At 58.1% G+C, this 57,671-nt stretch carries 47 protein-coding genes, 1 tRNA gene and 2 pseudogenes; 20 read left to right on the forward strand and 30 right to left on the reverse strand.

Going from position 1 to position 57,671, the window contains the following annotated elements:
* Positions 1-283: 283 nt before the first annotated feature.
* Complete coding sequence (locus GFS31_RS02370; RefSeq protein ID WP_198806699.1) at positions 284-2,806, reverse strand: sigma 54-interacting transcriptional regulator; 2,523 nt, start codon at positions 2,804-2,806, stop codon at positions 284-286.
* Between the two features lie 125 nt (positions 2,807-2,931).
* A complete protein-coding gene (locus GFS31_RS02375; RefSeq protein ID WP_198806700.1) occupies positions 2,932-3,735 on the reverse strand; it encodes a D-alanyl-D-alanine carboxypeptidase family protein in 804 nt (267 codons plus the stop codon).
* A gap of 151 nt (positions 3,736-3,886) precedes the next feature.
* Here GFS31_RS02375 and GFS31_RS02380 point away from each other — a divergent pair, with 151 nt between their 5' ends.
* Both GFS31_RS02380 and GFS31_RS02385 read left to right on the forward strand, forming a co-directional pair.
* Positions 3,887-4,870, forward strand: coding sequence for an AEC family transporter (locus GFS31_RS02380; RefSeq protein WP_198806701.1), 984 nt, complete (start codon positions 3,887-3,889; stop codon positions 4,868-4,870).
* A 98-nt stretch (positions 4,871-4,968) separates the two neighbouring features.
* On the forward strand, positions 4,969-5,406 hold the full coding sequence (locus GFS31_RS02385) for a peptidoglycan-binding domain-containing protein (protein ID WP_198806702.1): 438 nt from the start codon (positions 4,969-4,971) through the stop codon (positions 5,404-5,406).
* Positions 5,407-5,576: 170 nt separating this feature from the next.
* On the opposite strand, the gene GFS31_RS02390 is transcribed toward GFS31_RS02385, so the two are convergent.
* The 9 genes from GFS31_RS02390 to rnhA form a co-directional block, all read right to left on the reverse strand.
* The gene (locus GFS31_RS02390) at positions 5,577-9,059 is read right to left on the reverse strand and encodes an FG-GAP-like repeat-containing protein (protein WP_198806703.1); all 3,483 of its coding nucleotides are present in this window, start codon (positions 9,057-9,059) and stop codon (positions 5,577-5,579) included.
* A 326-nt stretch (positions 9,060-9,385) separates the two neighbouring features.
* Positions 9,386-9,517 carry a hypothetical protein gene (locus GFS31_RS21205; RefSeq protein WP_263974885.1) on the reverse strand — a complete coding sequence of 44 codons (132 nt, stop codon included), beginning with the start codon at positions 9,515-9,517 and terminating at the stop codon, positions 9,386-9,388.
* Between the two features lie 496 nt (positions 9,518-10,013).
* A tRNA-Met gene (locus tag GFS31_RS02395) sits at positions 10,014-10,085 on the reverse strand.
* 123 nt (positions 10,086-10,208) lie between these two features.
* Positions 10,209-10,730 carry a methyl-accepting chemotaxis protein gene (locus tag GFS31_RS02400; protein WP_198806704.1) on the reverse strand — a complete coding sequence of 174 codons (522 nt, stop codon included), beginning with the start codon at positions 10,728-10,730 and terminating at the stop codon, positions 10,209-10,211.
* Positions 10,669-11,484 (reverse strand): Cache 3/Cache 2 fusion domain-containing protein, encoded by an 816-nt coding sequence (locus GFS31_RS02405; protein ID WP_198806705.1) that lies wholly within the window; start codon positions 11,482-11,484, stop codon positions 10,669-10,671. Before GFS31_RS02405 ends, GFS31_RS02400 begins: the two co-directional genes overlap by 62 nt.
* Positions 11,485-12,004: 520 nt before the next feature.
* Positions 12,005-14,113 carry a peptidoglycan DD-metalloendopeptidase family protein gene (locus tag GFS31_RS02410; protein WP_198806706.1) on the reverse strand — a complete coding sequence of 703 codons (2,109 nt, stop codon included), beginning with the start codon at positions 14,111-14,113 and terminating at the stop codon, positions 12,005-12,007.
* Positions 14,114-14,706: 593 nt separating this feature from the next.
* Positions 14,707-15,174: a tRNA (cytidine(34)-2'-O)-methyltransferase gene (locus tag GFS31_RS02415; protein ID WP_198806707.1), complete on the reverse strand. Its 468-nt coding sequence runs from the start codon at positions 15,172-15,174 to the stop codon at positions 14,707-14,709.
* Positions 15,175-15,374: 200 nt separating this feature from the next.
* Positions 15,375-16,526, reverse strand: a complete 1,152-nt coding sequence (gene gshA, locus GFS31_RS02420; RefSeq protein ID WP_198806708.1) for a glutamate--cysteine ligase — start codon at positions 16,524-16,526, stop codon at positions 15,375-15,377.
* Positions 16,527-16,758: 232 nt separating this feature from the next.
* Entirely contained in the window at positions 16,759-17,244 is a 486-nt protein-coding gene (gene rnhA / locus GFS31_RS02425; RefSeq protein ID WP_198806709.1) for a ribonuclease HI, read from the reverse strand.
* Positions 17,245-17,439: 195 nt separating this feature from the next.
* Here rnhA and GFS31_RS02430 point away from each other — a divergent pair, with 195 nt between their 5' ends.
* From GFS31_RS02430 to GFS31_RS21645, 4 genes and pseudogenes are all read left to right on the forward strand, one after another.
* Positions 17,440-17,952, forward strand: a complete 513-nt coding sequence (locus GFS31_RS02430; protein WP_198806710.1) for a hypothetical protein — start codon at positions 17,440-17,442, stop codon at positions 17,950-17,952.
* A gap of 54 nt (positions 17,953-18,006) precedes the next feature.
* Positions 18,007-18,600 (forward strand): annotated as a pseudogene (locus GFS31_RS21635) (AAA family ATPase); the annotation flags it as partial.
* 131 nt (positions 18,601-18,731) lie between these two features.
* The gene (locus GFS31_RS21640) at positions 18,732-19,616 is read left to right on the forward strand and encodes a hypothetical protein (RefSeq protein WP_410503864.1); all 885 of its coding nucleotides are present in this window, start codon (positions 18,732-18,734) and stop codon (positions 19,614-19,616) included.
* A 34-nt stretch (positions 19,617-19,650) separates the two neighbouring features.
* Positions 19,651-21,423, forward strand: a pseudogene (locus GFS31_RS21645) (DNA polymerase III subunit gamma/tau); the annotation flags it as partial.
* 19 nt (positions 21,424-21,442) lie between these two features.
* Here the strand turns inward: GFS31_RS21645 and GFS31_RS02450 are convergent.
* Positions 21,443-21,793 (reverse strand): phenylpyruvate tautomerase MIF-related protein, encoded by a 351-nt coding sequence (locus GFS31_RS02450; RefSeq protein ID WP_198806711.1) that lies wholly within the window; start codon positions 21,791-21,793, stop codon positions 21,443-21,445.
* A 248-nt stretch (positions 21,794-22,041) separates the two neighbouring features.
* Here GFS31_RS02450 and GFS31_RS02455 point away from each other — a divergent pair, with 248 nt between their 5' ends.
* The gene (locus tag GFS31_RS02455; RefSeq protein WP_198806712.1) at positions 22,042-22,815 is read left to right on the forward strand and encodes a phycobilisome rod-core linker polypeptide; all 774 of its coding nucleotides are present in this window, start codon (positions 22,042-22,044) and stop codon (positions 22,813-22,815) included.
* On the opposite strand, the gene tyrS is transcribed toward GFS31_RS02455, so the two are convergent.
* Positions 22,812-24,050 carry a tyrosine--tRNA ligase gene (tyrS, locus tag GFS31_RS02460; RefSeq protein WP_198806713.1) on the reverse strand — a complete coding sequence of 413 codons (1,239 nt, stop codon included), beginning with the start codon at positions 24,048-24,050 and terminating at the stop codon, positions 22,812-22,814. The genes GFS31_RS02455 and tyrS overlap by 4 nt on opposite strands.
* 176 nt (positions 24,051-24,226) lie before the next feature.
* Here tyrS and GFS31_RS02465 point away from each other — a divergent pair, with 176 nt between their 5' ends.
* Positions 24,227-26,146 (forward strand): transglycosylase domain-containing protein, encoded by a 1,920-nt coding sequence (locus GFS31_RS02465; RefSeq protein WP_198806714.1) that lies wholly within the window; start codon positions 24,227-24,229, stop codon positions 26,144-26,146.
* Positions 26,147-26,360: 214 nt separating this feature from the next.
* The gene (locus tag GFS31_RS02470) at positions 26,361-26,645 is read left to right on the forward strand and encodes a hypothetical protein (RefSeq protein WP_198806715.1); all 285 of its coding nucleotides are present in this window, start codon (positions 26,361-26,363) and stop codon (positions 26,643-26,645) included.
* A gap of 385 nt (positions 26,646-27,030) precedes the next feature.
* Here the strand turns inward: GFS31_RS02470 and GFS31_RS02475 are convergent, their stop codons facing one another.
* On the reverse strand, positions 27,031-27,774 hold the full coding sequence (locus GFS31_RS02475; protein WP_198806716.1) for a response regulator transcription factor: 744 nt from the start codon (positions 27,772-27,774) through the stop codon (positions 27,031-27,033).
* Between the two features lie 384 nt (positions 27,775-28,158).
* On the opposite strand from GFS31_RS02475, the gene GFS31_RS02480 reads away from it, so the two are divergent.
* Entirely contained in the window at positions 28,159-28,557 is a 399-nt protein-coding gene (locus tag GFS31_RS02480; RefSeq protein ID WP_198806717.1) for a two-component system response regulator, read from the forward strand.
* A 147-nt stretch (positions 28,558-28,704) separates the two neighbouring features.
* Positions 28,705-29,001 carry a hypothetical protein gene (locus tag GFS31_RS02485; RefSeq protein WP_198806718.1) on the forward strand — a complete coding sequence of 99 codons (297 nt, stop codon included), beginning with the start codon at positions 28,705-28,707 and terminating at the stop codon, positions 28,999-29,001.
* Between the two features lie 13 nt (positions 29,002-29,014).
* Here the strand turns inward: GFS31_RS02485 and nagA are convergent, their stop codons facing one another.
* A complete protein-coding gene (gene nagA / locus GFS31_RS02490; protein WP_198806719.1) occupies positions 29,015-30,166 on the reverse strand; it encodes an N-acetylglucosamine-6-phosphate deacetylase in 1,152 nt (383 codons plus the stop codon).
* A gap of 297 nt (positions 30,167-30,463) precedes the next feature.
* Between nagA and GFS31_RS02495 the strand changes: the two genes are divergently transcribed.
* From GFS31_RS02495 to GFS31_RS02505, 3 genes are all read left to right on the forward strand, one after another.
* Positions 30,464-30,880, forward strand: a complete 417-nt coding sequence (locus tag GFS31_RS02495) for a YeeE/YedE family protein (RefSeq protein ID WP_410503865.1) — start codon at positions 30,464-30,466, stop codon at positions 30,878-30,880.
* A 95-nt stretch (positions 30,881-30,975) separates the two neighbouring features.
* A complete protein-coding gene (locus GFS31_RS02500; protein WP_198806721.1) occupies positions 30,976-31,437 on the forward strand; it encodes a DUF6691 family protein in 462 nt (153 codons plus the stop codon).
* Between the two features lie 170 nt (positions 31,438-31,607).
* Positions 31,608-32,522 (forward strand): branched-chain amino acid transaminase, encoded by a 915-nt coding sequence (locus GFS31_RS02505; RefSeq protein ID WP_198806722.1) that lies wholly within the window; start codon positions 31,608-31,610, stop codon positions 32,520-32,522.
* A gap of 139 nt (positions 32,523-32,661) precedes the next feature.
* Here GFS31_RS02505 and GFS31_RS02510 read toward each other — a convergent pair whose 3' ends face one another.
* A complete protein-coding gene (locus tag GFS31_RS02510) occupies positions 32,662-34,923 on the reverse strand; it encodes a pentapeptide repeat-containing protein (protein WP_198806723.1) in 2,262 nt (753 codons plus the stop codon).
* Positions 34,924-35,362: 439 nt separating this feature from the next.
* Here GFS31_RS02510 and GFS31_RS02515 point away from each other — a divergent pair, with 439 nt between their 5' ends.
* A complete protein-coding gene (locus tag GFS31_RS02515; protein ID WP_198806724.1) occupies positions 35,363-35,776 on the forward strand; it encodes a hypothetical protein in 414 nt (137 codons plus the stop codon).
* Positions 35,777-35,873: 97 nt separating this feature from the next.
* Here GFS31_RS02515 and GFS31_RS02520 read toward each other — a convergent pair whose 3' ends face one another.
* From GFS31_RS02520 to petB, 4 genes are all read right to left on the reverse strand, one after another.
* A complete protein-coding gene (locus GFS31_RS02520) occupies positions 35,874-36,299 on the reverse strand; it encodes a hypothetical protein (RefSeq protein WP_198806725.1) in 426 nt (141 codons plus the stop codon).
* A gap of 61 nt (positions 36,300-36,360) precedes the next feature.
* A complete protein-coding gene (locus tag GFS31_RS02525; protein WP_198806726.1) occupies positions 36,361-36,807 on the reverse strand; it encodes an ATP-binding protein in 447 nt (148 codons plus the stop codon).
* A 200-nt stretch (positions 36,808-37,007) separates the two neighbouring features.
* The gene (gene petD / locus GFS31_RS02530; protein ID WP_198806727.1) at positions 37,008-37,490 is read right to left on the reverse strand and encodes a cytochrome b6-f complex subunit IV; all 483 of its coding nucleotides are present in this window, start codon (positions 37,488-37,490) and stop codon (positions 37,008-37,010) included.
* A 169-nt stretch (positions 37,491-37,659) separates the two neighbouring features.
* On the reverse strand, positions 37,660-38,328 hold the full coding sequence (gene petB, locus GFS31_RS02535) for a cytochrome b6 (RefSeq protein WP_190494024.1): 669 nt from the start codon (positions 38,326-38,328) through the stop codon (positions 37,660-37,662).
* Positions 38,329-38,883: 555 nt separating this feature from the next.
* Between petB and ctpA the strand changes: the two genes are divergently transcribed.
* Positions 38,884-40,125, forward strand: coding sequence for a carboxyl-terminal processing protease CtpA (ctpA, locus tag GFS31_RS02540; RefSeq protein WP_198806728.1), 1,242 nt, complete (start codon positions 38,884-38,886; stop codon positions 40,123-40,125).
* Between the two features lie 88 nt (positions 40,126-40,213).
* Here the strand turns inward: ctpA and GFS31_RS02545 are convergent, their stop codons facing one another.
* A complete protein-coding gene (locus GFS31_RS02545; RefSeq protein WP_225907540.1) occupies positions 40,214-41,125 on the reverse strand; it encodes a DMT family transporter in 912 nt (303 codons plus the stop codon).
* A 177-nt stretch (positions 41,126-41,302) separates the two neighbouring features.
* Between GFS31_RS02545 and GFS31_RS02550 the strand changes: the two genes are divergently transcribed.
* On the forward strand, positions 41,303-42,178 hold the full coding sequence (locus tag GFS31_RS02550; protein WP_263974886.1) for a DNA adenine methylase: 876 nt from the start codon (positions 41,303-41,305) through the stop codon (positions 42,176-42,178).
* A 51-nt stretch (positions 42,179-42,229) separates the two neighbouring features.
* Here the strand turns inward: GFS31_RS02550 and GFS31_RS02555 are convergent, their stop codons facing one another.
* Positions 42,230-43,081, reverse strand: coding sequence for a prephenate/arogenate dehydrogenase (locus GFS31_RS02555; protein WP_198806729.1), 852 nt, complete (start codon positions 43,079-43,081; stop codon positions 42,230-42,232).
* A gap of 326 nt (positions 43,082-43,407) precedes the next feature.
* On the opposite strand from GFS31_RS02555, the gene accD reads away from it, so the two are divergent.
* The 3 genes from accD (at position 43,408) to petE (ending at position 45,619) form a co-directional block, all read left to right on the forward strand.
* On the forward strand, positions 43,408-44,352 hold the full coding sequence (gene accD / locus GFS31_RS02560; RefSeq protein ID WP_198806730.1) for an acetyl-CoA carboxylase, carboxyltransferase subunit beta: 945 nt from the start codon (positions 43,408-43,410) through the stop codon (positions 44,350-44,352).
* Between the two features lie 175 nt (positions 44,353-44,527).
* Complete coding sequence (gene psbV, locus GFS31_RS02565) at positions 44,528-45,034, forward strand: photosystem II cytochrome c-550 (protein WP_198806731.1); 507 nt, start codon at positions 44,528-44,530, stop codon at positions 45,032-45,034.
* Between the two features lie 168 nt (positions 45,035-45,202).
* Entirely contained in the window at positions 45,203-45,619 is a 417-nt protein-coding gene (gene petE / locus GFS31_RS02570; RefSeq protein WP_198806732.1) for a plastocyanin, read from the forward strand.
* 193 nt (positions 45,620-45,812) lie between these two features.
* Here petE and GFS31_RS02575 read toward each other — a convergent pair whose 3' ends face one another.
* The 8 genes from GFS31_RS02575 to GFS31_RS02610 all read right to left on the reverse strand — a co-directional run bounded on the left by GFS31_RS02575 (position 45,813) and on the right by GFS31_RS02610 (position 57,158).
* Positions 45,813-45,989 (reverse strand): hypothetical protein, encoded by a 177-nt coding sequence (locus GFS31_RS02575; RefSeq protein WP_198806733.1) that lies wholly within the window; start codon positions 45,987-45,989, stop codon positions 45,813-45,815.
* 697 nt (positions 45,990-46,686) lie between these two features.
* Entirely contained in the window at positions 46,687-49,107 is a 2,421-nt protein-coding gene (locus tag GFS31_RS02580; protein WP_198806734.1) for a heavy metal translocating P-type ATPase, read from the reverse strand.
* A gap of 182 nt (positions 49,108-49,289) precedes the next feature.
* The gene (locus tag GFS31_RS02585) at positions 49,290-51,371 is read right to left on the reverse strand and encodes a cation:proton antiporter (RefSeq protein ID WP_263974887.1); all 2,082 of its coding nucleotides are present in this window, start codon (positions 51,369-51,371) and stop codon (positions 49,290-49,292) included.
* Positions 51,372-51,678: 307 nt separating this feature from the next.
* Entirely contained in the window at positions 51,679-52,668 is a 990-nt protein-coding gene (locus GFS31_RS02590) for a CHAD domain-containing protein (RefSeq protein ID WP_198806735.1), read from the reverse strand.
* Positions 52,669-52,799: 131 nt separating this feature from the next.
* Positions 52,800-53,156: a (2Fe-2S) ferredoxin domain-containing protein gene (locus GFS31_RS02595; protein WP_225907541.1), complete on the reverse strand. Its 357-nt coding sequence runs from the start codon at positions 53,154-53,156 to the stop codon at positions 52,800-52,802.
* Between the two features lie 38 nt (positions 53,157-53,194).
* Positions 53,195-53,956 carry a hypothetical protein gene (locus GFS31_RS02600; protein WP_198806736.1) on the reverse strand — a complete coding sequence of 254 codons (762 nt, stop codon included), beginning with the start codon at positions 53,954-53,956 and terminating at the stop codon, positions 53,195-53,197.
* A gap of 35 nt (positions 53,957-53,991) precedes the next feature.
* Entirely contained in the window at positions 53,992-56,652 is a 2,661-nt protein-coding gene (locus GFS31_RS02605; RefSeq protein ID WP_198806737.1) for a TIGR03960 family B12-binding radical SAM protein, read from the reverse strand.
* Between the two features lie 197 nt (positions 56,653-56,849).
* The gene (locus tag GFS31_RS02610; RefSeq protein ID WP_198806738.1) at positions 56,850-57,158 is read right to left on the reverse strand and encodes an STAS domain-containing protein; all 309 of its coding nucleotides are present in this window, start codon (positions 57,156-57,158) and stop codon (positions 56,850-56,852) included.
* Positions 57,159-57,671: the final 513 nt, after the last annotated feature.

Raw genomic sequence — 57,671 nt, forward strand, 5'->3', positions numbered from 1 at the left:
CTGAGCGAGCTCGGTTTTTAATTTGGGGGTGAACAGCCGGGATTTAGGATTAAGCGTTCCTATGGTTGAAATCCCTCCATCTACATTGTGGGGATATTGACAGCCCATCAACCCTAGCCAGGGCCGCTTAGTCTCTGACGGGCACAACACTAAAAAGTAGTGGTCTCTCGTTGTCTACGAAGGTCTAGAGCGATGGCTGACGGTGGTGGGTGCGCCCATCACCGTTTTTACTGGGTGATTTCTCTGGGGTTGCTTGGGTAGCGCTGTGGCCCTCTCTCCAACGCTAGTACCCAACAATTAGCCCCCACAGGCTGATGCCGTAGACGAGGGTGCAGCCCTGCTGGCCCCAGCGAGACAGACCTGCCTGACGATGGAGCTTACCCGTCAGCCCTAGGGAGAGGATAACCCCTAGCAGTAGCGTCACGCCCTGGAGAAAGGCCACCACCGCTGGATCGGCGATCCAAAAGGGCCAGGGAACATCTGTGAGGCCCAGGGTGTCGCCCAGCACAGGCAGGACTCGTCCGCCCTCTAGCAAGCCCAACCGCAGATAGTGGGCGAGATTGGCGGCCCACACTAGGGGCAAATAGCCATAGGCCAGTCTAATAAAAGATCGCGCTGCCAGGGTGGGATAGCGCCACCGCAGCAGACGGTACAGCCCCTCTAGGGCGAGGGGGAGCCCAGCGGGCAGGGTCAGCAGCAGCATCGACACAAGGCTGTGCCCAGCCAGGGTATCCACAGGCAGGGCAATGCCCCACTGGGTTTGAATTTCGGGCAGACGGTGGAGATAAACCGCCCCCAACAGCAAAAACATCAGCGCGACTTCGTAGGAACGGGGCTGGTGGGTGGTCCACAGTTCAATGCCGGGGGGGCGCAAGTTGAACTCCACCGAGCGGTGGGGGCAGGCTTTTAGGCAGGTCATACACAGCACGCAATCGCGGTTGTCCTCCAGTTGGGCCGGGTGGGAATAGAGGGGGCAGCCGAGGGTGTCCTGGCCTTCTCCCTTGGCGGGGCCACCTTTGTAGCATTGATAGGTGGTGCATTCCGCCGAGCAAATGCCCTGCTGGGCGCGAAGTTCCGTCATGGAGAGCTTGGCGAAAAGGCCGTTCATACCGCCGATGGGGCAGAGGTAGCGACACCAAAAACGGCGTTCAAACAGGGCGGAGAAGATCATGGCCCCGGCGGTAATCAGCAGCAGCAGGCAGGCGGAGAGGTAGGCGGTGTCTTCCAAGTCCCAGACCTCTTCCCAGACCAAGATCAGGGCAAAGAGGCCAAACATGAACCAGCCGCCCCAGCGATCTGCCGCCTGTCGGGGCCAGCGTTTGCTTAAGCCCGGAAACCACTGTTGAGTCAGCGTTTGGGTGACTTCGCCGTAGATCATAAACGGGCACACCGAACACCACAGCCGTCCCACGAACGGAAAGCCCAGCAAAATCAGGGGCCACCACCAGGCCCAAAACACCGTGAGGGCGGCGTTGTGCTGCCGTGCCTGGGGGCCAAGGCACAGAACGCCCACCACCACCGCAAACAGCGTTAGGGTGAGGCCGTAGTTGATGCGATTGGGCCACCAGGGGCTGCGTAGAAAGCGCCGCAGTTGGGGATAGCGGTTGAGCAGGTTCAGCCGCAGCAGGCGTTTTTTCCCTTGGTTGGGCCAGATCAGTTCTTCGGTGATGGTGTCGCCAGAGACCCGTTGGGAGGCGGCCCGTTCCACCAGGCTTTGGAGTTCCCGCAGGTTGTTGGGGAAGTCGTAGGCTTGGAGCCGTCGCAGGGCTTCGGGGGCCAGGGTGAGCCGCGCTTGCCGCCGCCGCCGACACCACAGGGCCAGGTAGTAGTTCACCCAGTCGTCGATGTCGGCTTTGCGTACCCGCAGGGGGGGCACCTTGATGCGGTGGGCTACCCGATTATCCAGTGCCGCTACCGCCTGTTCAGAAATCAGGATAATTCGGGCGTTGGAAACCTGCATCGGCACCGTTTCCCCCTCGCGGCTGACGGGCTGGTACTGCCCGGTTTGCATCAGCCGCGCCACGGGTTCCCGCAAATCTGGATCCAGTTCCCCCGGATTACTGAGTACCAGGGTGCCTTCCCCCAAGGCTGCCAGCAGTCCCGGCTTTCCCCCCGCTCGTCCAAACAAATCTGCCCCGCTGGCCTGAAGTTGGCTGCAATCCACCTGCACCATGGGGGTACGCCGCTGGCTAGATCCATAGTGAACCAGGGCGGCGAGGTTGTCCTTTTCTAGGCCCGGTTCGCCAAAAATCAGCACGGGTTGACGATCCGCTGCGGCCTCGCGCAGTTGGCCCCGCAGCCGATCTGCATAGCGACTGCGGCCCACCACCCCTCGGCTGGCCCGCGTCACCAGGTAGGGGCGCAAAATGGCCTGTCGTTCTTGCTCGTAGCTGAACTGAAAGGAGAGCCGCCGCACCGCCTCTACCAGTTGCCGGGTGAAGGTTTGCAGAATATCTGGGTAGTCCTGCACTAACCGCTGGAACTGGTCTCGCTCGACAAACCAGAGGGTGCTTTCGGTGAGGGTTTGCACCGTTTGCGCCACGGGCTGATTGAGTAAGAGTGCCTCCAGATTCAGCACCGCACCGGGCAAAAAACTGATGCCCCCCACGCCAGTTTCCAAGGTTTCTAGTTTGCCCTGCCACAGCAAATACAAACCCTCTGGGGGCTGTTCCGCTGTGACCACGGCCCGATGGGCGGGCAGGGTTATCACCTGAAGGCAGCGGGCGATTTCGGCCAGGGTGGCCGGGGGGAGCAGGCCGAGGGGGGTGCGCTCCTGCAAAAAGGCAAGGCGGTCGGATACAGTCATAACAGCTATCGCGTCATCGAGACACCGGAGGTTAGCCCCATGATGACTGGAAATGCGCTCTGGGTGCCCCTGGCATTACTCAGCTTAATCATCATCGCCGCTGTTTACTTTTGGCGGGTGGAGGCCTAGGGGTCTTGCTGATAAAACGTTTCCAGGCTGTCAATATCACCCGTAAAGCGCCAGTGCCAGGGCTCGAAGGCAATGCCCTGATCGTTATTGCGCGGGAAAGAGAGCTCAAAGCCGTAGCGGCTGGCGTTGGCGTCCATCCAGCGATAGGCGCGGGTGTTTTCAAAGGATTGGCTTAGGTGGGTGCCCGTTTGGGTGCCGTCACCGATGTCGATGGCGTAGCCCGTGTGGTGTTCGCTATAGCCGGGAGGGGCGCTAACCTCGGCGCGGGTTTGGGCATCTTGGCCACGGGCGGCGCGGACGCCAAAGAAAATCTCCTCCTGCTCGCGATGGGAGCGAAACCCTGAGAGTGGGACGATCTGCGCCCCATCCTGCCGCGCTGCCTGTACCATCGCTTCAAACTGTCTGGCCGCGCTGGTGCGGAGCCGAATCTGGCGGTTCATCGACAGGGGCACCAGATCAGCTTCGGGGGCTTCGGCATAGGCCCGATGGCCCAGCAGGGTACGGCTGGTGGGGGCCAATTGCAGGGCACGATTGCGAGCCTCGGTGCTAGCCATGCCCGCCTGGGGAGCCACCCCCGACTGAGCAATCACGCCTTGCATGGGCTGTACCCCCTGAACGGACGACCCGCGATACCAGGCCATCCCACTGCCTGTCGCTAGGGCTACTAGCATCACCAGTCCGGCGACCGCCGCCCATCGCCCCCAGCGAGGCAAGGCCCGCCAGGGATATCCCGTCTTGGGTTGGCGATACCCTAGGGGTTGGTCTCGAGTCGCTTCTGGGAGATCGTCCAAGGGCAGCATAGGGTTGGTGCAGAGTTCGATATCATTATTACCCCTGGACTGGACGCCATGACAACCCGCCTTGACGCCCCTGGGTTCCGGCGGCACCATAACCAGACAGTAGGGTTCACCACATCCAGGCAGAGCGGCCTAGGGAAGAGAGCATCAACTTATGCCACTGTTTGGGGTTTTGCTGCGGCTGTATCTGCCCATTGGAGCGGGAATTTTGGCGGGGGTCGGGCTGGGGCAAGCCTTGACCTACCTCCAGGTAAGCCAAGCGCCCAGCCAGCGTTTATACCAGCGGTTCCCCTTGGCCCTGGGCAAGTTTTTATTCTGGGTGGGCATTCCGGTCAGCATTGTCGGCTTTATGCGACGAGCGGATTTAACCGGGGCGGTCTACGTTGCCCCAATGGTGGCCTGGGGGGCTATGCTGCTGGGCCTCCTGGTCAGTCGTCTGTGGATGACCTGGCGGGGATCAACCTGGCCCCGCCCCACCCAGGGCAGCTTCTCCCTCGCCTCAATGCTGGGCAATACGGGCTACATTGGTTTTCCGGTGGTGTTGCTGCTGCCTCAGTTGGGGGTGGGGGTATTTAGCTGGGCGCTGTTCTACGATGTGCTGGGCACCCTGTTTGGAGCCTATGGCCTCGGCGCTATTTTGGCCGCCCACTATAGTGACCGTCCCCAGGGGCTAGCCCGCCCCGCCTGGGTTGACTGGCTGCTGGAGGTCATACGCAATCCCATTATTTTGGCCTTCCTAGCTGGGCTAGCGTTGCGGCCTGTTCCCCTACCCCCTACCCTAGAAACCGCGCTGCAAAGCCTATCCTGGGGCGTTATCATGCTCTGTCTGCTGTTGATGGGGCTGCGCCTTCAGCAAATTCGCACCTGGCAACACCTCTCTCGGGCCGGGGCAGCGACAACGATTAAGCTGCTGATTATGCCCCTCGTCGTCGGGCTAGGGCTGACGGCCATCGGCATTGATGGGCCACCGCGCCTCGTGATGGTGCTCCAGTCTGGGATGCCCAGCGCCTTTGCCAACCTCGTATTGTCCGAAGCCTACAACCTCGACCGAGAGCTCTCCGTCACCTGTGTGGGACTGAGTTCGGTCGGGCTACTATTAACCTTGCCGCTTTGGCTCTGGGGGTTTGCTCCAGCCTAGAAGAATCCCCCGTCTCTGGGCCTCCTAGGCTCACTCCAGATGCCCGGTGCGCCCGGTGCGCCCCTTGCCTCCTGTTCCCCTGTATCCCTTGCCTACCCATGCCTGGAGTCCTTCCTTCGCCTACCTTCCCCTGGCCCAGCCCTCTCCCCCTTGCGCCGGGAGATCAGGGAGAAGCTGTTCAGCACCTCCAACGCGCCCTCGCCCAAGGGGGCTGGTATCAAGGGGAGATCGACGGATACTACGGCAGCAACACGGCCCTCGCTGTCCAAGCCTTTCAGTCTCACCAAGGGCTCCCAGTCAACGGCATCGCTGACCCAGACACCTGGCAATCTCTCCTGTTTAGCCTAGAGCCCCAGCGTATTTGGGCCGTGCTGCCCCTACTCTCGGCTGATAGCCTTACCTTTACGCCCCTCGTGGTGGCTCAGCCTTCTCCGCCGCCCTCGCCCCTATGGCTGCTGCTGATGGCCTTTATTCCCCTGCTAGGAGGGGGGCTCACCTACCTCCACCACCATTGGCAAGTTCGCCGCAAACCCTAGGCAAGCCCCTAGCATTGGCGAAGAGCCCATTGATTTGCCCCCAGCCCCAGGTCTCGCCTTCAGGCGGTTTTGCCAGACATGGAACCCGTTGGGCCATCGCCGAGGGCTTGGGGGTCAATCGTGGCCGTCCTGGGGGCCATCCCACGGGGCGACCCCCAACCTCGATGGGGCTAGGCTACCGTCGTTCTCACAATCACATCGTTGAAGTCGCGGTCGCCGCCGCCCCAGGTGTCTTCGTAGCCCAACGTATTTTGGCCCAGCAGCCGCACATGGCTTTGGCGGTCGCCATTGGCCGCGACGTGGTTAAAGAACACCCTGGGGTCATTCCCAGGATTAGTATCCAACAGGGCCGACACGGGGCCACCTACCACCAGGAATGTACTGAGCAGTTGGTTGGTGGCCAAGGTGGCGGTGACGGTGGTTGTGCGGTCATTGCGACCCACCAAGTCGCCCACCGCCCGATTCGCTAAGGCCGCCTGTAGATAGCCTGCCCCACCGGGTTGAATCAACGTTCCGGTCAGGGGATCGCGTACCCGGCCCTGGGTATCTTCTACACGGTAGAAGCCAACGGTGTTATTGAAGGTAGACGCCTGAGTCATCTGGAATCTGAGGGTGAGGGTGGATGAGCTTTGGCCCCTGAGATCCAGGAGTCCGCCTGGGGTGGCTAGGGTGGGGGCGAGGCTGTCGGCACTGCTGCTGAGGGTGAGGCTGGAACGGGCGGCAATTAGAGGACTGACGGCGCGGGTGGGGGCACTGGTGACGCTCTCCCGCCGTCCAAAGCCATCGGTATAGCTGGCGGTAACGGTCATGGCCCTGCCTACTTGGGCCTGGGTGAGGGTAAATGTGCTACTGGTGGCTCCCCGGATGGCGGTTCCGTCGGCCCGCCACTGGTAGGAAATGGGGCCGAGGCCATCGCGGTCGGCCAGGGTGTTGCTGGCGGTGAGAATTTGGCCCTGGGTGGCGGTGCCGCTGATGCGTACCGTTCCCGTGGGGGCATCGTTGATATTAACGACGGCGCGGGTGGGGGCACTAGTGACGCTCTCCCGCCGTCCAAAGCCATCGGTGTAGCTGGCGGTAACGGTCATGGCCCTGCCTACTTGGGCTTGGGTGAGGGTGAATGTGCGATTGGTGGCTCCCCGGATGGCGGTTCCGTCGGCCCGCCACTGGTAAGAAATGGGGCCGAGGCCATCGCGGTCGGCCAGGGTGTTGCTGGCGGTGAGGATTTGGCCCTGGGTGGCGGTGCCGCTGATGCGTACCGTTCCCGTGGGGGCATCGTTGATATTGACGACGGCGCGGGTGGGGGCACTAGTGACGCTCTCCCGCCGTCCAAAGCCATCGGTGTAGCTGGCGGTAACGGTCATGGCCCTGCCTACTTGGGCTTGGGTGAGGGTGAATGTGCGATTGGTGGCTCCCCGGATGGCGGTTCCGTCGGCCCGCCACTGGTAGGAAATGGGGCCGAGGCCATCGCGGTCGGCGAGGGTGTTGCTGGCGGTGAGGGTTTGGCCCTGGGTGGCGGTGCCGCTAATCCGTACCGTTCCCGTGGGGGCATCGTTGACGGGAGTGACATTAAAGGTCACGGTGCCCGGTGTCGCGCTCAGAAACTGGCCATCGCTAACTTGAAACTGAAAGCTGGCGTAGGCCAAGCCGTTGGCATCAGCGGCGGGTCTGAACTTCAGTTGGTTGAGGTTGGCCACGGCAATGTCTTGATTTTCGGTAATCAACTCGCCAGCATTGACCTGGTTGTCGTTGTTAGCATCGAGGAACAGTTGCCCAGCGGTGGGTAGTTGGGTCACACGAATCCCTTGCAATGTATCGCTTGTATCGGCATCGGCAAAGGGGAACAGATGACTGGCAAAGGTGAACACCGTGTCTTCATTGAGGGTCAGGGTGACGTTGCCTGTGGTTGGTGGGCTGTCGTTGTCGGCGATGGTGATTGTCTGGCTGATGCTATTGCCCAGCATAAGACCCGTGGAGGGGTTGTTGAGGGTAAGAATCGCTGTTTCGGTGCCCTCAGGAATGGCATCGTCGATGACGGTGAACGTGATAGAACCTGCGGTAGCTCCGTCGGCGATGGTAATGATGCCGTTATTGCTCAGGCCGTAGTCCTCGGTGGTGATACCCGTGCCGGAGACCCCAACGGCTACGGTCTGGTTGCCTGTAACAGCACTGGAAGCCGTAGCCGTAACGGTAATTTCTGTGGTTCCGGCTTCGCTACCTGTGGTAGCCGAGACAGACAGGTTAACCGCAGGCGGGTCAGCAATGGTTAGCGTTGCGGAACCCCCAGAGGTGGAGGCAATGACAACCTGGTTGCCGGAACGCAGCGAGGTAGCAAAGTCGATGTGGCCATCCCCATTGAAGTCGCCCAGGGCAATGGCGTTGGGTTCATTGTCTAAGGCTAGCCTGATGTTGCCTGAGAATCCGCCCAGTCCATCCCCCAGGTACACCCTCAAACTGGTGTCGGACGAATGACGATTAGCCGTGACAAAATCAAGGTGGCCATCGCCGTTAAAATCGCCGACTGCCACCGAGATGGGCGATGTACCAACGGCTACATCGGTGGTGCCAGAGAAGCCCCCTGCGCCATCTCCCAGGCGGATAGAAACGGTACTAGTCCCGTTGTTGGCCACGGCCAAATCGAGGTGGCCATCGCCATTAAAGTCGCCCAGCGCCACCGACTGAGGCCGGAACCCCGTCAACACAGTATCCGCAGCGGAGAAGCCCCCTGTGCCATCCCCCAGGCGAATGGCAACACCACCGAGGCCGAAGCTAGCCACGGCCAAGTCGAGGTGGCCATCGCCATTAAAATCGCCCATCGCCACCGACTGAGGCCCGGCACCAACGCCGACCGCCGTCGCCACAGTGGAGAAGCCCCCTGCCCCATTCCCTAGGTGAACCAGGAGGTCGCTGCTGCCACTCGTGTTGAGGGTGACAAAATCGAGATTCCCATCGCCATTTAAGTCGCCGACCGCCAAAAACTCAGGAGTTGAGCCGACGGCTGCATTGGGAGCGGCGAGAAATTCGCCTAATCCGTTGCCCAATCTGACCGCAACACTATTAATATTGCTGCCGAGATTGCCACTATGAGCCGTGATGAAATCAAGATTGCCATCGCCATTGAAGTCACCAACCGCCACAAAACGGGCAGCCACACCACCACTAGGTAGATTGGTACTGCCCGAAAATCCCCCTAAGCCATCCCCCAGGCGCAGGGAAACCGTATTGTTCAAGCTAACCGTGATGAGATCGAGATTGCCATCGCCGTTGAAGTCACCCACGGCCACCGAGATAGGGAAAGCATCCACAGTGGCCGACCCCAGGGTCGTCAGGGAGGGAAGGATGGTGTAGCCAGTCCCCGAAGCAAGGGTCAATCGCACGGTTTCGTCAGGGTCAGCCAGACCGTCATTGATGGCATTAACCAGCAGGGTGGCTGTGGTTTGCCCCGCAGCAATGGTAAAGCTGCCGCCCGTGACGGCGGTAATATTCGTACCTGCGATCAGGGTGTAGTCCACCAAGTTAGTGGCGGTGCCAGCCAGACCATAGTTGACCGTTAGACCACCGACGGGGGCAGGGCCATCTAGGGTGATGGTATAGAGCCCTTGGGTGATGCCCTCAATGGGATTGGTTCCGGCTGTGATGCTGATCTTGATGGTCATTGAGCTATGTCCTTAAAAATAAAATGCAGCAAATGCATAGGCAGATACAGGGCACAGCGCCCCAGGACTTGGCCCTGGGTAAAAGCACCCTAGTCAGTTCCCATCTCCCCTGCCGCAGCGGTGGCGACAGGGGGATGAGAGGCATGAAGTATCGGCCCAGGTTGAGCCCTGGCTACCTCAAATGGATTAGATCAGCCAGGGGGTGAAGACGCTCAAATGAGTGCTCCCACGCACGCTTGAGGTTAATCAGAAGGCGAACGACCAAGAATAAGCGCGATCTGAATCGCGCAAACATCCCACAGATAACCACGTAATCAGGCTTCTAGTTATCGGAGGAAACTGCCGAGAAAATCTAGCGCCCGATGGTCGTAGTTTTCCCAGCATACCCACCCTTGTCGGTAAAACCGACAGGCCACCTCCCAAAAAATGCCCAAGGTCGTGAAAGACTGAATCTTCATAAATGTCACCACAACACCGCTGTGCTCAATTCCCTAAATTTTTCAGAATAATGCCGATCCCGCAGCGGCTGGGTAGGATCACACGCCTCATAAAATGACTCAAGATTCAGTATGGGCCAGGGCTAAGCTCAACCAAAACAACACACCCAAAATCGCACTGCCTACTATAAAGTGGCCGACCTATTCATGCCCTGCTGGGCAAGCTGTTTACCAGTGCTTAATGCCCCGGTTTCCATGCGGCAAAGCTAGGCAATCCTACCCGCCAGAGAACTCTTCCCTAGCGGGTTGACTGACAAAACTGGCTAGAGCCCATAGCTGTTAGAGGGGCAGGAGACCTGACCCCTAGGTGAACCCAATGCTGTGGGGGCATGGTTTTCGCGCCCACAGCAAAACCTTTTGTCGGCTAGTCAGCTTCCCTAGACATCGCTGGGGCTTTAGGTTCTCCGACAACTGAGTTTTTGGTAGATTTGCCGCACCTAATTTGGAGGCGGTAAAATGGCTCAGGCGTGATTTGAACACGCGACCAAGGGCTTATGAGTCCCCTGCTCTACCACTGAGCTACTGAGCCGTAGCATGGCGCTGAGTCCTACAAACTCAACCCACGATTAAGAACTATAGCATAGAACGAATCACCTCCCAAGGGGTTGCCTAGGAAAATGGAAGAAAAAGGCGAAGTTTTTGATCGGGGTGCTTACCAGCGGAACTGACTGACTAAGCCCTGAAGTTCCTGGGCCATGCAAGAAAGGTTGGCTACCACCGCGCTGACCTCTCCCATGGAGTGGGAAATCTCCTTGGTGCGCTTTAGGTCAGCGACCGCAAGCGCAATGTGATCAACCTGGTGGGAGACAGCGTTGAGGGCATTGAGGGCGTTGTCAATGCCTTGGCGATGGAGCACCACTTGGCTATGGCCCGCCTGGACGGTGGTGGAGGTCTGTTTGAGCGTCTGCATCAAGTCAGCAACCGACTGCTGAATCTCCGCTGTACCCTGTTTTACCTCATCGGAAAGGCGGCGAATTTCCTTGGCTACAACGGCAAATCCCTGGCCAGAATCTCCGGCCCGTGTTGCTTCAATGGCGGCATTCAGGGCTAGCAGGTTGGTTTGCTGCGAAATGTCGTGAATTAGCGTGGCCATGTGATCGATAGTTGCGGTTTTATAGTCTAAATTGCCGATGGCCTGGGAAGACGCCCCCAAACTTTGGCGAATAGCCTGCATTCCTTATTTCCGCCTGACGAGCAGCCTGTTCTCCCTGTTGAGCTAGTTGATGAGTTTCCTGAGCACCTTGGGTAATCTCTGCAATATTGGTGACGACCTGCTCCACCGTGAGCATAACAGTTTGAACACTGGCCCCTAGTTCTTGAGAGGTCGCTGACATACTGTGGGCCGCCTGGGCAATTTGGCCCACCATGTCTTGGAGCTGTTGCTGCATTCGCGCTAGGGCCAACAAGATATGATTAAATTCTCGATTAGCCCGCGATTGATCTTGGTTTAGAACATTGGTTGAAACTCGTAGTAATCCCTCAGGTAAGTACTGGAAAATCGTTGCTGTTAACTGAGAAGAAAACTTCATCCGATCTACCAGTGCATGGCTCTCCCACAAAGGCTGCCCATCGATGGTGAGCATGGGCACATCAACGGCGGTAGTCTGCTGGCTAATCTGGTTGGTAATAGTCAGGGTGCGGCGGTTTTGCTCGTCTAGCGAGATGGTTCCCCCCTCCGCCAAAATGTACTGGGCTGTCGCCAAATCAGCATCGAGTTTCTCTAGGCCGAGCTGATGAACAATACGAGCCTGCTCAATCAGGGTCTGGGTGTGGTGCTGCAAATCCTGTTCCACCTGCACAAGGGTATGTTGACGGGTGGAGCCATAGAGAACGGCCCCTAGGGTAATGACGGGAACAGCAACTAAAAGAACCATCACCGACAAAAGCTGCGTCCGAAAACGCCACTGTCTGACCCGCAGGTTTACCACGATCTTCGCTCCTAAATTCTTGAGTAGCCGGATTCAACCTGGAACGATCATGGACAACATCCTGGGCACCGCAGGGCTTTCCATGCCACCAACCGTAGCGTCGCTTGGGGCGTGCTTCTCTAATCTGGCATATGGAATCCAGAAACAAGCTGCAAAAACCTTAAAAGAAGTCAAAACTCTGCTTTTTGACTGAGCCCGAAGGGAAACCCCCCTACATAAATTGGAGCTTGCCTCGTTGAGGACGCAGCGCCAACGACAAGCTTAGTCTGGGTGAGATCAGCCTTTCCCATTGAGGTAAGGCTTCGATCAGTTCAGCCTGAGTGGGATCGGCCTTTCCCATTGAGGCTTTGACAGGCTCAACCGGGGTGAGATTAGCCTTTCAATCGGGGATAGATGACCGGGATTTAGGATTGGGGGGAGCCACTCAAACCCAGGCAAAATTCTGTACAAAAACGGGCTAACCCCCGCAAGAGTTAGCCCACTTTACCTAAGTTTTAGTTTTCTTGATGGAGACCCTTGCCTAGCGACGCGGCAGGTGAGCCATGGGGTTCACAGTTCCGGTTCCGGGCAGGTGAATCTCAAAGTGAAGGTGGGGGCCTGTGCTGCGGCCTGTGCTACCCATCTCAGCAATTTGCTGACCTTGGGCAACTTGCTGTCCTTCCCGCACTAGCAGGCGGCTGTTGTGGGCATAGCGGGTTAGGCTACCGTCGGGATGACGAATGTCCACTAGGTTGCCATAGCCGCCGGAGTTCCATCCAGAGCGCACCACGACACCACCCGCCGCCGCCACGATGGGCGTACCCACAGGGCCAGCCACGTCAATGCCCCGGTGCATCCGGCCCCAGCGCCAGCCATAGCCAGAGGTAAAGACGCCGTGGGTTGGCCAAATATAGCCGTTGAACCGATTGGGAGCTTCGGGCAGGAAGCTGTCAGAGCCAGGAAGCAACGGCATGGATGGGGAAACCGTTTGGCCAGCTTCCACCGTGGGGAAGGGGCGATAAGCTTCAGCGCCCATGGGAGCCGCCGCTAGCAGGTTGCCTCGGTCTAGGCGAGACTCGGGTGCCGTGGCGGGCAAGTTAGGGAGCTGCACCTGGGGAGCCAGTGCCACTTGGGGCGAGGGGGCTTCGACGTCAGCCGCCACATCCGTCACCGTCCAGCCTTGGGGCTCAGCGGTTGCGGCATCGGCCTCGACCACGGGAGCGGTAGCAAGGCGGGAAGACAGGTTGGGCAGGACAGGGCCAGAGGCAGGCGTCCGAGCCACTTCTGGGGTTGCCTCCTGTTCAAAGGTAGACTCCCGAGCCAAGAGGGCAGAACTCTGCGCCACGGGCGTTCTGGGTTCTGCGGTTGCGCTCACTTCGGGATCCGATTGTGCCGCTGAAGGCATGGTGCGGGTACGCTCTAGCTCCAGTCGAGCCTGACGAATCCGCTCGTTGAGCATTTCCCGATCAACGAGCGTGCCGTTAGATTCCCGAATTCGCGCCAGGTGATCTTGAATGGTTTGCTCACGGGTGCGAGCTGGGGCGGCTGATGTGGAATGAGTCTCCGTATCAAGGCTATCTACCGCAGCAATGACTTCTGAGGAACGATCAACCTCAGCAGACGCATCGGGAGATGGCTGAGCTGGGGGCGCAGCGGCCACGGGCTGAGAGGCAGGGCGAGGGGATGGCCTGCTCACGGTGGTTGGTGAGGTCTCGTGCAGGGCCCTGCTCATGGGCAAGGGTGCAGCCTCTGAAGTCGGGCTGGTCGCTGGTGCTGCTGGTCTAGCACTATCGAGGCCAGCGGGGACAGCCGCTAGATCGACCGCTGCATCCTGCCATCCGTTCGATGCGGCGGTAGCTGTCTCAGCCTGGGGTTGGGGGGCGGTGGACAGTGCTTCACTGGGCTGAGCTGCTAAACGCTCCTCTTGGCGGCTGTTCTGATCGGCCTCACTCCAGGATGATGAGGGTGCGGCTGTGGCCAGGGAAACAGAGTCATTGGCTGGGGCGGCAGGGAGGCTGTCCTCAGCCAGGGCCAAGGCATTGTCTTCCAAATCCTCGGCTTCCGCTTCTAGCTCTAGGGGGTCGGGGTCAGCGCTAGACTCCAGCGTTACCCAGCCTTGGCTCAGCCCATCGACGGAGAGGAGGGCGAGGGAACTGGGAGCCTCGGCCATATTCAAATCTTCACCACCGACAGCGCCGGGGGCGGCGGCCATGGCGGTCATGCTTTCCGTGGGAAGGCGAAGTACCTGACCTTCGCGCAGAACGTCGGTTTGGGAAATACCGTTGACGGTTTTGATGGTGTCTACATCGGCTTGGTGACGAGCCGCGATGTGCCAGAGGGTGTCACCCTCGCTCACCGTGTAGTAGTCCGCCGGAGCGGGAGGCACAGCACCTAGGGGAGCCATAATCACGGGCTCCTGCACAGAGGAACTGGCAGCGGGCAAGACCACAATGGAAGACCCTTCGGCAGCTAGGGCAAGACCCGGAATCGAGACTACCGAAGCCGTTGCTCCCACAGAAAGGGCTAAGCCCAACATGCTGATTGGAGCGTTTACCTGCTGGCGACAAACTCCTACGAGCCCAATAGCCTCAGAGTCATCGCTGCGGATGGGGGCTGAGACGAGGGACTGCTTTCGAAATACACGCTTCAAGGAACGACCTCCTGTAAACCAGTGCTCGACGTTTTGAACATTGCCGCTTTGGCGACCCGATGGAACGAAAAAGTATCGCTCTAACGGCTTCAAAACCCAAATGAACAGCGAAATCCAAACAGTTGCACAACAGCGAACTCAATGAACCGGGCTTAGCTAGGTAAGAATACCTTGCAGGTGAGACTTAGGCAAGTTTACACAAGTCAAGGGAAAAATCAATGCCCTAGGCTATCCCGATTGTGCAGAGGGGCTCGATAAAACACCGAGGGCTTCTGAACACAACATATAGGTTTAACCCCATAAAAAACGATTTGGCAAGCGTGGGCTCTGGGAGTGCCACTTTTAGAATCACCTCAAGCCACCAAGCATTCGGGGGGCGGCCTTTTGATAGCGTTGATGGCTAGAATCCTTAAGGGACAAGGGCTGTGAATGATTTTTCACAGCCTAAAACAATGAATATTCTCCCCTCTTGATCCCTGTTTTTTAGCCTTTAGGCCATGTGCATATGAATTTCTTATCTAGATGAGCAACATTTTGTAGCGGGAATCACTTCATCTTTAGAAACCATTGTCCTAGCCCCCCATCGGTCGTTGTTAGGCGGATGGCCAGTGATCCAACTGTCGCAGCGCCTCGAATAGGCCAACGGCAGCGCTACTCGAAAGGTTGAGACTTCTCACGGCCTGACGGTTCATGGGAATAGATACCACCTGTGTACACTGTTCCATGACTGCCAGTGGCAACCCTTGGGTTTCGCTGCCAAAAAGCAGCCAGTCCTCAGATTGGTAGGCCCAGTCGGTATAGCGACAGGTGCCAGAGGCGCTAAAAGCGATGGTACGCCCCCCCAGCGACTGGCGATGCTGTGCAAAGCTGGCCCACTGGTCGTGGAGCGTGAGGTTGACGTGGGGCCAATAGTCTAGCCCTGCCCTCTTGAGATATCGATCACTGAGATCAAAGCCGAGGGGGCCAACTAGGTGGAGATGAGTATTGGTAGCCGCGCAAGTACGGGCAATATTACCCGTATTTGGCGGAATTTGAGGATGGACAAGAACAAGGCGAGGCATGGCAACACAAAAATCAAGACGCTAAAAGTAATCACAAGATTGCTCTTTTGTCTACAACCTATAGAAAAGTTTTATCTTTTGGTGTAATTTTTGACCGAGGAGCCGATGCTTGCCGCAAAGGTCTGCCGCGCCACAAAAGATAACCTCAGATTATCTAAAGATTAGCTGATCTGATGAGTTGAGATAGACGAGGAAATGGCCTAGGCAGCGCAGGGTTCGCAGAGGTCTTGGGCCAGCTGATCCTCCTGGGTTTGCACGCTTTGGATCGCCCCCCGCAGGATGGATGGCACCGATTGACCTGCTTCGTACTGCCTTAGCCAGCGCTGGGCTTCGTTGCCTTCTCGCAAAATTTTCTTGATGGGGCTGAGGAAGCAACTGATGCCGTTGGCCTTGGCGATGGGCCATACCTCATCATAGAGCTGCTGGATCCATTCCTTCGCTATTAAGGAACGGCCATCTTCCCAGTGGCGTAGTTCGGCCTCTAGGCTGTGCTTGGCGGCGGCCATTTCGTTGGCATCGCTAAGCTGCACGAGGTCACGGTTGCGGCTCTCGGCGGGGAAATGGCTCATCACCAAGGGATCCAAGTCAGGATTTTGAATCAGTTGCATCAAACGCGCCTCTAGCAATGCCGTGACCGCGAGCAGGCCAATGGGGTCGCTGATCAGGTCGCAAATCCGCAGTTCTAGGCGGTTGAGGTTGTAGGGACGGCGATCTCCGTTGGGCCGCACGGCTGACCACAGATGGCGGACGTTCTGCATGGTGCCTGCCGCCAGTTGTTTTTCCATCCAGTGGATATGGTGGGCGTGGCTTTCAAAGAGGGGGACATGGTTGGGGGTTTTTGGGAAAACCTGCCAGCGGCTAGAGTGGGAACCCGTGGCTTCCCCATTCAAAAATGGCGAGGAGGCCGTGAGCGCCAGGTATAGCGGTGCTTCCACTCGCACCAGGCGACAGGCCCGCATCAGGGTTTCGGGATCGGAGATGCCGATGTTGATGTGAATGCTGGCGGTGACGACGGTGGTGCCGTAGGTTTGCTCGATGTAGCTGTGGTAGGGGTTGCTGAGGTCGGAGCGGAAGAAGCGATCCGTGGGGCCGAGGGCCAGGGTGCTGCCGGGGATGAGGGTGTAGTCGCCTAGACCGCGTAGATACTTTCGTAGTTCATGGCGGGGGCGCACCAGTTCGCAGAGGAGTTTCTCGTACTGGCAGAGGGGTGGGGTGGTGTATTCCACGTTGCGGCTGTCGGGCTCGCGCACAAAGCCGTTGAGGTCGGCCACAATGCGGTCGGATAGTCCGACGATTTCCCCGCTGGGGGTACCCGTGTACATTTCTACTTCAAAGCCTTTGGACAGCAACACGGCAACCCCCGCAATTTAAGTTTCAAATTTTCTCTATATATAAATAGTATCGGTCGTGCGCTGCCGCCGAAGGGCGTTTATGATCGTCGGCTATCCGCACACCTAGCCTAGGCCACTGTGCTCAGTCCAGGGAGGACTACAGCAAATTAGCTCCCGATTTCGGACGATAGACGCTTTCGGGACATGGGTGACTCCATGGCCCGAGTCCTTCCTGACTTAGGGAGGTGGTCGCCTACAGGGTGGTGAGATCAATGGGGCGATTGGCGGCAAAGGCACGGGCGATGGTGTCGCAGCGTTCGTTGCCCACGTTACCTGAATGGCCTCGCACGTATACCCATTGCAGGGGTTTGTCTAGGGTTTGGTTGACCTCGGTGGTCACTTGGTCGAGCTGCTCCCACAGGTCGCGGTTGAGAACGGGCTTTTTGGCGGAATTCACCCAGCCTCGGCGCTTCCATCCAGCGATCCATTGGGTGATGCCCTTCAGGACGTACTCGCTGTCGGTGTAGATGGCGGCGGGTGCCGTTTGGCCACTATCGCGCAGCCAGGTGAGTCCAGCGATGGCCGCCTGCATTTCCATACGGTTGTTGGTGGTTTGGCGAGTGCCACCCCCCATTTCGTGGATGCCGCCATCGGCAAAATACAGTACCGTGCCCCAGCCCCCTGGTCCCGGATTGCCGGAACAGGCCCCATCGGTATAAATTTTTTCAACCACCGCCATCGTGTTATTACAACTCCTCAATACGGGGGATGTTGACCCCACAAAAACTTCACCCTACCCCAGTGCGGAATGGGCCGAGTTTAGGGCACATTAGAAGTAATACCCCAATCCTTCCCAAGGATAAACCGCTAAGGTCATGGGTAGGGTGCGTCGCCTAAGATTCCCTGTTACCTCCTTTGCCGCCCAGGTAAGCCCATGCTGCTACGCGAACTTGAGGCCTTTGAAGCCTGCTGGCTAGACTTGAAAGACCAATACCCAACCAGCCGTGACGATAACACCCTCATTGCCCACGCGATGGGGCAAATTGTGGACTTGGTGGAAAAACCTGACCAAGTGGAGCGCAACCTGCCTGAACACCTCAAGATTTTATTTCGGCGGCTGGCGATTGCCTATTTTCAGGGATATATTGCTCACCAGGCCCAGCCCAAGCCCACCCAGGCGGTGCTCAAGCCTCTGGCTATGGCTACTCCGGCCCGGGTGGATACCGCCGTCCAAACCCCGCTTGAACCGATAGCACAACCCGATCACCAACAAAAACAGGACATTTCTGCTGCGGTGGAGCAGGTGCGCCAGTTGGCCAATCAAGCCCAAGCTCGTCTGCGAAAGGCTAAGGTGAGCCGCGACTGCCCCGTTCCTAATGGCTGTAGCATCGAGGAAATGGAGACCCTGATTGTAGACTTCCCAGATCACTGGCATACCAACGCCTAGCGTCCTTGCCCCTAGCTGTGGCCCAAGGTTGGATAGGCAGGGTATCTTAGTGCTATGGCCTACGAACCCCTGCACCACAAGTATCGTCCCCAGCGGTTTAACCAACTGGTGGGCCAAACGGCCATTGCCACCACGCTGACCAATGCCCTGAATCAGCGGCGGATTGCTCCGGCCTATCTGTTCTGCGGCCCTAGGGGCACGGGTAAAACCTCTAGTGCCCGAATTTTGGCCAAATCCCTCAACTGTATTGCCCAAGATCACCCCACCCCAGAACCCTGCGGCACCTGCGAAACTTGCCGATCCATCACCAACGGCTCGGCCTTGGATTTCATTGAAATTGACGCCGCCAGCAACACGGGCGTTGACAACATCCGCGAACTGATTGAACGCGCCCAATTTGCCCCGGTGCAGTGTCGGTACAAGGTTTACGTCATTGATGAATGCCTGACCGGAGACTCCCTGGTTCTCACCGCCGATGGCCCTATGAGAATCGACAACCCCGCCATTGAGGGGAAACAGATCCTCAGCTACAACGAGCAGTCCCAACAGTGGGAATGGAAACGGGCGGTGCGATGGCTAGACCAAGGAATCCGCCCCATCTTGGAAATTCAGACCACCCGTCGTAAGATCAGGTGTACTGCAAACCACTTGATTAGGACAACGGAAGGATGGATTGCCGCCGGAAAACTTCAAGCGGGACACCAAATCTTATCCCCTGCGCCTGCGGGTGCGGCAGCCTCATCTCTGCTGTTGGATCCGACCATCGACCGCGCCGCTTCGTGCGGGGACACCAATTTAAGGGCAACACCTACGGCCAAAAGCCCTACAGCGCTGAGCGTATTGCTGAACAAGCAGAACGTTTGCGTCCCCATTGTCAATGCGGCTGTGGAGAGAAACTCAACATTCCAGCCTTCCTTTTACAAAAAGGGAAAGGGCTCAAGAGTATCCAATCCTATTGGGACAGGCATCCCTACAAAAAGTCTCACGGACTCTGGGAGAAACGAACGGAGCAGATTGTCCAACAATCCCAAAGCCTCTCCACCGAAGTCCTGGGGCTCATCTACGGCACCCTCCTGGGCGACGGATCGATTGTCTACCCTAATTTCCACAGTCGCTTTCCCCGCTTGGTCTGGACGCACGGACAGCGGCAGCAAGGCTGGATGGAATACAAAGCCGCTAGGCTCTCCTGTTTGCAAACCCGGTGCTACATTGCCGCTAATGCAGGATATGGCGCAACCTCCATTTGTGGCCGTACAGCTTGCCACCCCGACTTGGTGGAGGTCTTCCATCGGGTCAGAGGAGTCAGTGGGAACAAAACCGTCACCCAAGACTGGTTATCCTGCATTACCCCAGAAGGTTTGGCCTGGTGGTACCTGGATGATGGATCCCTCAACCTTAGTCCACAAGGTAGCCCCCGGATTCAGTTCCACACCGAAGGCTACTCCCCCGAAGAGAACCACCTCATTGCAGCATGGCTTACCGACCTGGGGTATGCGGCCACATTCCGCTCCTACACAAGGACTCGCAACGCTAAGCAGTACTCCTACATTGCCTTGGGTGCGAAGTCAGCCCGCAAGTTGTTGGCCGACTTGCGACCATTCTCCATCCCAACCATGGACTACAAATTTGGAGACGGTCGTATCTGCCCGCCACGCTGGGGTTGAGGCGGTTTACGACATTGAGGTGGAAGACAACCACAACTTTGTGGCCAATGGGTTGCTGGTGCACAACTGCCACATGCTCAGCACCGCCGCCTTCAATGCCCTGCTAAAAACCCTGGAGGAGCCGCCCAGCAATGTGGTGTTTGTGCTGGCCACCACCGACCCCCAGCGGGTGTTGCCGACGATTATTTCTCGCTGCCAGCGGTTCGACTATCGGCGCATTCCCCTAGAGCCGATGATTGACCACCTGGGCAAAATTGCGGCCCAGGAAAATATCGCCATTAATGATGAAGCGCTACGGCTGGTGGCCCAGGTTTCCCAGGGGGGCTTGCGAGATGCCCAGAGTTTGCTGGATCAGCTCAGTTTGCTAGAGCCGCCCGTGACCGCTGATGCGGTGTGGGATTTGGTAGGAGCAGTGCCAGAGCGGGATTTGCTGGCCCTGGTGCAGGCCATCCTCACCGACGATAGCAGCACCGTGTTAGACCAGGCCCGTAAGCTGATGGATCGAGGCCGGGAACCGCTGATTGTGCTGCAAAACTTGGCCGGGTTCTACCGAGATTTGCTGATTGCCAAAACGGCGGGCAGTCGTCAGGATTTGGTGGCCATCACCCCCCCCACCTGGGCGGAAATGCAAACCCTGGTGCAGCGTCTTGAACCCTCGCTCTTATTGATGGGCCAACAACACCTCCGCAGCGCCGAAGCTCAGGTGAAAAACACCACCCAGCCCCGTCTATGGCTGGAGGTCACGCTATTAGGACTGTTGCCATCGACCCTCGCCCGCCCGATTCCGGCGACTTCTGCCATGGGAGTCGCCCCTCGTCCGGCAGCGCCCCCACAACCCGCCGCCCCCCCACCAGAGAAACCCGCTGCGCCCAGTGCGCCCCCGCCAACCCCGACCGCTTTCACCTCGCCGCCAGCATCCGCCCCATTGCCAGATGCTCCTACGTCCGATCAGGCTCCAGCGGCCCACGTCCCAGCGGCCCACGCTCCAGCCACTCACCCCTTAGCCACTCACCCCCCAGCTAATCGCCTTGCTGATCCAACGCCAGTACATCCAACGCCAGTACAAGGGTCGGATCAAATGCCGCCGCCGAATAATGGCCAGGGTGCCACCGTTGCCAGTGGCGATTTGCCCCATCTGTGGGCGCAGGTGATTGCGGTGCTAGAGCCCTTGGGTACCCGTGCGCTGATGCTTCAGCAGGGCAACCTAGTCTTTTTTGATGGCACCGTGGCCAGGGTGGGGATTAGCTCTCGGCCCCTGTTTAAGATGGCCCAGGGCAGGGTCGAAAATGTGGAAGCGGCCTTCCAGAAAGTCCTTAACCGAAAAGTCGTCGTTTCCCTGGAGGTGTTACCCGACCCAAAGCCTGAGCCCCCAGCCCCAAACATTTCCCAGGCACCGGGGCAGGGGGTAGCCGAGCCGCCCACGGCCCCCTATCCCCAATATCCAACGACGAATGCGGCCCCTACTCCTGCGGCCAACTCACCCCAAGCCACGGAGTCAGCCGCTTCCGTTCCCGTTTCTAACCCCGTTGCCCCCGTACCGACAACGGGAGACTCAACCTCGCCAGTCTCGCCCATGGCGTCTACGGTGGCGGCAGACCCCATGGCCAGCGCCATGCCCACCAGACCACCTCTGCCGGAAATTGCCAGCGACTTTGATCGGGCCGTGAAGAATTTTGCCCAGTTTTTCAATGGGCAGGTGGTGGACATCGACGACGACCTAGACCTGCTATTGGGTAGCCCTAGCCCCAAACCCTCCACGGCGGCGGCTCATCAGCCCTCCCACCCCGATAAGGACGTGCCCTTTTAGGTCACTAACCCTAGGCAACCTAGCCAAAGGTGCCGCCGTTCCAGCCCCACATGGCCCCGGTGGCATCGGCAAATTCGATATAGACGCGGTTCTTGGGCACCCCTAGGGCGCTTTCCACGAGGGCACAGAAATCCTGGCTCATGGCCTTGGTCTTGCTGCCCATGGTACCCACGCTTTTGATTTCGAGGTAGCAGACGGGGTCGGTGGTGCCCGCAAAGGTCATGGGAACATCAGCGGTAAAAGCTGTCATCACGTAGGATTCGGGCTTGCCCAAATGGCTGGCTAACCGGGCGGAGAGATCCTTCAGCAGGTTCTCCACTTGGGCCTTGTCGGGGGACGGGATAGAAGTTTTCACCTGGATAAGTGGCATGGGCGTTGCTCCTGCGAATGGGGTCACTCCTAGGGTAGATCGTTTGGAGAGGGCTGGATTGTCCCTGTAGCAAAGGATACGCGACTTCTACGGGCATCGCCACCGTGATTTATTGCAAAGAACTGTGAGTTTCTACCACGAAAAATATTAAGAAACGCATCGAAATAGATAGGGAGGCGCTCTCCTTGGGAAGCTTAAAGGTAGCTCAAGATTTTCAGGCGTTATCCCTAATTGTGGGGAGGTTGACCATGACCGTAATCAATGAATTGACCCCCAAAGAAATCACAGTAAGCCGTCAGTCTGACCGTGAGGAGCGGCAAACGGCCCTGCGCCAGATTTATGCCCAAGTTCTAGAGCGTCAGCCCTACGCCTACGAACGAAAAGTATTGGCTAAGGATGAGGAAGATTTCCTTAGAAATAAAATTGGTGTCAAGCGTTTCCTGCGTATTTTGGGCCAGTCTGAGGTTTATCTGAATGAGTTTTACTATGGCTCCTCAAACCTAAAATTTATCGAACTGTGCTTTAAGCACTTCATTGGCCGTGCTCCCAAAGATGGCGATGAAATGCGCGAATATTGTGATGTTCTCATGCGTCATGGCGTGAAGGAGTTGATTACAGCCCTGCTCGATTCTGACGAGTACGATCATCACTTTGGCTGCTTTACTGTGCCCCATGCTTGGACGGATGAGCAATACCCTTCGCCCCGCACCTATTGGGAAACGGACGTTCTGCTCCATGAGCTCCATGGCCGCCGGGGTTGGGTGCTGCCCACCATGACCTGGCACGATCTCCACCTCAACTGCGACGGTGGGAGTTGTGCCCTAGATACCGCCCCTGCCTCCGTATCTCAGCCCATGAGCGTGCCGACGAGTCCTACCCCCTCTACGGCGGCGATGGGTGCCCTGCATCAGGTGCTCAGTACCATGAGCCCAGCGGATATTGCCGCCTTTGCCCAAACCCTCTCCCCCGGCGAACGGGAGAAACTGCGGGCGATGCTGATGCAGCCGGTGGGTGCTTCCTAGTCCACAAGGCGAACAAACTTTTTCTTGCCCACCTGAATCACCTTGCCCAGCAAATCGGCTGGGCTAGCGAACTCCTGGTTGGGGTCGGCAAGCTTTTCGCCCTCTAGTTTGACCGCTCCCCCCTGGATTTGGCGGCGGGCATCGCTGCTGCTGGCACAGAGGCCCGTTGCCCCCACCAGGTAGAACAGCTTGGCGGGAAATTGAACGCTACTCAAGGAAAATTCGGGCACCCCTTCGGCGGGTTCCCCGGTGCCCTGCACTAGGCTGATGGCGGCCTGTTGGGCCTGCTGGGCCGCATCGGAGCCGTGGAACTGCTCGGTGACGGCGAGGGCCAGTTGCTTTTGCTGGTCTCGCGGATTGCTGGGCAGGTTGTCTAGGGGCAGGTCGGTGAGCAGTTCAAAGTAGTTGCGGATCAAGGCATCGGGCACCTTCTCCAGTTTGGAGTACATGGTGAGGGGGGCTTCCTGGAGGCCGACGTAATTGCCCAGGGATTTGGACATTTTCTGGTGGCCATCGGTGCCCAGCAGCAGGGGCAGCAGCATCCCAAATTGGGGCGTTTGGCCAAAGTGGCGCTGGAGATCTCGGCCCACGGCAATGTTAAATTTTTGGTCGGTGCCGCCCAGTTCCACATCCGCCTGCACCGCCACAGAATCGTAGCCCTGGAGCAGAGGATAGAGAAATTCGTGCAAAAAGACGGGGTTGCCCTTTTCGTAGCGCTCGGCAAAGCCTTCCTTGGCTAGCATTTGCCCTACGGTCATGGTGCCCAGCAGCTCGATAATTTTGCCCAAATCTAGGCTCGATAGCCACTCGGAGTTGTAGCGAATCTCTAGGCGTCCGGGGGTGTCGAAATCTAAAATTGGGCGCACCTGTTCGAGATACGTTTCGGCGTTGGCCTTCACTTCGGCCTCCGTGAGCTGGCGGCGCACCTCAGATTTGCCTGTGGGGTCGCCAATGCGGGCCGTAAAGTCGCCAATGATGAGGACGGCAGTATGTCCGGCATCCTGAAATGCCCGCAGCTTACGCACCGGAATGCTGTGGCCGAGGTGAATTTCGGCCCCGGTGGGGTCAATGCCTAGCTTGACGCGCAGGGGCCGCTGGGAGGTTTTCAGGCGATGGGCCAGATTTTGCTCCGGGTCGCTAGAATGGGGCTGATCGGGAAAAACCTCGCTAATTCCCCGGTAGATGCCCTGAAGCTCAGGGGGCAGGGCGAAGGCGGAAGGAAGGTCTTGGGCCATGGTGCAAGAATGGTTTACTGAGCTAGGGTGCAGTTTGTCGGGCGGCGGGCCGGATCGGTCTGACAAGTCGCGACTATAATTGCAGCTACTCACCGTTTGAGGCGGTTATAAGCTGCCAGGGGTGTCGTTCCGCTGAGACCGTTCCTGACGTTCTTCATTAAATACTGATATCTAACGTGTCTACAAATACGATTCGCCAAAAAACTCGAACTCAGCCTAAGCCCCTGCGCCGCAACACGGGGGTGCTGAAGTATGTGCAGGATGTTGGCCAAGTCACAGCGGCTACCCTGCTGGGAACCACGATGCTGGTGAGTGCGGTGGTGGCTGGAGGGTTGGTGGGGCTGGCGATCAGCTTCCGCAACCTGCCCGATGTGCGGGTGCTGCGGAACTATGCCCCCAGCGAAACCAGCTATATCTACGACATTGACGGCAATCTCCTTTTCCGTCTCCACGACGAAGCTAACCGCGAGGTGGTAGACATCAACGACATTTCGCCCCACCTCAAGCGGGCGGTGCTGGCCATTGAAGACAGCTATTTTTATTCCCACAACGGCATTAACCCCAGCAGTGTGGGCCGTGCCCTGTTGGCCAACGCCCAGGCTGGATCGACGGTGGAGGGTGGTTCCACCATCACCATGCAGTTGGTGAAGAACCTGTTCCTCACACCGGAACGATCCATTAGCCGGAAGGTGGCGGAGGCCGTTTTGGCCCTGCGCCTAGAGCAGGTGTTCTCCAAGGAAGAAATCCTGGAAATGTACCTCAATCAGGTCTATTGGGGCCACAACAACTATGGGGTGGAGACAGCCGCCCAAAGCTACTTCAACAAATCGGCGCGGGATCTCACCCTACCCGAGGCGTCGGTGATGGCAGGGTTGATCCAAGCCCCAGAGCGCTATAGTCCCTTCAACAACTATGGAGCCACCAAACAGCGGCAGGCGATGGTGCTAAGCCGGATGCGCCAACTGGGCTGGATTTCCGCTGAGGAGCAGGCCAGTGCCCAGGGGGCTCCCCTGCTGATTGGTGAAATCACCTCCTTTGGCAGCAGCAGCGTGCCCTACGTCACCGATGCCACGGTGCTGGAACTGAAGGATCGCTTTGGTACCGATGCGGTGCTGAAGGGAGGAATGCGCGTCCAAACCACCATCGACCTCACGATGCAGCGTCAGGCGGAGGAAGTGGTGCGTCGCCATAATAGCCGCATTGCCCGCATGGCCGACCAAATGGCCCTAGTTGCCATCGATCCGCGCACCCACTTTGTGAAGGCAATGGTCGGTGGTGTTGACTACAGCAAGAGCCAGTTTAACCGCGCCACCATGGCCCAGCGCCAGCCCGGTTCGGCCTTTAAGCCCTTCGTGTACTACGCCGCCTTTGCCACCGGACGCTACGCCCCCGACAGCAGCATTGCCGATACCCCGGTCAGCTATCCCGACGGCTACCGTTCCTACAGCCCCCGCAACTATGACGGATCCTTTATGGGAGATATCTCCATCCGCAAGGCGCTGGAGGTGTCTCGCAACGTGCCCGCTGTGAAGTTGGGGCAAACGGTAGGCATCAACAACATTATTGAACTTTGCCGCACCCTCGGCATCCAAAGCCCCATGCTGCCCGTGACCTCCCTTCCCCTTGGGGCGGTGGATCTCACCCCCATGGAAATGGCCGGAGCCTATGCCACCTTTGCCAACAACGGCTGGCATTCTGACCCCACCTTCATCGTCCAAGTTACCGACAGCAGCGGCAACCTGCTGCTCGACAATACCCCGAACCCCCAACTGGTACTCGACCCCTGGGCCGCCGCCGCCCTCAATGACGTCTTGCAGGGGGTGATTGTGCGCGGTACGGCCAGAAGCGCCGACATTGGCCGTCCGGCAGCGGGCAAAACCGGAACCACCGACTCCCAGCGGGACGTGTGGTTTGTGGGCTATGTGCCCCAACTGGCGACGGCGGTGTGGGTCGGCAACGACAACTACCGCCCAATGCGATCCGGGGCCACGGGGGGAACCTACGCCGCTCCAGTTTGGCGAGACTTCATGCGCCAAGCCCTAGCTGATGTGCCCGTTGAAAACTTCCGACGGCCCTCAGACTTTGTACGGCCCTAGGCGCAGCGGCATCTCGCCTCGCGATCATGGGCTAACGTTGACCTGAATTGCGCGGCAGCAGCGGCGTTGAGAAGAATGTGCTACCTTCCAGGGTAGACCCATGAAACAGGGAGTTCAGGGCTCGATCTGGAGACGGTGAGTAAGCCGTTCGCTGAGGACATCTCAGCGAGTGCCGACGGCTTAACGCTTCTCCCAACGGCGGCTTTCGCCACGGATGGACTTCCCTGTTGGCTTCTTCACCCTATTCAAGGCTCTCCCCATGGAAATTGAACGTCCTAATGCGGCTCCCCTCACCAAAGCTGACCTCGCTCACCTAGAAACCCTACGGAGGGTTGTAGAACACGCCGTTGCAGATGGGCTGATTACCAACGAGGAACGGGAGGACATTGCCCGCGTGATTTGGGCGGATGGTGAAGCAACGCCCGAAGAACTCGATCTGGTTCAAGACTTGGTTTGGTCAAAGTTGTCGTCTGGAGACCTGATGGTGGATTGGAGCTAACCTCCTGTTCTGTCCCTGGCCTCTCGTTAATGGAGCCTCGCCACTGATCGCGCTTTCCCGGACGTCTTCCTAGCAAGGCTGCCTAAAAAGTCCTAGATTTGCCAACCTCCAGAACCAGATCCAGAACTTTTCAGAACTTTCATGGATTGGCGAATGGGCGGCTATAACCGAAGATACAGTCATCCTGTAGACTCGCGTGTGCTCCAAAGCCAAGACCGGGTCAGGCCTCAGGACATTGTGGGGGTTCGCTCCTTCTCAGTGATAGCGCCTGACCTGGTTTTTTATGCCTTTCCTACCTTCCGTGCCCCAGATGACTAGGCCCAGGTCATTCAGCCGTCTGCGATCTTTGCCGCAGACCGTGGCCGCCCATAGCTGGGGCTATCCATCAACCCAAGCCGGAGGAGGCGAGGTTGCCATGGCGGCTGTGGCCGTTGGTTTCGGCGGTTACGCGCTCGACATTAAAGCGATACCCCACGTTGCGGACGGTCTGAATGATGTTGGGCTGGCGAGGATCGACCTCAATCTTTTTGCGTAGGGACAGAATATGGGTATCGACGGTGCGGGGATTGTCGATGGCATCGGGCCAAGCTCGTCGTAGCAAATCGGTGCGGCTGAGGGGAGCCCCAGATGCCTGGGTCAGGACGTAGAGCAGGCTAAATTCTTGGGGGGTAAGGTCGATATATTCGCCTCGGAAATGCACTCGGCGCTGCACTAGGTCAATGTTGAGGTCGCCATAGGTGAGGGAGGCCGGAGCTGTCATCAGCCGACTACGACGGGTGAGCGCCTCTACCCGAGCCAAAAATTCCTGCATCCCAAAGGGCTTGGTGAGGTAGTCGTCGGCTCCGGCCCGCAGACCCGCTACAATGTCTGCCTCGGTAGTGCAGGCGGAGAGGATCATAATGAGGGGTTGACCGTGGCTGTGCAGCCAACGGCACAGCTCCAAACCATTACCATCGGGCAACTGAGAATCTAGGATAACCAGGTTGGGCTGTTTGGCCCGAAATAATTCGCGAGTTCGCACCATATCGGCTGACTGAAAGACTTTGTAGCCAGCCTGCTGAAGGTGCCACCCCAGGAGTGAACGCAAGTGGGGGTTGCCCTCAATGACGTGAACGGATACAGAACCCACAGAAATTAGCGATAGACGGCAGCTTTCACCAGCCCAACATATCAAAGGCTGATGGTCTTTTTTGTAGCTAGAGTTACCCCCACCCTCCCAAGATAGCGCTAGGGTTTTGGCGGCCTTCTATCCCCTTCGTTAAGGCGCTTTCCTGCCTATTATCGACCTGGCCTTGGCCCTCTGTCCGTCGATCTAATCCCCAGGCAACCTGGCCTTTGAGGGGAGGCGATCTCTTGATTTTGGCTAGAACCTAAAAAAAATGGAAGAACGGTGGGATCAAAAAGGGGGCAAATGGCCTCAAAATGGCCTAATACCTTCAAAAAAGCCGCTATACTCCCGAAATCAGGATTTAGCCTCGCCGCTACTATGGGGTTAGCGATAGGTTCGCAAACCATGATTTCGATCCATGATGGCTATATTCTCGTCCTAGACCCAGAGCACCAGGAGATCCGCAATATTCACGCCATGGAGGCCGACTTGCCCTACCCGGTGTTGGTGGCCCAGTCTGCGGAGCAAGCCATCGGCTGGCTGAGGCAGGGCCAGCCCTGCTTGGTCATTTTGGTGGGCAATAGTCGCCAAGCCTGGTCATCAACGCTGGCACGACATTTACGACAAATATCACCCAATAACGCCGTTACGATTGTAGCCCTTACCGATTCTGCGAGCCCCCAGTGGAACCACACAGAGGATGTGCCAGAATTAGATGGGTTTCTTGTCAAACCGCTCAGCCTTGATATTATTAGATCCTTGGTTGAATCGGCCCAAGCTCGACAGACCTGGCAAGGGGCTTGAGAATTTTTTTGACAAGCCTACCCAAGGCCAGGGATAGGTGTTAGAAAAATTTTTATTTGATTGCGTATTTTAACGGTTTAAATACAGAAAAATCTCAATTCGGTTGGCTGAAATGGGTATGCTTTGAAAAGGCCAAGGGAGCCCTCCATGCTGCCAAAAATTCTCGAAGAACGTCGCATTCAAGTCTTTAAGTTTTGGTTTGGTGGGGCATTACAGGATGGCTCGCACTATCAGAATGAGCTGTACTACCGTGCCCTGACGGTGGAGAGTACCCAGCGTACGCGGCTCTATCACCTCGCCTGTAAGCTCAGTGAACAGGGCGGCACGGTGTTGATCACCGTTGGCGATGAGCAGTACAGCATTTGGATTAGCCTCCGTAACCAATCCCTCATGCATCAGGTGATGGAGAATCGGCTGGCGGGGTTGCCCCGTCCGTCACTCTAGGGCAGGCTGGGGGCTAGGTGGTTGGGCACCACTGCCCCTGATCGATCACGCCCTGGATTGTCCATTGGTGCGGATCAAACACCACGACATTTGCGCCGTATCCTGGGGCCAGTTTTCCTAGGGTTTGATCCACACCAATGGCGCGGGCCGGATAGAGGCTGGCCATCCGTAGGGCTTCGGCCAGGGGCAAACCTACTTGATCGACGCAGTGACGCACCGCTTCGATCAGGGTGAGGGCCGATCCGCCTAGGGTGCCCTCCGCCGAGACACATTTGCCCTCGCGGTAGAACACCTCCTGCCCGCCGATGATGAAGGACGCCATCGCTGTGCCCACGGGGGGGGTGGCGTCAGATACCAGAACCAGGTGATCCCCCTTCAGCCGATGGGCCAACTGCACCGAATCAAAGTGGACATGGTGGCCATCTACAATGATGCCCGCGTAGACGTCAGGACGGCTAAACGCAGCGCCGACCAAACCGGGCGACCGTCCCATCCAGGGCGACATGGCATTGAACAAATGCGTCACCATGCGGATGCCCGCCTCAAACCCTGCTATCGCCGCCTCAAAGTTGGCGTCGGAATGGCCCGCTGATACCCGAATGCCCGCCTCCACTAGTCGCCGAATCTGAGCTGCCGAAACCTGTTCTGGGGCTAGGGTGATTAGGCGGACTCGCTCTGGGCCAGCTTCTATCATCTGGGTCATCATGGCGTCATCCGCAGGGCGCACATAGCGACCGTCGTGGATGCCTCGCCGTTTGGGGTTGAGGTAAGGCCCTTCTAGATGCAGCCCCAGCACCCGATGAGGATACTGCCGCCGATAGGCATCTACCACGGCTATGGCCTGCTCCATCGCCTGATCGGAGGTCGTGATCAAAGTGGGCAGAAAGCTGGTGGTACCACTTCGCAGGTTGGTGCGATGCATGGTGCTCAGGGTGTCTGGGGTAATGGCATCGTTAAACATCACCCCGCCGCAGCCGTTGAGCTGGAGGTCAATGAAGCCCGGAGCCGCCACCCAGCCCGATCCCTCCTGGCGGGGCAGGTCTGAGGGCAGACTGGCCGTGGGCACCACATCCAAAATGGTGGATCCATCCACAATCAGGGCGTGGTTCGACAGAATGCGATAGCCCGTATATAGCGTGCATTGGGTTAGGGCATATCGGGTCATGGCGTTCGGTCTTGGTGAAGGTCGGGGTTAATCATAGGCTACGGCAGCGTGGATGGCCCAGCCATGCCTGAGCAGTCCGATGTTCTTGCCCTAATGCGGCAATCACAATATTCCAGCCACAATATTCCAGCCACAATATTCCAGGTACAACGCCTCAATCACGATGGTTTAGCCGCAATGGTTTAACCAAAATGGTTTAACCGCAGCGTTACCCTATCTAGCAATTAACGTATTACTATATCGTTAAGTGGTAAATTTATTGATCCACAACCTTGCAACAACGAGAGGAACCCTATGGTGATTGATTGGTGGTATGGCCTATTAGGCGGCGGGCTGATTGGCCTTAGCGCCACGCTGCTGCTGGCCTTTAACGGACGCATCGCAGGTATTAGCGGCATGGTCAATGGGGCGATTAGCTTCGCTAGGGCCGAGAGTTGGCGCTGGATTTTCCTGGTGGGGATGCTGGGTGGCGGCGCACTGTATGAGTATGCCCTGGCCCCCAATCCCACCCCAACCTATGACTTTGCCCCCGTCACCATGATCATCGCCGGATTGCTGGTGGGTTTTGGCACCCGCATGGGCAATGGCTGTACCAGTGGCCACGGCGTTTGTGGGTTGGGGCGGCTCTCGGTGCGATCCTTAGTGGCAGTAGTGAGCTTCATGGTGGCGGGCTTTGTGACGGTGTTCATCACCCGCCATATTCTGGGGCTGTAGGTCATTTTTTGCCTCAGTCGTCCCCGGTCTCCTATCCAAGTGCCATCTGCTTCTCGAAACTATCTCTACAACACGCCTTCACCGCACCCATAACCATGAAATTTCAACAACACCTTGTCACCCTCGTTTCTGGTCTGCTCTTCGGCCTAGGTTTAGGCTATGCCCAGATGATCGATCCCGAAAAGGTCATTGGCTTCCTCGACTTACTAGGATCTTGGGATCCAACCCTAGCCTTTGTCATGGGAGGGGCGGTCGCCGTGACGCTGGTGACGTTCCGATTTATCCTCAAGCGGCCTCACCCCATCTTCGGCAGTAAATTCTATGTGCCCACCCGCCAAGACATTGACAAGCCCCTCATCCTCGGAGCGGCCCTGTTTGGCATTGGCTGGGGCATTGGCGGCTATTGTCCTGGCCCCGCCATTACGGCCTTGGTGCTGGGGTCTTTGAACCCGGTACTGTTCCTTGGGGCGATGGTGCTTGGATCGCTCTCCTACAAGTGGATCAGTGATCGCACCCCGCCAGAATCGACCCCTACGCCAGAAAGTCGCCCTAGCTGATAGAACGGTCACAAAACCGTGGAGGCCGATGCCGCGACGGGATTGGTAGCGGCGGTGATGGCAACCCCTAAAATCCAAAGAAGGCTGAACTTATTGGGGCAAGCTCAAAGATTGGCACTATCCTGATAAAGACTTCTTTGATCACGCCATCATCCAGTCCAGCCGTAGTTATGCAAAACTTTCTGCCCATTGCCTACTTTGAAGGCCAGTTTCGGGACTTTCAAGACGCCAAGCTCTCCATTGCCACCCACGCCCTCCACTACGGAACGGGAGCCTTTGGTGGGCTGCGGGGCATTCCCGATCCTCACCACGAGGGGCAGATTTTGCTGTTTCGCCTAGATCGCCACAGCCAGCGCCTTAGCACCAGTGCACGGCTGCTAAATTACGATCTCCCTGCCGAAACGATCCAGTCGGTGCTGATTGATTTCGTCAAGAAAAACCAGCCGAAGGTATCGTTTTACCTGCGCCCCTTTGTCTACACCTCTGATTTAGGCATTTCTCCCCGCCTACACAAGGTGGAGAAAAATTTCTTTGTCTACGGCCTAGAACTAGGGGACTACCTCTCGCCGGAGGGGGTTTCCTGTCGAATTAGCTCCTGGTATCGCCAGGAAGACCGCAGCCTGCCCCTGCGCGGCAAAATCAGCGGAGCTTACATCACCTCCTCCTTGGCCAAGACCGAAGCGGTGGAATCAGGCTTTGACGAAGCCATTTTGATGAACTCCCAGGGCAAGGTGAGTGAAGCTTCCGGGATGAATGTATTCATCGTCCGCAACGGCAAGCTGATCACGCCGGGGTTTGAGCAAGACATTCTAGAGGGCATTACCCGCGACAGCATCCTCACCGTAGCCCGCGACCTCGGCATTGAGGTCGTCGAGCGCCCGGTCGATAAAACCGAACTGTTCATTGCTGATGAGGTGTTCCTCAGCGGTACAGCGGCCAAAATCACCCCTGTGCGCCAGGTCGAAACCTACATGACCCCCACCCACCGCCCCATCACCACCCAGCTTCGCGAAAAACTGACGGCCATCACCGAGGGCCGTGATCCTGCCTACGACCACTGGGTTTTCCGGGTGCCGCTGGCCTAGGGAATGTCGCCAGCCCAGGAAGTGCCGCCCGCATGGCCCCTGCCCTGAGTCGCCATCGTGGTCATCGCCGATACATTGACCGATCCATCAGCAGAGCCAGGGAATCTTAGCCCGATCAACGGCCCCAGACCGAGGCGAGTTAGGGGCCACATTGGGGATGGGTGCCCCCCTGCTGGCAAATGTAGCCAAGCTGATCGGGATCTAGGTTTTTCGCCCTAGAAAAGTCCACCCCAGCTAGGGCATTTCCGGTTTCTGGCTCGGCGAGGGTGGCAATAAACCCGCTGCTAGGGGGAGCCGTGGCCGTAAAGAAAACTGCGCCTTGCAAATTGGCCCCGGCCAAATTGGCCCCGGTCAGCACCGTATCTTGAAGGTTGGCGTTTTGGAGATTGGCGTTTTGGAGATTGGCATTTTCTAGGTGAGCCTGGGTGAGGCGACTGTTGCGGAGATCGGCCTCGGCTAGGTTGGCTCCGGTGAGGGTGCTTGCTCGCAGGTCGGCGGCATTGAGGTCGGCGCGGGACAGGATGGCCTGGGTGAGATTGGCCCCGGCCAGGGTGGCTTCCCGCAGGCGGGCTTCGGTGAAGTCGGCCTGGGTGAGTTGAGCTTCGGTAAAGTCGGCCCCGGACAAACTGGTGCCCCGGAAGCGGGCCTGGTCAGCCTCGGCAGCGATGAACAGGGCGCTGCTGGCGTTAGCCCCAGAGAAGTCGGCATACTGGGCTTGGGCGTTGCTGAGGTTGGCCCGCAGCAGGCTGGCATTGTGAAACAGGGTGTGGCGCAGTTGGGCGGCAACCAAGCTGGCCTCCGTCAGGTCGGATTGGCTGAGGTCAGAAATCCAGTCGTCGAAGGTATCAGGACGACCATCGGGGCCTGGATCAAACAAAATGACCTTGCGTAGCCGCGCCCCAGACAGCACGGCCTGGTTCCAGCGAATTCCGGCGAGGTTCTGTTGCTCTAGCACTAGGGTAAAGGCATCGGGGCCTTCTGCTACCTGGGCCAAGTTGGTGCCGCTGAGATCAACCCCCTGGAGCTGGCCGCTGTGGAGCACCAAAATTTTGGCTAGGGTGCGCTTCACGGTGCGCTGACGCAGTTGGGCAATCAGGCGTTGATCGGGGGCCAGGGCAACGATATCGTTGGCCAAGGCCAGGTTGAGGCGTTGGAGATGGGGTAGGGCTGGTGGCCCCAGGGTAACAAGCGCCTGCTGAATCGTATCCAGCAGGGCCGGATCCCCCGTTTGAGCCAGGAGATCTACCAGCAGCGTGATGGCTCTCGGATCTTGGCTGCTGGCTAGGGCCAGGGCAGCGGCCTGCTGATCCCGAAAGGTATTGGCTCTCAGGCTGAGGTTCTCTACCAGGGCCAGGAACAAATCGTCGCTCCCCCCGGCAGGGGCGGATAGGGCAGTGCCCACCAAGGCCTGTCGCCGCAGACCATGGCCCAGGGCCAAGGCCAACGTAACCCCCGCTACCCCAAGGGCCATCGACCCCCAGGACAACCGCTGCCACCACCGCTGGGGCTGGGTCTCCTCCAAGGGGGAAATCACAATCGCCCGCAGGCCGCCCTCCTCCTGGGTCATGGTGAGCAATTGGGCCTGGGCAAAGGGAAACAGCCGATGGGCCGCTGTGGCCACCGTGGGCCGCACAAGGGCCGTTTGCGTCCCCAGGGGGGAGACCGTGCCGTCGGGGGCTAGGTCTACCGTGGCAGTTTTAACTTCGCCATGGTGGACAGGATGCCTAACGGGCAACCGTCCCCCCCGCAGCAGCAGCACCTTAGTCCCCGCCCAATAGTCGTGGAGGGCACGGCGAGACTGGTTCGTTAACCCCGTGGCCCCCAACACCAAGGCGCAGGCCAGTACCGTGCTGCCGCCTGTCATGCCTGTCAACAACGCGCCGCTGCCCAGCCACACCAGGTAGGCCGCCCCCAACGGAGCCCCGATTTTGCCTCCCCCTTCGCGTAGGAACGCGGCCCGATAACCGGGCATCCCATTCTCTAGCGTCACTACTTGCAGCCCCAGCCAAGCTTTCGGCCAACTTTTGCCCGTTTTGGCCACCTGGTGAAGGTGGACTCCTAGCAGACCCATGGGCAGCAGCACACCGCTGAACCACAGCAAATTGGTGGTGACGGGCACCTCCTGAATGAGGCTAGAACGGGGTTGTCCTAGGGTGCGCGCTACCCCCCCCTGCACAATCTGCGACACTGGGTTTAGGGGCACCAGATCAGCCTCGACCCGTTGACGTATCCCTTCACCCAACCCCCAGGGCACCGCCGCCGCCCCCACCAAAAAACCGACCTCCAGCCCCCAGGCCAAAAGCCGCCGCAGGGCCAAGCTGTGGCGATTAGACAGCACCCCCTTCACCCGATCCGCCGATACGGGGGTTGCCATGGATTGGGGATGGGAAGTCTGCGCCATGATCCACCGTTACCAATTCAGCATTACCAACACAGCATTACCAATACAGCCCCACCCCTGCACCCAGGCGAGGAACGGAGATTCCTGAGGGCCATTCGCCATCCGAGGCACTCCCAAGAGACAGGGCAATCGCGCCTAGCAATCGCGCCTAGACGTCACGCTGCCAAGGTTGAGGTAAGGCGATGGTGCTTTATGTTTTAGCACTCAATTCCCGTTCTGAGCACAGAACTTTGGGGAACCTTTGGGGAACCTGCGGGTCAGCCAACCGTCTATCCCTTGGCTGTTGCCCAACCGATGGATTCAAGGCACTCTGCAAACTGGCATAGATCGATGCTGGTCACTGTCGAGACTGCCTACCATAGAGATAAGTAACCCAGCGTCCCAGCCGTCTACAACGCTAGGCGCTGCCCCCTTTTCGGGCCAAGGAGGCCGTGCGGTGATGAAAACAATGCGTCAAACCCTCACTCTTTCCGTTGTGGCGTTGGCTCTGTCCTTCCTAGGGGGCACGGCCCTGGCTCAGTCTGTGGCCCGCACCCCCCTTACCCAGACCGTTCAGGCCCAGGGATCGGTCACGCCAAGCCAACCCTCTGCCTGTGGCCTTCGTGCCCCTGGGGCCGCTCAAGTGCTGGATGTGCGCGAAGACTTTACGGCGGTCAATATCGCTGTCAGCGGTAGCCCTGGTCTCACCCTCTTCATCGAAGGGCCAGAGGGCTTTAGCGAGTGCCACACCACCAGCGGCCCATCCGGGACTGTGAATGCGCCGGGGCTGCTCAACCGAGGGCGCTACACCTTCTATGTTGGCAACGCCAATCCCGTTACGACCACCTACCAACTTGCCATCAGCCAGGACTAACCTTGGCCTGCCCTCCAAGCCAATCCCAGAAAGGCTGAGTAGGCTGCGCCGCTTGGGAATCAGGGCGATAGAACCTGGAGGGGGCAGGAGGCAAATCTCAGTCCTGCTGGCCCTCTGGCAGGGTGGGGGGAACGTCTAGGGTAAGGGTGTCCGCTGTAATATCCACCACATCCACGGCTGTGATGTCGATGGTGCCTTCCTCTGCTGGCCGCTGGAAGCCCTTGGCGGTCGTGGTGAGCAGGGTGCCGCAGTTGGGACACTGGGTAGCCGCGTCCTTAAGGCCCGTGAGGGGGGTAGTACAGACCGGGCAATCGGCCTGGATCAGATTACGCTTGAGCCAAAACCGCGCACCCACAAAGGCAAAGACGGGGATCAGCAAAATCAATACCACAATCACCGCTAGGGACTTCACAATCCACCCTAGCCCCACCGCCCCCAGCAGCCAAAGGAAGCCCAGCAGGGTGAGCCAGCAGCCCAGGCCCGATAGGTTGAACTGGATTTGGCGAAATCCGGGTTGGCTCACGGCATGATTCCTTGATAACGGTGGGCATGAAGACGGGCTATGGTTGCCGGGAAGGGCGCGGCTAGCCTAGGGTGCAGACGCCGTACTTCACAATGGAGAGGCAGTTCCGCCCATCTTGGAGGCGTTGATAGGTGACTCGGTCGGCCAATCGACGCAGCAGGAACCAGCCATAGCCCCCATTATCTAACAGTTCTCCAGGTTGTGGCTCTGGCAAAAGGTCGGGATTGAAGGGCTGCCCGTGATCCCAGATCCGAATCTCGACGCAATCGTTCGCGAGGTCAACGTCGATATTGATGGCCGTATCGGGGGGAAGATGGGCATGGGCATGGCGAACGGCGTTGGTAAAGCCTTCGGTGAGGGCTAAACCCAAGCGGTCGGTGTAGTGCGTCACCCACGCACAATCGTCTTCTAGGGTTCGGCAAACCTCGTTAAACCAGCGCTGCACATGACTGACGAGGTCAATCTGGCTGGTCACTTTGAGCCGTTCCTGTCGTACCGTTTTGACCATCTTCTACCTGTCCCCACGAACAAGAGTTTAGCAAGCCAGCTTTGATGGGCGATGGTGATTGAATGTTGTAGTTTTCTATACGTTCTATGATAAGTTTAGCGAACAATTATTTGCCAACAAAAAACTTGCGTAAAACGAAACAGTTCTACGCAAGTCGATAGGATATTAGGAAATCCTAATATCTTCTGGCTGATTAGATCCTAGAACAGGCCCAGGGTCAGGGATTCTTGGATGGGGAAGGTAGCGCCAATGCCCAGCCACAGGGTCACTAGGGTACCGAACAGGAACAGGGTGGTGGCCACAGGACGGCGGAAGGGATTTTGGAACTTGTTGATGCTCTCGATGAAGGGCACCAGCATCAGCCCCAGGGGAATAGCGGTCATTGCGCCGATACCCAGCAGCTTGTTAGGCACAATCCGCAGAATTTGGAAGGTGGGGTACAGGTACCACTCCGGCAGAATTTCCAGGGGGGTGGCGAAGGGATCGGCGGGCTCACCCACTAGGGCAGGATCGAGCACGGCCAGGGCTACGCAACAGGCAATGGAGCCCAGAATCACCACGGGGAAGATGTAGAGCAGGTCGTTGGGCCAAGCAGGTTCGCCGTAGTAGTTGTGGCCCATGCCCTGCTTGAGCATTTCTCTGAGCTTAGGATCGCTGAGATCCGGCTTCTTAATGGTTGCCATTCAAATGTTCTCCTCTTAAATAAAGTTGGTGAGGCCGTGCCTCAACAAAGTCGGTAAGGTTAAGCCTCAGCACACACAGCGGGGACTGTCCCCTAGCCTAAATAGAAGGGGATGAGTTGACCCATGATAGGTTGACTCATCCCAGTTCCCAAGCCTCCTTAGCCCTCGTTTACAAAGGCCCGGAGATGCCTTGCTTGCGGATCATCAGGAAGTGCATCAGCATGAACACGGCAATCGCCCAGGGTAGAACGAAGGTGTGCAGGCTGTAGAAGCGGGTAAGGGTAGCTTGGCCCACCGCTTCGCCGCCGCGCATCAGTTCAACCACAGTGCCGCCCACCACGGGAATCGCACCAGGAACGCCGGACACGATTTTCACGGCCCAGTATCCCACTTGGTCCCAAGGCAGAGAGTAGCCCGTCACACCGAAGGTTACGGTGATGACGGCCAGAATCACGCCCGTCACCCAGGTGAGCTCGCGGGGCTTTTTGAAGCCGCCCGTGAGGTACACGCGAAAGACGTGGAGGATCATCATCAGCACCATCATGCTGGCAGACCAGCGGTGGATGGAGCGGATCAGCCAACCAAAGTTGACGTCGGTCATCAGGTACTGAACCGAGTTAAACGCTTCCGTTACCGTGGGTTTGTAGTAAAACGTCATGGCGAACCCAGTGGCGAACTGGATCAGGAAGCAGGTGAGGGTAATGCCGCCTAGACAGTAGAAGATGTTGACGTGGGGAGGCACGTACTTGCTGGAGATGTCGTCGGCTAGGGCCTGAATTTCCAGCCGCTCATTGAACCACTGATAGGCCTTAGAGTCGGTAACTTGCTTGGTAAACATGAAGCGGGAAACTCTATATATCAATAATTGCCATCAATGAAAAATGTAACATAGCCGTAACGGCAGAACGACCCTTGCCCCGGTTGTTTCACCCTATTTTTCCGGTGACGATACCCCCAGGATCGCCCCCAAACGGCTTAAATCAGCACTTTTGCCCAGTTCTGGATGAGAGGCGGGCTTCACTTTTTTAACATTTTGTTACATTCTCTCTCAAAGGCTTAATCCAAAGGCCCTAGGCGGGTTTCCCTGAGATCGGTCAATATGAACAATAGGAAGCGCCTAAGGTAAGGTACAACCAACCTAGGGGATTTCCGGTTACTTGGTGACTATATAGATCGGTGAATAATGTTTTGGTAGGTTGCAGAGTCTCGGAAGCCCTTACCCCTAACCCCTCTCCCAGGAGGAGAGGGGAGCAGGAAGGAAGTCAAAGTCCCTCTCCCACCATGGGAGAGGGATTTAGGGAGAGGGCCAATCTAAGACGAAGGGAAGCCTTCTCTACATAAGTGAATAAGTGAGACGACCCTTTAACAATCTTGTTCGTGGTTTGCGAGGACTATGAGATCACTGCTACGGCTGTTGGTGTTGGGACTGTGTATCGCTGGGCTGGTGTTTGGCGCTGTGGGGGCAAGGCCCGCCTTGGCCCTGACGTCGGATCAGGACTTGGTAGCGGAGGTGTGGCGCATCGTCAACCGCGCCTACGTGGATGAGACCTTTAACCATCAAAACTGGTGGTTTATTCGTCAGCGGGCGCTGAAGCGGAACTTTGCCACCCACGAGGAAGCCTACGACGCCATCCGCGAAATGCTGGCGAACTTGGACGATCCCTACACTCGCCTGCTGCCGCCGGATCAGTACCACAGCCTGCAAACCAATACCTCCGGCGAACTGACCGGGGTGGGCCTGCAAATTACTAAGGACGACGATCCGGGCTGGCTGCGGGTGATTGCCCCCATCGAAGGATCACCCGCCGAACAGGTGGGCCTACAGCCTAAGGATTTGATCCTTTCCATTGACGGCACCACGACGACGGCTCTTTCTTTGGATGAGGCGGCGGCAAAAATGCGGGGGCTGCGCGGCACCACCGTCACCCTGGAGGTGAGGCGCGACGCGGAAACCACCTCCCGCCAGGTGATGCTGACCCGCGATGTGATTACCCTCAACCCGGTTTATGCCCAGATGGACTTCACCCCCGGCGGTCAGCCAATCGGCTATATGCGCCTAAGCCAGTTCAACGGCAATGCGGCGGAGAGCGTGGCCGGAGCCATTCGTGACCTGACTGACCAAGGGGCCGAGGGCTTTATTTTGGACTTGCGGAACAACCCCGGTGGGCTGCTCCAGGCGGGCATCGAAATTGCGCGGCTGTGGCTACCGGAGGGCACCATTGTCTACACCGTCAACCGCCAGGGTATTTTGGACAGCTTTGAAGCCTTTGGCCATGCCCTCACCGATGCGCCCTTGGTTGTGCTCGTGAACGAAGGCACCGCCAGCGCCAGCGAAATCTTGGCCGGAGCCTTGCAGGACAATGGCCGCGCCAAACTGGTGGGCAGCACCACCTTCGGCAAGGGGCTGATTCAATCGCTGTTTGATCTCCCCGATGGGGCGGGCTTAGCTGTGACTGTGGCCAAGTACGAAACCCCTGACCACCACGACATCAATCGCCTCGGCATTACCCCTGACCGCATGGTCAAAGGGGTGCCCCTCACCCGCGACACCATTGCCACCGAGGCCGACCCCCAATATCGGGCAGCGCTGGAGATGCTGAGCCAGTCACCCGTAGTGGTGGCGAAGGCTCCCTAGGCAGGGGCAAAATCAGCTCTGTCTGGGGCGTTTGAATCGTTCTAGGGGGCTTGGGGTTGCCAGGGGCTGTGCCACCGCCGAAGGGAGCTTAGGCATCACGGCTGATGAAGCGCAATGTCCCGGAGGCCAGCAAGGCTCCGCCCACGATCAGGATACTGGAGAGGAGCAGTGTCCAGGAGGGATCCGCTTGCCTTGCCAGCACCAGCAGCAGGGTAGACAGGAGCGGAGCCAGGTAGGAGAGGGTGCCCAACGTCCGTAGGTTGCCTTGCTTAACACCGTAATCCCAGGTGAAAAAGGCCAGCCCCACCGGGCCAATTCCTAGGGCGAACACCGCCAGCCATTGCCACCCCACGGGCAACACCGAGGTTTCTGTCAGCCCATGACACACCCAGGCCAGAACCGCCGTGACGCCACAAAACCCGCCAACGGATTGGGTAGGAATGGCCCCAAAGTAGCGCGACAGCACCGAATAGCCCGACCAGGTGAAGGCGCAGACCAACGCCGCCAGGTAGCCCGTGGTGTATTCCGCCCGTAAGGATAACCCCTGCCCCTGGGTAATCAGCAGCCCCGCCCCCAAAAAGCCCAACGCCGCCCCCGCCCCGTGGAACCAGCGCAGTCGCTCACCGGGCAGCCAGGCCGACATCAACACAATCAGCAGCGGCCAGAGGTAGGCAATCAGGCTGGCCTCCACCGCCGGGGCGTGGCGCAGGGCCAAAAAATAGAAAAAGTGATACCCAAAGAGGCCAAATAGCCCCACCGCCCACACCGCAGCGGGCAGCTTCAGGTAGCGCCAGGGCGATTCACCCTCCCGCCACCACAGCAGCACTCCCACCCCAAAGGCCAGGGTAAAGGCCATCGCCGTGAGCTGAAAGGGCGGAATGGGGCCGCTGAGTTGGGTCAACAGCGCCAGGGTGGCCCACATCCCAATGGCGGTGAACCCAATTAGCGTCGCTCTAGGACTGGCAGAAACCGAGGAGGAGGTCATCAGAAAAGCGCCCATAACGAGAAATTAGGGTGACGAAGGGCAACCCAACCCACGGTTTGCGACACCCCATGCTTAACATGCCTTGAAAAAGTGCGTTTTTCCAAGCCCTTTGGTATAGTGGGGAGTAATACAAGCGATCTGGATCCGAAACGACATCTATTTCTGCTAGAGCCTCTATCAAAGGTAGCTACTGTGGCTGTCCCCGTTGCCTCCATCCCTACGCCGACTACCGCTGCGACTGTTGTGGCGTCCAACCCGGTGGCTCGCCCGTTTTTAAAGTGGGCGGGGGGAAAGGGCCGTTTGCTCAGCCAGTATGAACCCTTTTTCCCCACATCCTGCCACACCTATTACGAACCCTTTGTGGGCGGAGGGGCCGTCTTTTTCCACCTGGCTAACCGAGTGCAGCGGGCCGTCCTAGGCGACATCAACCCCGAACTCGTCAATGTCTACCGCTGGGTGCGCGATGCCCCTAGGGCGCTGATGGCCAAACTAGAGCACCACAAACGCCACCACAGTCCCGACTACTATTACCACATTCGGCAACAGCACCACCTGCCCCTGCCCCTCGACCGGGCGGCGCGGCTGATTTACCTCAACAAAACCTGCTACAACGGTCTCTACCGAGAAAATTCCCAGGGCCAGTTCAACGTCCCCGTCGGGCGCTACAAAAATCCAGGCATCTGCGACCCCGATCTCCTCTGGGCGGCTTCGTCGGTGCTGCAACGGGCGCAAATTGTGGAGACCCCCTTCACCGAGATTCTGCAACAGCCCCTTACCCCCCAAGATTTTGTCTACCTCGACCCGCCCTACCATCCCATCAGCGCCACCAGCCATTTCACTGGCTACAGCCGCTACGGCTTTGGCCCTGCCGATCAGGAATGCCTCGCCCAGGTGTTCCGCCAACTGGCCGAGCGCGGAGTCCGGGTGATGTTGTCAAATTCTGACTGTGAGTTTATTCGCAGTCTGTACGAGGGCTTTTCGATGCACTCGATCCAGGCCAGTCGGATGATTAACACCAACGCCCAACGCCGGGGCAAAATTAGCGAACTGCTGATCACCTCCTACTAATCACCTCCCACTAATCAGTAAGGTTGCGGTGCATTGCTGGGCGAATGCACCCTACAGCGCATCATCCACATAGGCGGGACGGGCCGCTTGGGTTTGGGCAAGAAAGTGATGCAGGCCGTCCCAATCTTCTACCTCAACGAGGGCGCGAATTTGGCCCAGTTGGCGCTGGTATAGGGCGATGGAGGACAGTAATGCCTCCCGGTTGTAGCGGGCCATGAGGGTGCCCAACTCAGGCACGCCGCCGCCGACCCGGCTGGTGTCGTAAAAGCCAGAACTGGCCAGGGCTTGGGCCAATTGGCGTAATTCCGGCTTCGGCTCCTGCTGGCAAGCTTGGATTAAGCTACTGCTGACCATCACAGGCAGGTGAGAAATCCAGGCCACGGCTTGATCATGCTCCTGGGGTGAGCAGCAATACCGACGGGCTTCCAGTTGATCGACTAATCCTGCCATCGCGTCTAAATCCTGGGGGACGGTATCCGCTGTGGGCGTGAGCACGTAGGGACGCCCCCGAAACAGATGGGCTTCGGCGACGGCCAAACCCGCCTCCGCTTTGCCCGCCATGGGATGCCCGCCGATGAAGTGGGGCCAAAGGGCCGTTAAGCCTGGTACTAGAGCACCTTTGACAGAACTCACATCGGTCAAAATGGCCTCGGCCTTGAGATGGGGCACCACCTGTTGGGCAATCTCGATCACCCTGTCGATGGGAGTGCAGAGAAACACCCCATCGGCTTCGGCGACCAAACTCAGATCGGTGCTTCCTTGGTGGATAACCCCTCGTTTTAGGGCCATGGCTACCGTTTCGGGGCGACGGGCCACCCCCAACACCCGATAGCCCAGCCGGGAAAAATCGAGGCCGAGGGAGCCACCAATGAGGCCCAATCCAACAATGGCGATGGTTTGCATAGGTTCACAATCTGGGGGGTAAAGAACAGAATCTCAGGGGTTGGCGGCAGGATCTGACCCAAATCCTATCGGATCAACCCCAGAACTCTGGCCTCTCTCGCAGCCTAGGGGCGAAATTCCAGGATTCTTTCCCATCCCTGACTCCAAGCTCAGCCGATTAACCACAGACCTCTGGGATCTTCGCCGCCTAGGGGGCCTTCCCCACCGAGGAATCCACACTAGAGGCGATCTATCGGAGGCGAACCAAAACGGCTAGGATGAAGAGTACGTCCTAAACAAGCATAGTATAGGCGTTCTATCTTCGTTGTTCCACTCCCTCCCCCATCATGTCCCTGTTTGACTGGTTTGCTAATCGCCGTAAGTCTGGCCCCATCAGCGAAGATCGCCAAGAGCGCGAGATTGCCGATGGTCTGTGGACAAAGTGTGAGCACTGCGACGTGCTGACCTACACCAAGGATTTGCGGGCCAACCAGTGGGTGTGTGGAGAATGTGGCCACCACCACCGCATTTTCAGCGATGAGCGCATCCGCCAACTGATCGACGCCAACACCTGGCAGGCGTTGGATAGCCACATCCAGCCCAAGGATCCCCTAGGCTTTAAAGATCGCAAGGGCTACAGCGACCGCATCCGCGAAACCCAAAGCAAAACCCAACTGGCTGATGCCGTGCAAACCGGGCTGGGAGAACTGGACGGCTTGCCCGTGGCGTTGGGGGTGATGGATTTTCGTTTCATGGGCGGCAGCATGGGGTCTGTGGTGGGGGAAAAACTCACCCGCATGATTGAGCGCGGCACCGAGGAACGCCGCCCCGTAGTGATTGTCTGTGCCTCGGGGGGGGCACGGATGCAGGAGGGGATGCTGAGCCTAATGCAGATGGCCAAAATTTCTGGAGCCTTGCAGCAGCACCAGTCCGCTAATCTGCTCTACATGCCCGTGCTGACCCACCCCACCACCGGGGGCGTCACTGCCAGCTTTGCTATGCTAGGGGATATCATCATTGCCGAACCCAAGGCCACCATTGGCTTTGCCGGACGCCGGGTGGTAGAACAAACCCTGCGGGAAAAACTGCCCGACGATTTCCAAACTGCCGAATACCTGCGGGAACATGGCTTTGTGGATCTAATTGTGCCCCGCACCCAACTGAAGCCCACCCTGGCCCAACTGATTCGCCTCCACCAGCCCACCCCCAGCGCTCTGTCCATCGAGACGTCATCGTCCTGGGCCAACGGCCTCAACCACGCCGCTTCCCCCCATCTTGTGACCGATCCCTAGGGCCGCTAAACTCCCCCTAGGGGGGCTGGCCTTAGCCCTAGGAAATCGCTGAGAAAGCTTGGGAATCGCCCCCTTCGGTGGCATGATAGTCATTACTACATGGACTGAGGGAAATTTTTTTCGCCGTCCGCTGTGTTGATGTCCATACTTGAACTCTATACATTCGAGGAGAACCATGTTGAAGAGATGCCTGTGGCTAGTTGCGGTCGCACTCTTCTTTGTCAGCCAACTGATGATGGGAGAGGCCGTTGCGGCTGAGCTAGATGCGGCCACCCGCACGGTACAGCTCAATCCTGAAGGAGACACCGTTGTGCTTTCCCTGGAGCAAGTGACCCGTGGCCGCCGCCAGTTTAACTACGCCTGTGGCACCTGCCATGTGGGCGGCATTACCAAAACCAACCCCACCGTGGGCTTGGATCCTGATTCTCTGGCCGGGGCGCTGCCTCCCCGCGACAACATTGAAGCCCTGGTGGACTACCTGAAGTCCCCCACCACCTACGACGGGTTGACCGATATTTCCCAGGTTCACCCCAGCAAAAAGAGTGCCGACATCTTCCCCAAAATGCGTAGCCTAACGGAGGAAGACCTCGTCGCCATTTCGGGCCACATTCTGCTTCAGCCCAAGGTGATCGGCGATATGTGGGGTGCGGGTAAGACTCGTTTCTCGGCTCCCCCGGTCTAAGTTATCCAGCAGCCCCGCCATCGGGGGAAGAGAAAGCAAGGGGTTTCGGCCCCTTGTTTGCGTTGAGAAGCTACCCAAGAGGGTAGGATTAGCAGGTAAGATGCCATAGAGCGCTGAAATTCAGCCGCATCATTGATTGAACTGGAGATAAGCCCTTAGAGGTAGTTTATGAATCGTATCCTTCGTGCCGCCCAACGCTTGGGCATTGCTGCGCTGTCCGTTCTCGTTGTGTTGGGTGCCCTAACCCTCATTTCTGCCCCCGCTTCCGCCACCAACTACGAAGTGAAAATGGGTAACGATGCGGGTCTGCTGGTGTTTGAACCCAGCACCATCACCGTGAAGCCTGGTGACACCGTAACCTGGGTAAACAACAAAATGGCCCCCCACAACGTCATTTTTGACGATGCTGGTAGCCCTGGCGATAAGGAACTGGCCGATAGCCTGTCCCACACCCAACTGACCTTTGCCCCTGGCGAAAACTACGCCACCACCTTCACCAGCGATATGCCCGCTGGCACCTACACCTACTACTGTGCTCCCCACCGTGGGGCTGGCATGGTCGGCAAGGTAATCCTGGAAGGTTAATAACAACCCACTAGCCCTGACAAAACCTGGGTTAGAACGATCATTTCCCCAGAGCGTCTTCTTAGGCGCTCTTTTTTATGAGCTTTATGAGCCTCAGCAACAGCATTGCCATAGAACCCATGGCCATAGAACCCATGCCGACGGCGGTAGCCAGTTCCCAGGACGCAAACGACGGAACTAGCACGCCCAGGCTTTAGATCACGCGGGTGGCCAGCAGTTGTTCTTCGAGGGCGGCAATGCGGTGATAGGCGGCGGTGAGTTGGGCTGTGAGGCGCTGAATCTGGATGTCTTGGGAGAGGTTGGCGTCTACCGTCTGCCGCTCTGAGGGCTGATAGTCGCCATCGACCAGCACATCTTTGTGTTCACACACGGCGTCTAACCCAGAAGCCCCTGAGCTTGGGGATGGGCGGGATAGGCTGTGCGGGGCACTATAGCGAGGCATTCCGTAGGTGCTGGATCCTCCAACTCTCAGGTCAGCCCTGACATCTAGGGGGGGATGAGAGGAGCCCAACATGGCAGAGATTTGATCCTTGACTTGGTCAATCAGATGATGCAGTTCGTCAACTTTTTCAGTCAAGATAACGACTTGCGTTTGGATGGAGTCCATATGACGCCTACAGGGGAAATGTCATCCCCATCCTAAGTCTGCTAACCTCTATTACCCGGTCTTTCCTGAATCATTTAACGTTTGTTTGACTAAGTTTTAAACTATTTTCAATCAAAAGAGCTTTACCATCGTGCCTACAAAGAACCGTGGCAGATTATGGTGATTTGTAGGTGATGAACGAAAAAACGTTACATTTAGCACTGAAGTTCGTGGTTTTACTGGAATACTTCGATCTAGCTCTCCCCTCCCCACCCCGAATCTGCGGTGAGGTTTTTATTTTTTCATAACAGAAAAAATACCCTGGGGCTGGGCCCTGGTTGACTAACAAAACTTGCGAGAACCCATCGTGGTCGAAGGGGCAGGAGCCCTGACCCCTAGGTGAATCCAAGGCTGTAGGGGCGTGGTTTTTGCGCCCGCCGCAGAATCTTTTGTCCGTTAGAACTGGGCCATTGGCAGGGGGCTAAAGCCCCTTCCCTGAACGGCTTGATGGCTGAAAAGACCGTCGTAGCAGGAGTGAGTTAACCACCACCGTCACCGAGCTAAAGGCCATCAGACCTCCAGCGGCAGCGGGGCTGAGGCTGGTGCCAAAGGAGGGAAGTAGCACTCCGGCGGCAAGGGGAATGGTGATGAGGTTGTAGGCAAAAGCCCAGGTTAGGTTCTGACGAATTTTGCCGACGGTGGCGCGGCTCAGGTCGAGGGTTTCCAGCAGGCCAGAGAGGTGGTTGGCCATCAGAATGACGTCAGCGGTGTCTACGGCGATGTCGGTGCTCGATTGCAGGCTGACCCCCACATCGGCCTGGGCGAGGGCAGGCGCATCGTTCAGGCCATCTCCCACCAGAGCAACGGTGTGGCCATCGGCTTGAAGCGCTTGGAGGGCGGCTACTTTGGCCTGGGGCGAGGCTTCTGCCATCACCTGATCGGCGGGGAGATGCAGTTGGGCTGCAATGGCCTGGGCGACGGCGGATCGGTCGCCGCTGAGGAGGTAGACAGCGAGGCCCCGCTCTTGCAACTGCTGTACTACGGCAGCGGCTTCGGGACGCAGGGAGTCGGCGATGGCCAGATAGCCCACCAAGGTTTGGCCTAGACCCAGATAGACCACCGTTTGGCCGTTTTGTTCTAAGGCTTCCACCGCTGCGAGAACGGACTCAGGGATCGTGATGTCCTGCTGTTGCAGCCAGGTGGGATTGCCAAGAATGCAGGGGGTAGGAGTGCCTTGCCAGGTGACGGTCGCCACCACGCCAAGGCCCGGTTCGGTGATGAAGTGATCGGCTGGAAGCAGCGGTAAAGCGTCGGCTTGGGCCGCCGCTTGAATCGCTACGGCCAGGGGATGCTGGGTGCCGCTTTCCACGGTGGCGGCGAGTTGCAGAATATCTGAAGGACTCCGACTGCTGACCAGGGCTTCGATGGCCGTGACCCTAGGTTGGCCCAGGGTGAGGGTTCCAGTTTTGTCAAAAACCACGGTATCGACCTGGCCTAGGGCTTCGATTCTATCGCCGCCGCGAATCAGCAGACCTCGTTCGGCTCCTAGGCCCGCACCCACCAAAATGGCCGTCGGCGTGGCCAACCCCAAGGCACAGGGACAGGCTACCACCATCACCGCAATCGCTAACTTGAGACTCACCAGCACGGTGGAGGAGGTGGCGGTGATCGCGTGATCCATGGCGGCCATGCCGAGGGTGGCGGACATTACCTCAGGCCAGCGGGGAAGACCAATGAAGTACCAAAACAGGAAGGTTAACACCGCCAACGAAAGGACGCCGTAGGTGAAATAGCCGGAAATGTTGTCGGCTAACCGCTGGATGGGGGCCTTGCGGCTTTGAGCCGTGTCCACCAGATGAATCATCTGAGCGAGCAGGGTGTTTTGCCCCGTGCCCGTCACCTGAACGGCAATGGCTCCCGTCTGGTTGAGGGTGCCTGCGGCTACGCTGTCCCCCGGTTGTTTGAGGACAGGAATTGATTCCCCAGTCAGCATGGCTTCGTCTACGGTGGATTGCCCCGCGACGATTACCCCATCGGCGGGGATTTTCTCCCCCGGTAGCACCTGCACCCATTCCCCTGGTTGCACATAGCTAGCCGGAACTTCTACCCCCGCTTGGGCCACCTCCGAGGTGCTAGGGTCAGCAATTAAGCGAGCCACACTGGGCTGAAGCTCCACCAGCGACCGCAGGGCATCCGCCGCCCGAAATCTGGCCCGCTGTTCGAGGGTGCGGCCCAGCAGAATAAAGCTCAGCAGCATGACGGGCTCATCAAAGAAACACTCCCAGCCCAGCCCAGGAAAGGCCAGGGCCGCCAGACTGGCTAGGTAGGCACTGCCGCTACCTAGAGCTACTAGGGTGTTCATGGTGGGGGCCAGCCGCCGCAGCCCCTGCCAGCCGTCCACCACAATGTCTCGTGCAGGGCCGATCAGGGTTGCCGTTGCCAGTAGGCCATGGAACCACAAATCGCTAAAGATGGGGACGGTGAACCAGCCGAAATGCTTGAGGTGGCCTAGGGTAGAAAGGCCCAGCAATCCGAGGGCGAGGGCAAGGCGCTGGCTTTGCTGCCGTTGTTCCTCTCGCTTGCGGTCTACCCAGGCTTTCAAATCATTGACGCCATCGCTGTCGATGGCGCGGGGGGTGGTGGGAAAGCCTGCCTCCGTCACCACCGCTGCTAGGTCGGCGGGGGTCAGCCGTCCCGATTCGGCCTCCACCACCGCCACCTCTGTCACCAGATTTACCGTGGCGGCCACCACGCCCTCCACCTGGGTCAGGCGCTTCTCCACCGTGCGCACACAGCCCGCACACATCATGCCCTGCACATTCAGCACTAGGGTATCGTGGGTGGCTGGGGCTGAGCTAGGGGATAAAGACCGTTCACGGGCGGACTGGGGAAGCACCGGCATAGGAGTCGTAGGAAACCGTAGAAGGACAGGAAGAAAGCCGATTCCAGCCTAGCAGGCCCGTTTGGGAATATCACGCTGAAAGATCACGTCTGGGTTCCCCGTGGATGGTCGCCGCCCCAGCCACCGCCCCTGGTGGTAGGCGCTTCGGCGGCTGGGCTGGATGGGTGCGACAGGGCCGCTGATTAGGGAAAATTGACCACCATAATATTGGTGTCCCAGTTGGCCTGACTAACCGCTTCGGGTTCGCGGCCCATGGCGGGTTGCCCAACGTTGTAGGTGCTGGCAATCAAAATTAGGAGGGTATTGGGCTGAACCACATCGGAAATGCGGCGCACGGTATTGCCCTGAACTGGCTCTACCGCAACCTCCTGGTTTTTTAAAAACTGGGTCAGCTCACGATCTCGGTTTGACCCAATCGTGATCTGGAGCACTTTGAGGGAGGCTTTCAACTCCTCAGCGATGGCCTGGGCCACTTGCAGAGTAACTTTGATCTGGCCTAGGTTTTCCTGCTGTCCGGTAATGGCTAACAGAACTTCCTCGGTATTTTCAATGGGTTGAGGAAAACGACTGATGAGGACTGGAATTTGCGCTAGGCGAACGATATTATCCAGCACGCTGCCAAAGAAGTTTTCTTGATAGTTGGAATAGCCCTTCCAGCCACAGATGAGTAAGTCTGCATCGCGCTCTTGGCTGGTTCTCAAAATGCCCCAGTCTACCGAGTCATCAATGCGGCCAATGGACTCCACCGGAATAGCGGCGGCGTGGGCAATGGTTTCTGCCGTTTCTAACAGCCGCCGCTGCTGGGTTTTGGCCGCATCAGTAATGGGTTGATTGCGGTCAGGCAGCACATGTAAGGGCAGCAATGTTCCCTTCACCCGCTTGGTCAAAATAATGGCTAGTTGCAGCAGGTTATCCTCGGTGCTGGGGTTGGCAACAGGTATCAGAATCCGTTTTCCAAGGGTAATCTCTGAGGCTTCACCGATTTTTGGGGTAGTCGATTGATCAGACTGGGATGGATTGCCTAATTGAGTGCCCCACCGTGCGACCACCCAGGGCGACAACACACAACTCACCAGAATCATCACAACGATGGCGTTGACCACTACCTCATCGACCAGACCAATATTAAACGCAATAGTAATAGCCGCCAAGGTGGACGCGGCCTGGGCCATGGAGAGCCCAAACATCACCATGGTGCTAGGAAAACGCCAGCCAAACCAGCGAGCAGATACCCAAGCCGCCAAAAATTTGCTGACTAATTCTGTTAGGACAATAATTGTGACCAGTAGCAGCGATTCGGGCTGGCGAATCAGAATAAAAGGATCCACCAGCATTCCCACAGAAATGAGGAAGATCGGGACGAATAAGGTGTTGCCAATAAACTGCACCCGATTCATCAGTGGACTGAGTCGCGGAATGATTTGGGTAATCGCAACTCCAGCCAAAAAAGCTCCGACAATCGGCTCAATTTCAATCAGGCTCGCCAGATAGGAGGCTACAAAGAGCGCTGCTAAAACAAAGGTGAACTCTGCTCCTTCATCATGGCCAAATTTCTTGAAGAACCAGCGCCCTAATTTGGGCACTCCCCAGAGGACGGCAACGGTATAGATGGTCAAGGCTGGAATCAAAAATAGCCAAAATCCTAGGGTTAAATCGCCCTCATCTGCCTTGATCACCACCGCTAACACCAATAGGGCTAGGATGTTGGTAATGAGAGTTGCGCCTAGGGTGGCGGTGGTAGAGGGATGGCGCATAATGCCTAGCTTGTTGAGCACAGGCAGGGCTACCAGGGTGTGGGAAGCAAAGCAGGAGGCGACCAATACTGCTGCCCAAAAGCCATAGCCTAGGACTAGCGTCACAATAGTGCCCAGCACCATCGGCACGGTAAAGGTAGCAAAGCCAAAAATAATGGGTTTGTCAGCATCATTTTTGAGGTCGTCGAGGCTGGTTTCTAAGCCACCCAAAAACATCAGAAACAGCAGCCCTACTGTGCCCAGCAGAATGATGGTATCGTCCCGTTCTAGGATGCCGAGCCCGTGGGGGCCAATGACCACCCCAGCCAAAATTAGGCCGATGATGCCCGGTAGTTTTAGCCGTTCTACAATCAGCGGCGCAACCAGCATCACCGCTAGGATTGTCAAAAAGACGGCTACGGGGTCAGTCACGGGTTCTGCAAACAACTGGGCTAGGACAGAGGCCCCCAACCCTAGGGGCTCTGCCCAGCCCATTTCCAGGGGAGTTACTCCCGACACCATTGCACCCATGTCTTGTTCTCCCTTGGCCTAGCGATGCTTCAGCCTAGCAATGTTTTCACCATTTCCCATGGCTCCTATCAATCTACCTGGGGAAACCACGTTTGGGAAATCTACCTTGAGACGCAGCCTACGGAGGGCACGCTTGGCCAGCGTCCTGCCGATTGGGGCTAGAACACGGGGTTAGGACACGGAGTTAGGACATGAATTTGGGTGGTTATCAAAGGATGGGAACTGGCAGTCAGATCTATACCTAAGCGCCCAGTCCAAGGATTGTGATAAGGATGGTGAGCCCAGAACGAGCCGATGCATCTTGCGTTTACCTCACGGGGAGAGCTGCTGGGGCGACGGCCCGGGGCTGGCGGCCTGGTTGCAGCAGAGTGAGGCGCAAGTCTTGACGAACGACGGCATCGAGGTAGTGCTTTTGATCGATTTGCCACTGTTGCCAAGACTGATGGCGGCTTTGGGCCAGAAGATTCCTCAGAGTAGGCATTGGGTGGCTGGCCTCAGCATGGGCTTGGGCAATGAATTGCGCTAGCACTGCGCTATCCTGGAGAGCCCCCAGGGTATCCTGCATAGTGCTGAAGCGTTCTAGGTCAGCCTCCAGGAGATCCCCATAAAGAGGGGCCACCACCCGCAGTTGGTAGCGCACCCGCTTGATTTGCTTCCGCAGACTGTGGAGGAGATAGCCCTGTTCCGCAATTAAGCTATCGGCGGCTGCAAGGCTGAGGTGGGTCTGGATCGTAGGGCGGTGGGCCACCACTTGGGCTCCCACCCACCAGCCGGGATGGAGCCACAGATCACCCATGAGCGGCAGCACCACATCGGGCACCACCGCTGCCGCCGAGCACTGCCCCAGGGGGCGGTAGGTGGGCGTCTGTACCCAGGCTCGGAGGGCCTGCGTTATGGTGCGATAGGATTTACCCGTCAGGAGTTGCTTCACGTCCCTATAGGCACGCTGACGAGCCTGGGCCAAATGATCGATCACCGCGAGTAGGGCAACCTGTTCCCCCTTAGGTAGGCGGGGAAGATACTGGTTCCGCAGCGTGTCACCAATGACATCTAGGTCTCGCAGTTGCCCCAGCCGCCGCCCAATCTTGGCAACCTTGGGCTCTCTTGCTGCCTTCGGTAGATCAATACCCGCTTCAAACACCTGGAGGGCAGTGCGTAGTCGCCGAAGCCCGACCCGCATTTGGTGTAGGTCTTCGGGGTCGGTGTCTGCTAGCACCGCTGCTTCATAGCCTGTGGCCTGCTTCAAATACTTGGCAATGGCACCCTGCGCCAGCGCCCCAAAGGTTGGGCTGATCATTTTCCCTCCCTGAGCAACCTCTTTGATCTTAGCCCTGGCCCCTGGGCGCAGGGGTAAACCCTGGTGTTTTGTAACCTTTGTTGCCGTGGCTAGGCCGAGATCAGCGCCACCATTAGCTTCCCCAACGATGACTAGTCCTCTGGGGGCGGATGAAAGCGGGAATGGAGGTGATCGGTCACGGGCTGCCCTTGGCCCAGGTGCTGACTCACAATGGTGTCTACATCCCCAGGGCGCAACCGACAATACCAGGTATCGTCGGGCAAAATATGGACAGTTGGCCCTGAGCTGCACTGCCCCATACAGCCGCTAGCCGTCACCAGAATGTGAGCCGAGCGGTGGGCCTGAAATGCCGCCAGTACCGCCGCCCCCTGGTGGCGCAGGCAGGTGCGATGTTGGCAAACCTGCACGAGCCAACGCTGGGGCCGATGGGTTGGCCCTAGCGCTGGAGAGGGAGGGTCGCTAGGTGAGGGGACGTCGGACACGGGCATCGCGTACAGGACAGGATTAGGTGCAGGCAACGGATGGCCTAGGGTGCGGTGGATACCTCCGCCGCCACCGGAATAGCAGCCTGGGGCGTCGATGGATCGGCAGGTTGGTCAGCGATGGGGCTCGATGGCTGAGACTGCATCGCCTGCTGAAGTTGAACAATGCGAAGGGTCTCTACAGTGACCAGGCACTGGGGCGTCGGCGCGGCCTGATGGGTATCACAGGCGTAGAGGCCGATCATGCGGGCAGAGTAGCCATTGTTTTGAAAAAACCGTAGATGGTAGCCAAATTCCTGGGCTGCATTACCAAACTGGGTGAGCACACCGTAGCGCTGGGGCATAGACAAAGCCCGCCAAAACTGGCTATTGATCATCACATCCACCACCCGTACATCAGAGTTGTGGATGGTGTAGGACACCCAAGCATCCACCAAGCGATGGCGTCCGAGCTGCGGCGGAAGCGAGTCCCTGGTCCACCAAAGGCTAGGCAGGGTCATGGTTTCCGCCGAGGGAGAGGTATGATCCAGGCGCGATCCGGGCTCAATTTGTTCTGTAAACCGCTCACTTTCAGATCGGCTGTTGGTGGGCATGGTCAGGATTTGACACACATCCTGGGCAAAACTGGTAGACAGGGTAGGCAGCGCCCCCGACAAGGCCGCATGACTACCAGGATCGAGGCTGCACAGATCGTTAGCCCAAGCCGCTTCAGGGGCGAGGGCGAGGCCACTCAACCCTGCCAGGACGATTCCCAGACTCCACCGTCCCCAGCGCTTTGGCCCCCTAGGATGGGGTGACACTGGCACAACTGGACTCGTAGGGTTCATGGTAGCCTCTTGCCCTAGGGCGTTGATCCATCCGCTAAATAAAGGTGAGAACGGTGCTTGTGGCGAAGCTGTAAAGAATGCCCAGCAGCCTGTTCCACCATCCAGAGGACTTGCTCTGGACGCAGTAAGTTCCCATCGTTGCGGCAACTGCCCACCACGCGGATGAGGGCTTCACCAGGTTCCACTTTCAATTCTGGCACTGCGGATAGGGCACTGTCATCGGTAGCGAGGCTCAAGTCATAGAGCTGTTCCCGCAGGTTCACTTGCTGGATTTTGCCGGATTTCGTAGTTTTCTCCCACAGAATTTCCGTCTGGCCAAGCACCTGATTCACCCACGCTTGCCAGTCGGGCTCGGTGTCGGCGGGATTTTCTAGGCCCACCCGCAGGTAGTATTCCGCCTGCTCCAGCAATTTGGTGGCGGCAGGGCTGTCGATGGGCACTTCTTCCACGCCATAAAGGGGAATTTCCAGCGGCAGCTGCTCGGTGAGGCGCTGCAAAAATTCCTGGGGATCCATGGGGGCTTTCAGTTCAAAGTCCACCACTTCGCCGCTGCTGGTGGCTCCCAAGGGTAGGGCATTGGCGGGGGAAAGCCTTGGGCCGGGGTGGAATCCGCCCGTGAAGGAAATCGGCAAGCTGGCCCGTCGCAGGGCTCGATCAAACAGGCGCACTAGGTCTAAATGGCCCATCAGCGCCATGGTACCGAGTTTGCCCAGGGTGACTCGTAGCCGTTGCACCCGCTCCGAATCCGGCTTGCCATGACCCACAAAGGCAGGAATCGGCGGCGGCGGTACGACAACGTTATGGCCAAAGTCTGGCCCACACACCCCGCAATGGGAGCAACCCTCGAAGGAACAATCCGGCACGGTGGCGGCTTCTAGGGCGCGGAGCAAGTCTTGCTTCAGCCATTCTTTGTCGATGCCCGTATCCAAATGATCCCAGGGCAAAGCAGCGTCCAAATTGGCGTGGGGAGTCTCACCCTCCGCCGCCATCACGTTCCATTCGCCCTGGGCAATTTGGCGATATTTCCAGGTCAGGCCCGCTTCCTCGATGGCCTGCGCCCAGGCGTTGAAGGCGTTGTCCAGGCTTTCCCACCAGGAATCCATGCCCGCCCCCAGTTCCCAGGCGCGGCGCACCACGGCAGAGAGGGAGCGGTCGCCCCGGCCCACAAAGTCTTCCATCGCTGAGATCCGCACGTCGGTAAAGTTCACCTTGGCCCAGCGCATGGTGTGGAACTCGGCCCGCAGTAGCCCTTGCTTGCGCTTAAATTCTTCTGTGGAAACCGTGTGCCACTGGAAGGGCGTGTGGGGTTTGGGGGTGAAGTTGGAGATGGTGATATTAAAGGACAGCGGCTTGCGACCCTTGATGTAGCAGGTTTGCCGCAGCCAGCGCACCGTTTCGGCAATGCCAATCACGTCGGCGTCGGTTTCGCCGGGAAGGCCGATCATGAAGTAGAGCTTCACCTTGTCCCAACCCTGTTCGTGGGCGGTTTTGACCCCCTGGAGCAGTTCTTCGTTGGTCAGCCCCTTGTTGATGATGTCTCGCATCCGCTGGGTGCCCGCTTCGGGGGCAAAAGTTAGCCCCGTCAGGCGCGTACCACCGACGATGTTGGCGATGTTTTCGTCAAAGCGATCCACCCGCTGGCTGGGCAGGGAGAGGGAAATGTTCTCATCCTTGAGGCGGTTTTTCACCTCCACCCCCACCGCTGGCAGGGCGAGGTAGTCCGAGCAGCTTAGGGACAGCAGGGAAAACTCGTTGTAGCCCGTCTTCCGCATCCCGGTTTCGATGGCGTCGATCACCGCCTCCGGCTCCACATCCCGCGCCGGACGGGTGAGCATCCCCGGCTGGCAGAACCGACAGCCCCGCGTGCAACCGCGCCGAATTTCGATGGTCAGACGGTCGTGGACGGTTTCCACGTAGGGCACCAACCCCATGGCGTAGGCCGGAATCGGGGTAGCCACCCGCCGCAGAATTCGCTTCGGCACATCGGGCCGATTGGGATGCACCGAGCCATCTTCGGCCATGTTATAGAACCGAGGCACATAGACCCCCGGCACCTGGGCTAGATCTAGGAGTAAGTCCTCCCGACTGAGGCCCGCCGCCTTGCCTTCTTCGATCACCAGGCCAATTTCTGGCAGCAGTTCTTCACCATCCCCCAGGGCCACAAAGTCAAAGAAATCGGCGTAGGGTTCCGGGTTGGAAGTTGCCGTTTGCCCCCCCGCAAAAATCAGCGGCCAGGAGCCGTCCTCGGTGTTAAACGCTCCCGCACTGTCCCGCTCTCGCCAAGTCAGGGGAACACCCGCCAGGGACAGCATTTCGAGAATATTCGTCGCCCCCAGCTCGTAGCTGAGGCTGAAGCCCAGAATGTCAAAATCCGTCAGGTTGCGCCGAGATTCCACCGCAAACAGGGGCGTTTCGGTTTCTTTCAGCTTCGCGGCCAAATCCGCAGCGGGCAGGTAGGCGCGGTCACACAGTTGCCGGGGCTGGGTATTGAGAATGCTGTAAAGGATAATGTGCCCCAGGTTGGAGGCACCGACCTCGTAAATTTCGGGATAGGTCAGCACCCAGCGCACCGCCGCCTGATCCCAGGGTTTATGCACCGCCCCCAGTTCGTTGCCCAAGTAGCGAGCGGGTTTGTTAATGTCCGGGGTAAGCAGGGTATCAACGGCAACGGGCACAGCGGGCACTCCAGATTGCGGCACAGTAAGACTTTCTTACTATAGCGGGGTGCTCCCCTCCTTTGGCGACCCCGTTGTCATCTCTTTCGTTGCATCTTTCCTCGCAAAAAGCCCCTGTCGCGGTCTTGGCCATGGCAGGGACTGGGGACGAAACGGGAGACTAAAGAAAGGAATGGCGGTGGGCCACTGGCTGAATCCTAGGCCGCTAGCAGGGTGTCGTGGGAGGCATCTTCGAGCATTTCAAAGGCCCGATCCAGCTGGGTGAGTTCAAAAATGATGCGAATGGTGGGAGGCACCGAGCAAAGGCAAAAGCGCTTGCTGCGCTCACGGGCCTGCTTGAGGGCAGACACCAGGGAAATGAGACCAGCGCTGTCGAGGGATTCGACCCGGCTCATATCTACTACTAGCCCAGCGGATTTGTCGCACTGGATCCGCTCCACCAAGCTGCGGTGAAAGTCGTGGGCGTTAGAGGCGTTGAGGGATCCGTGGGCTTGCACAACTGCCATGGTGTTCGTCATCGTTTGCATACCCGATATACTCCTGGTTTCTCTTGCGTGGCTCTAAACAAAGGTGAAGATTGATGTCGCTATCTACGAAAGTTAGCGCTATGGCCTAAATACGCCAACACTTCATCGCCCAATGGGCCATATCTTGACGTTTCGTTCATGGCTGACAGGGGCGATGTTCCCCGTATTTTCACTGAGCATAACGATATTTCTCCATGGCTTCTGTGACTTAAGTCACTCTATTCAATTTTCTTTACAGGGAATCACTATCTCCATAACGCGCCCTTTAGGGGCGACCTGACTTACTTATCCACAGCGCCACGGCATGACTCCTGGATAAGTTCAGGTAATTAATCATACCTTTGCAAAAAGATGAAGAAATCTGCCGGAAGGTAGGGAATCCCAAGCCGGAAGCTCCGTAATTACCGTAGGTATCCCCCGACGTTTACCAATGACATAAGGTTCCGCCATACCGCTTTACCGTTCTACGACAGTCACCCTCAGATCCCCCAG

The organism is Leptolyngbya sp. BL0902, from assembly GCF_016403105.1.
Lineage (GTDB): Bacteria > Cyanobacteriota > Cyanobacteriia > Phormidesmidales > Phormidesmidaceae > Nodosilinea.

Bases quoted from the DNA above. Each gene is read 5' to 3' on its own strand.
- GFS31_RS02370 (WP_198806699.1), bottom strand. From the start codon at position 2,806: ATGACTGTATCCGACCGCCTTGCCTTTTTGCAGGAGCGCACCCCCCTC.
- GFS31_RS02375 (WP_198806700.1), bottom strand. From the start codon at position 3,735: ATGCTGCCCTTGGACGATCTCCCAGAAGCGACTCGAGACCAACCCCTA.
- GFS31_RS02380 (WP_198806701.1), top strand. From the start codon at position 3,887: ATGCCACTGTTTGGGGTTTTGCTGCGGCTGTATCTGCCCATTGGAGCG.
- GFS31_RS02385 (WP_198806702.1), top strand. From the start codon at position 4,969: ATGCCTGGAGTCCTTCCTTCGCCTACCTTCCCCTGGCCCAGCCCTCTC.
- GFS31_RS02390 (WP_198806703.1), bottom strand. From the start codon at position 9,059: ATGACCATCAAGATCAGCATCACAGCCGGAACCAATCCCATTGAGGGC.
- GFS31_RS21205 (WP_263974885.1), bottom strand. From the start codon at position 9,517: ATGAAGATTCAGTCTTTCACGACCTTGGGCATTTTTTGGGAGGTGGCC.
- GFS31_RS02400 (WP_198806704.1), bottom strand. From the start codon at position 10,730: ATGCAGGCTATTCGCCAAAGTTTGGGGGCGTCTTCCCAGGCCATCGGC.
- GFS31_RS02415 (WP_198806707.1), bottom strand. From the start codon at position 15,174: ATGCCTCGCCTTGTTCTTGTCCATCCTCAAATTCCGCCAAATACGGGT.
- rnhA (WP_198806709.1), bottom strand. From the start codon at position 17,244: ATGGCGGTGGTTGAAAAAATTTATACCGATGGGGCCTGTTCCGGCAAT.
- GFS31_RS02430 (WP_198806710.1), top strand. From the start codon at position 17,440: ATGCTGCTACGCGAACTTGAGGCCTTTGAAGCCTGCTGGCTAGACTTG.
- GFS31_RS02450 (WP_198806711.1), bottom strand. From the start codon at position 21,793: ATGCCACTTATCCAGGTGAAAACTTCTATCCCGTCCCCCGACAAGGCC.
- GFS31_RS02455 (WP_198806712.1), top strand. From the start codon at position 22,042: ATGACCGTAATCAATGAATTGACCCCCAAAGAAATCACAGTAAGCCGT.
- tyrS (WP_198806713.1), bottom strand. From the start codon at position 24,050: ATGGCCCAAGACCTTCCTTCCGCCTTCGCCCTGCCCCCTGAGCTTCAG.
- GFS31_RS02470 (WP_198806715.1), top strand. From the start codon at position 26,361: ATGGACTTCCCTGTTGGCTTCTTCACCCTATTCAAGGCTCTCCCCATG.
- GFS31_RS02480 (WP_198806717.1), top strand. From the start codon at position 28,159: ATGATTTCGATCCATGATGGCTATATTCTCGTCCTAGACCCAGAGCAC.
- GFS31_RS02485 (WP_198806718.1), top strand. From the start codon at position 28,705: ATGCTGCCAAAAATTCTCGAAGAACGTCGCATTCAAGTCTTTAAGTTT.
- nagA (WP_198806719.1), bottom strand. From the start codon at position 30,166: ATGACCCGATATGCCCTAACCCAATGCACGCTATATACGGGCTATCGC.
- GFS31_RS02500 (WP_198806721.1), top strand. From the start codon at position 30,976: ATGAAATTTCAACAACACCTTGTCACCCTCGTTTCTGGTCTGCTCTTC.
- GFS31_RS02505 (WP_198806722.1), top strand. From the start codon at position 31,608: ATGCAAAACTTTCTGCCCATTGCCTACTTTGAAGGCCAGTTTCGGGAC.
- GFS31_RS02510 (WP_198806723.1), bottom strand. From the start codon at position 34,923: ATGGCGCAGACTTCCCATCCCCAATCCATGGCAACCCCCGTATCGGCG.
- GFS31_RS02515 (WP_198806724.1), top strand. From the start codon at position 35,363: ATGAAAACAATGCGTCAAACCCTCACTCTTTCCGTTGTGGCGTTGGCT.
- GFS31_RS02525 (WP_198806726.1), bottom strand. From the start codon at position 36,807: ATGGTCAAAACGGTACGACAGGAACGGCTCAAAGTGACCAGCCAGATT.
- petD (WP_198806727.1), bottom strand. From the start codon at position 37,490: ATGGCAACCATTAAGAAGCCGGATCTCAGCGATCCTAAGCTCAGAGAA.
- petB (WP_190494024.1), bottom strand. From the start codon at position 38,328: ATGTTTACCAAGCAAGTTACCGACTCTAAGGCCTATCAGTGGTTCAAT.
- ctpA (WP_198806728.1), top strand. From the start codon at position 38,884: ATGAGATCACTGCTACGGCTGTTGGTGTTGGGACTGTGTATCGCTGGG.
- GFS31_RS02545 (WP_225907540.1), bottom strand. From the start codon at position 41,125: ATGGGCGCTTTTCTGATGACCTCCTCCTCGGTTTCTGCCAGTCCTAGA.
- GFS31_RS02555 (WP_198806729.1), bottom strand. From the start codon at position 43,081: ATGCAAACCATCGCCATTGTTGGATTGGGCCTCATTGGTGGCTCCCTC.
- accD (WP_198806730.1), top strand. From the start codon at position 43,408: ATGTCCCTGTTTGACTGGTTTGCTAATCGCCGTAAGTCTGGCCCCATC.
- psbV (WP_198806731.1), top strand. From the start codon at position 44,528: ATGTTGAAGAGATGCCTGTGGCTAGTTGCGGTCGCACTCTTCTTTGTC.
- petE (WP_198806732.1), top strand. From the start codon at position 45,203: ATGAATCGTATCCTTCGTGCCGCCCAACGCTTGGGCATTGCTGCGCTG.
- GFS31_RS02580 (WP_198806734.1), bottom strand. From the start codon at position 49,107: ATGCCGGTGCTTCCCCAGTCCGCCCGTGAACGGTCTTTATCCCCTAGC.
- GFS31_RS02585 (WP_263974887.1), bottom strand. From the start codon at position 51,371: ATGGGTGCAATGGTGTCGGGAGTAACTCCCCTGGAAATGGGCTGGGCA.
- GFS31_RS02590 (WP_198806735.1), bottom strand. From the start codon at position 52,668: ATGATCAGCCCAACCTTTGGGGCGCTGGCGCAGGGTGCCATTGCCAAG.
- GFS31_RS02595 (WP_225907541.1), bottom strand. From the start codon at position 53,156: ATGCCCGTGTCCGACGTCCCCTCACCTAGCGACCCTCCCTCTCCAGCG.
- GFS31_RS02610 (WP_198806738.1), bottom strand. From the start codon at position 57,158: ATGGCAGTTGTGCAAGCCCACGGATCCCTCAACGCCTCTAACGCCCAC.